Origin of the sequence: Streptomyces sp. NPDC015242 (genome assembly GCF_043079125.1) — a bacterium.
Classification (GTDB): Bacteria; Actinomycetota; Actinomycetes; order Streptomycetales; family Streptomycetaceae; genus Streptomyces.
Map to the genome: position 1 here is coordinate 1,065,103 of NZ_JBIBUF010000001.1, position 57,671 is coordinate 1,122,773.

Below are 57,671 nucleotides of genomic sequence, written 5' to 3' on the forward strand. Positions count from 1 at the left end.
GGGGGGGGGGGGGGGGGGGGCCGGGCCCCCCGGCCCCGGGTGGGGGCCGGCCCGGGGCCGGCCCCAAACCCGGGGGGGGGGCGGCCCCAATGCCCCCGCCCCCACCCCGGCGGCCCATGCAGGGTCAGTCAGTCGCTGGAGATGACTTCCAGCAGGTCGCCGACGGCTCGGTCGGGCAGGGCACGGGCGACGTCCGCCACGGCGACGATGCCGACCAGGCGGTGGCCGTCGATGACGGGCAGGCGACGCACCTTGTGGGAGGCCATGGTGCGCAGGAGCTCCTCGACGTCGTCGTCCGCGCCGATCGTGACGGCCTCTCCCTGGGCGAGGTCCGCGGCCTTGACCTGCGCCGGGTCCTTGCCGGCGCCGAGGACCTTGACGACGATGTCCCGGTCGGTGAGCACGCCCTTGAGGCGGTCGTCGGTGCCGCAGATGGGCAGCGCGCCGACGCCGAGTTCGCTCATCTTGCGGGCGGCGTCCAGGACGGTGTCCTCGGCGCCCACGCACTCCGCGCCCTCGGTCATGATCTCCCGGGCTGTGGTCATGGGTCCTCCTCGAAAGTCGCGATCATCGTTGAGGCTGCTGGTTAACCGTCAGCGAGACGGTGAAACCTGTCGCGTCTCCGACACGCGGCCATTCGTGGGACAACTCGCCAGAGGGGGGAAGAGCATATTCGCGAATGCCGACCGGTCGTCCAAACCGCTCGTATTATCGTCGACGACCCCTTCGAATTCGCGCCGGCTCGGGTGGGCCGCACCGTGCGTGGGCCGACGACGAGCGCGGTGAACAGTTCCACGGCAGGGCCTACGCTGTGACCCGCGGCTGGGCCGCGTTCCTTCCGCGTGACCCGCCCGGGGCACGCGGCGTTCGCCCGCCGTCTCGTGCCAGGAGGACAGATGCGACGCGGTGAAGTCTGGTGGGTCGACTTCGATGAGCGCCGCCCGGTCGTGCTGCTCTCGGACGAGGAGCCATCCGGGTTCCAGGCGATGCAGGTCGTTGCGCCGGCGGGCGTCGACATGAGCGGCCTGGGCGTCGAAGTGGTTGTAGGAGCCCCGGAGGGACTGCCCTTCGACGGCGTGCTGCGGTTCGCGTTCCCGCGTCCGGGCTTCACTCCGTGCACCTGGCTGACCACCGTGGCCCGGGACGACCTGATCGAGCGAGCGGGTGTGCTGTCCTCCGCGAAGCTCAGCGAGGTCGGAGAAGCCGTCCGTGCCGCTGGACAGAGGAGGGAGTGGACTCCGATGACAGCTGCCAGGATCAGCGAGATCAAGGGAGCCCGCCGTCTCGAAGGGCTTGAGTAGCGGACGCCCGCGCTGCCCGACTGGCTCTCGCTGGTTTCCGAGCACGCGGGATCTCAGTGCGGTGCGTCATTCCCTGCGTCACGGGTACTCCGGATGCGAATCCAACAGGTCGAGCCACATTCGGGATGTCATGACGCAGACGACTGAGAACGAGATGGGTAACCGGTTCTGCAAGGCCTGCGGTGTACCGGCCGAAGACGGGAAGCTGTGCGACCACTGCGGCACGGTCCTCGAATTCCCTGACGAGGGTGGGCTGATCGAGGACCCGGGTGCCGCAGTGCGGCGGGACTTCGAAGGGCGTGGCCCTCGCACCGATCTCTGAGGAGTTCGCGCGCCGGCCACGACGGCTTGATGCTCGCGGTCCGAACCGCCCGGCAGGATGCCACCCGCCACCGCCGGGGCGGTACCGGCGGTGACATCCGCGACGGTGGTCAGGGTAATGAGAGCCGGATATGCCATGCGCTTCACGGACCGACTCCTGTCCGAGTCGAGGGCGGGCAGAGTCCTGCCATCTGCTGCCGGCTCATGGGCCGAATCGGGGGTGCAGGGGCGACGGTGCCGGGCAGAATGGGCGCCATGAGGTACGAAGGCTCCTCCATCGACCCGACCAGGCCCAGCATCGCCCGCGTCTACGACTACCTGCTCGGCGGCAAGGACAACTACGCCGTGGACCGTGAGATCGGTGACGTGTTCAAGCGGGACCTGCCCGGTTCGGTGGCCATCGCCTTCGCCAACCGCGCCGCCCTGACCCGGGCGGTCAGGGAGATCGCGAAGACCACCGGCATCCGGCAGTTCATCGACTTGGGCAGTGGCCTGCCGACCGCGGACAACGTCCACCAGGTCGCTCAACGGCACGCCCCCGAGTCCCGGGTCGTCTACGTCGACATCGATGTCCAAGTGCTGGTCCACGGGCGCGCGTTGCTGGAGGACAACGACCGGACCCGGGTCGTCGCGGTCGACGTGCGCGACCCGGAGGGCATCCGCTCCCACCCCGTCACACTCGAACTCATCGACTTCTCGCGCCCCGTCGCGGTCATCTTCAGCGCGATCCTGCACCACGTCAACGACGACGAGGACCCGGCCGGCATCGTCCGCTACTGGCGCGACCAGGTGCCGTCGGGAAGCCACTTCTTCCTCAGCCATTTCCGCTCGGGCGACAACCCGGAGACCAGGGAGGCCGAGAAGGTCCTCCAGCAGACGTTCGGCCGCGGCCGGTGGCGCACGGACGAGGAGATCGCCTCCCTGCTGGACGGCCTGGAGATCCTCGACCCCGGCATCGTCCCGGCGCCGTTGTGGCGTCCCGACGAGTCCGGCCATCCGTGGAACAGCGGTGGCGCGGGACGAGAGCTCACGGTCTGGGAACACCTCATCGTCGCCGCCATGGCCCGCAAGCCCGACTCGCCCTGACCGGCATCGCCCAAGCGCGGCACGGGACCGCGGGCTGCCTGCCACGCCGCGGAGCGAACCGCGTGAACCCCTTCGCCGGACTCGGCAGTACGGGTGTGAGCACCCACCACCACCCCATGGGGATGACTCGTTCGCGGTCATTCTTAGACCGGGCGATCACCAGAAGGGCGATGATCTCGCTGCTGGGCCGCTCATATTGCGAACAAGGCCTGCACCGGACTGAACCTCTTTCATCCTGTGCTGGAGGATGAAATGAGCTGGTCAGCAGCTGTGGTGACGAGGCAGGGCCCCTCGTCGTTGGCTTGGTGATTCCACTCATCACACCAGCGATCGAAGGGGGTCATGTTGGTTCCGTACCCTGCCACGCTCGACGTCCCGCATGAGCTCGTTGAATATGTTTCCGGACTGCTGTGTACGAGCATCGTTTGGCCCGCAACACCCGCTGGTGCAAGCTCGATTGCTTCCAGCAGGCGTTGCTCACCCTCGTCCACCTGCGCAAGAACGAGACGTTCTCCCAGCTCGGAGCGTGTTTCTGGATATCCCAGGCCACTGCCTGGCGGTACGTGGACGAGACCCTGGACGTCCTGGCCTCCTGGGTGCCTGGCCTCCACGAAGCCCTCACCGGCCTCGGTGAGGGCGACCACGTCATCGTTGACGGCACCGGCATGAACGCGCAGGTCGTCGCCCATCTCGATGGCACACCGCTGTGGTTCTCCCGCGCGACACCCGGTCGCACCCACGACCTGACCGCGGCCCGCGCCCATGGCATCGTCCAAGCCTGCCTGACCCGGCAGATCCTCGTCCTCGCGGACCGCGCCTACCAGGGTGCTGGCGCCGCCTTCCGCACCCCGTACTACCGCCATCGCGAACAGCTTTCAATTGCCAGCAGTTCAACCGCGACGACGCCCGGCAAGAGGCAGAAGGAATCAGGCCGACCCCCTCACCTATGCCTTCACATCGAGACGCACGAGCGCGCCGATCTCCACGAGTTGGTCCGGCAGCGCCAAGTCGGAAACGCCCATGACCGTGCTGGCGGGCCGGTGCTTCCCGAAGTACTCGGAGTGGAGGCGTGCTGTCGTGTCGAAGTTCTCCCGCAGGTTCCTCACCAGAACCGTGGTCTCCACTATCTGGCTACGCTCGGCCCCGAACTGGCTCAGCACCGCATCCAGATTCTCCAGCGTGGTACGGACCTGCAGTTCGAAGTCGTCGGTACCCACGAAGTTGCCGTGACGGTCATGAGACAGCTGCCCCGACACATAGACCGTGTCACCGACCTGAGCAGCCTGACTGTACCCGTACAACGACTCCCACGGCATGCCGAACCCGAATACCTTCACCTGAGAATTCATGACCACTCCCTTGATACACAGCGCGGGACCGTCGGTTGCAGGCAGGTCCCTTGCGAGTAGAAGTTAGGGGTCCGTACAAACAATGCTTGTCTGGTAGCGCCGTCCAAGTATTCTCTGCGCGCACAAAACCGGCTGCAGTGGGCTCCTCAGGGCGCCGGTGTGCGAGTGGATCACTACGCCGTCTCGATTGGGTGTGGGAGTTGTTCCAGCGGGTGGTGCCGGAGGCGCCTTCTCTGCCTCAGGGCGGTGGTTGCCGCCGGCATGGAGACCGGGAGGTGCTGGCCGCGATCGTGTTCGTGGCCACCTCGCCGTTCTGCCGAGTGGACGAGGGCCAGGGTGTGGGCCAAGCTCCACCGCCTGGTCCTCGACGAACTCGGCTCCCGCGGCGAGTTGGACCCGTCCCGCTGTGCGATCGATTCGGTCAACATGCGGGCCTTGAAGGGGGACCTGACAGGCTCGAATCCCGTCGACCGGGGCTCGTACGGATCGTAGATCCATTTGACCACTGTGGGGACGGGTCTGCCCCTATTGGTTGGCATCTCGGGTGCGAACCTGCACGACAGTCAGGCACTGATCCCGTTGGTGAAGGGCATACCTCCGGTCCGTTCCCGCCGCGGGTGGTGCGACGCAAGCCGGACAAGCTCCTGGCTCACCGGCTGCCGCCGCCTACACCGCCGCTATGAGCGCAAGGCCGAGCACTTCCTCGCCTTCACGAGCATCGCCTTTACCCTCATCTGGTTATCGGCGGCTCGTCTGCTGATGTGGGCCTGCAGGAGCTTCACGGCCAGGTCGTGGTCGTAGTGGTTGGCCATGTCCAAGGGGGTGCGGCCGTCTGGGTCTGCGAGCTCCGGATCAGCCCCGAAGGCCAGCAACACGGCCGTGGTGTGCACAGTCAACGGCTGACCGCTCTGCAGGGAGCCATCACCCTCGGCATCGATTGCGTGCGTCAGCAGCGTCATGTTGCTGAAGACCTCATCAGGATCGGAACCAGCGGCCAGCAACCGGGCCAGAGCCTCAGCATCCTCCTGCTCGACCGCTTGATGCGCGGGTGTCCAGTAGTCGCTCACTCCGACATTCAACCGTCCCCACAGCACGCCTGCCAGCGACTGTCTACGCCCTCAGCCACCAATTGAGATGACGTCTTAGCCACCGAGATCGTCAACGGCGGACTGCCCATGCCAGCACGAACACGCTTGCATCCGTTGTCCGGTCCTCCAGGTCGACCCCAAGACGTTGTCCCGGATCGAAGAGCTGGAGAAGGCCTTGATCCTGCGGCGCAAGCGGTCGAACTCGAAGGATAGTTGGGAATGGTCGACAGCATCGAGGACATAACCTTCCTCCGGGCCAAGCGCATCGAGGCCGAAAGGACCAAGCAACGAACCGCCGTCCACCTCGGGCTGCCCCACGTCCGTAGCCCTCAGGACCAGACGGTCACCGAAGGATGACGCTCACGCCCTGTTCTTCGAAGATCTCCAGGAGCAGGTCGAACAGCGCGACTTCGCGTTCTCCTATGGGCACACGCTCTTGGAGTCGTGCCTCGACCTGGGCTGAGGAATCCCAGTGCATGATGAACGGCGTGGTGGCACCCCAGCCCCCTCTGAGGCAGTCGTTCAGAGCATCGAGGTTCCAGCCGAAGTATCCGCCGGGTCCGTTGATGGCTTCACCGATCGCGCAGTAGAAGCTGTCTCGGTCAACGATGTGCCGACCGTCCAAGGTGAACACCTGGCCTGCAGGAGTGTCGGCCTTCCCCTGGCGTTGGTACTCATGGGACCACAGAGTCACCGACAGCCATGCTCGTCTGTCCTCGGGGGCGAGCTCGTGCCACATGCCGGTGCGGTCCAGTTGACCCGTGCGGATCAGGTCCCATACTCGTTCCGCTCCGGCCTCGGCGTTCATGCACCACAGCGTCATCGTGAGGTCGACGAGGCCGGCCCCGCACACGGAGGGCTTGACGTCGATGACGGTGACCTCATTGACGAAGTAGGACCCCATGGCGGCACCGTCACCGTCGAGCAGCTCGAACCAGGCATTCCCCGCCAAGGCGCGACGACTGCCGACGTGGCTAACGCTCTCCAGTAGGCCCCCCTGCGGGAGGCAGCCCGTGAGGTGCACTCGGCGTGTTCCCTCTTCGTTCGGCAGCGGCGTGAACAACCCCTCGGCCTCGTGAGCAAACCCCCAGAAGTCAGCGTCGTCCTCATCCGAGGTCAGGGCGTACTTCTGTCCCACACCGCCCCGCTCTGATGCTCTCATTGCACCCCCCATGAGAGCGCTGATCCTACCGGCGCCCCGCGCGGTCGCCAGCTGGTCCGTCCCCCGATACTTCGGAAGTTCCTTGACGCGTCACAGATCCCTGTCAACCCGTGAGGGTGAAGGGCAGAGAAGGATGATCCAGTGCAAGCACCGCAGGAAGGGCGGCCAGGGCGCGGCCGTCGGCACCCCCGACCTTCAGGTCCTCAACGGGACGGGCCGCCCGGTCCACCAGGCGGACGTCGTCGTCCTGGTCACCAACGGGCGTATCACCCAACCCGGCCGCACCTTCGCCCGGCAGCAGCGCCTGCACCTCGTCGACCGGCAGGTGCTGGCGCAATGGGCGGCCGGTTCACGCCCCTTGTGGGACCTGCTGGGCGCGCTGCCTCCGCCGCGACGGCAGACACCGCTGTCCTGAATGAGCGCTTCGCGCTCCGGGCCGCAAGCCCACTGCGAGCCGCAGACAGGCTCGGATCACCCGGACTCCTCCGGTGGTACGGCGCCGCTGTTGATCGCGTCGGTGATGGCGTAGGCGGTGCGGACGAAGGACTTCGCCTGCTGCGCCGACAGGTTCCGTGCCGAGGTCTCCTCCAGGGCCCGCCACATCGCCGCGATGGGCTCGCGCAGGGCCCGGCCCTTGTCGGTGAGGTGGACGACCATGACGCGCCGGTCGTGCTCGGCCGGCTCGCGGACGAGCAGACCGGCGTCCTGCATGCGGCGCAGGGACTTGGAGACCGTGGAGTGGTCCAGGCCGACGCTTTCCAGCAGTTCGGACTGGGTCTGGCCGTCCTTGTCCAGCAGTTGCATCAGCAGTAGTTCCTGTCCGGGGTGCAGGTCCATCTCACGGAGCATGGCGGCGGCGCGGGCGCGGTGCGCGCGGGCGAGCTGGAAGATCGCGTAACTCATCGGCCCCTCGCCGGCCGTGCTGGGGATGCGGGGTGTGGAGACGGACATGCGGTTCCTCAGACGGTGTAGGTGGGATAGTCGGTGTAGCCGGCCGCTCCGCCGCCGTAGAAGGTCGCCGGGTCGGGAGTGTTCAGCGGCGCGTCCGAGCGTAGCCGTTCGACGAGGTCGGGGTTGGCGAGCGCGAGGGCGCCGACGGAGACGAGGTCGGCCGTGCCGTCGGCGATGTCCCGGGCGCGGGTGGGCAGGTCGGTGCCGGCCCGGTTGAGGATCAGCGTGGCGGGCCAGAGCCCGCGCAGGGTGCCCAGGAGTTCCTCGTCGCCCGTGTGGAGGATGTGGAGGTACGCGAGGCCCAGCGGGCTGAGGGCCCGTACGAGCGCCGGGTACAGCTCGGCGGTGTCCGACTCGGCGATGTCGTTGTAGGGGTTGCCGGGAGAGATGCGCAGGCCGGTGCGTTCGGCGCCGATCTCGCCGGCCACGGCGGCGGCGACCTCGACGGCGAAGCGGATGCGGCCTTCGAGGGAACCGCCGTAGCGGTCGGTGCGCCGGTTGGTGTTGCCGGACAGGAACTGGTGCACGAGGTAGCCGTTGGCACCGTGGATCTCCACGCCGTCGGCGCCCGCCGCGACGGCGGCCGCGGCGGCCCGGCGGAAGTCGTCCACGGTCGCCGCGACCTCCCGCGTCGACAGTGCGCGGGGTGTCGGCATGTCCTGGGGACCGGACGCGGTGAACATCGTCCCCTGGGGTTGGATCGCGGAGGGGGCGACCGGCCGGCGCCCGTGCGGGGTGTTGTCGGGGTGGGCGATGCGCCCGGTGTGCATCAGCTGGATGACGATCCGGCCGTCGGCCGCGTGCACGGCGTCGGTGACCTTGCGCCATCCGGCGATCTGCTCGTCGTTGTGGATGCCGGGGGTGAGGAGGTAGCCCTGGCCGTCGGCGGAGGGCTGGGTTCCTTCGGTGATGACCAGGGCGTGCGAGGCCCGCTGGGCGTAGTACTCGGCGTTCAGCTCGGTCGGTACCCCCTCGGGGGTCGAGCGGTCGCGGGTCATGGGGGCCATCACCAGACGGTGCGGGAGGGACAGGGCACCGACGGTGGTCGGTGTCCACAGCGGATTCAGCGGATTCGGCATGGCGGGTCCTTCGGTCGCGTGATCAATGGGTGGCGTCGGAAAGGGGGGGGCTGAGGCATGGCGGCTCCTCTCGCGCAGCCCCATTATGTGGCTGGACACATAACAACGTAGCAGAGGTAATGTGGCTAGCCAAGTATTGGCTTCGTTGTGGCACGGCAGGGTCTGCCGGCGGAGCCCGGTGGCCCGCGGCTGACGGATGTCGGGTGCGCCGGCCCGGTCGCGGTGCTATTGGCCGGAACCGCACGGAGCATGCGGAGGCGTCGGCTCGTCGCCCGGCTCTCGCGCCGCGGGCGATGGGCGGGGGAGTGGGTGCGGTGCGCCGGGGGTCCGTGCCCCCGGGTCGCGGGTGGCCGGGGCGTGGACCGGCCGACTGTCGGCCGTCGGCCTTCCGGCCGGGCGGTGTGAGGGCGGCGCTGCCGTCGAGGGGTGCCGGGTGGAATCGCGGCAGTCATGCACTCGCCTGCTCCTGTGGTGGAGAACAAGGACTACCAAGGAATGGCTGAAATGGGGAGGGTGGGGTCGGAGCCGTGTGGTGACGCGGTTCATCGTTCATCCGGGGCGACTTGCTGTGCTTCTCGGGGGCGTCGCGGCGCCGTCGTCATTCCCCCGGTCCGAACGAATGGGCAGGCGGTCGGGTGTGCGGCCGGGAGGGAGGAGCCGGCGGTGCCCCGGGCGTCGGGAGGCGGCTCGAATTTTGTTCTCAGGTCGCGGGTTTGAGTGTGAAACGGCGGGATACACGGCCTCTTTGGCGGGCTGCCGAATGGCCATCTCTCCTCCAAACTCGGGGGGTTGCCATCCTGTGACCCAACGTGAAAACTGTGAGCGCACTCGGCCGGGATGCGTCGCGTCGAAGCGCGTTCTTGGCACGTGAATGACAGGGGAGTAGCGCGCAGGGCTGCTGCGCGGAGAAGTCACTGGGGGGACGTGGTGGTGTCTGCTAGGTGCCCTGGGCGCGTACCGCCAGGCGGCGCAGGTGCGGGCGCGACCGCTGCTCGGTGGGCTTCCGGACCGTTCGGAACCGCCGCCCCGCCGTTCCTGTTCCGCCCCCGGTTCCGCTGACGCCGGTCCGGCACGTCGCGAGCGGTGGAGGAACCCGTCGCTTCCGGTGCCGCCCCCGGCTGAGCCACGCGACGGCCGCCGGCGCGAACGACCGCCCCGCGGTGCCGCACCCCGATCGCCGGACCCGTGGCGGCCACCGCTGCCCGCGGTCGGCCACCGCGCGCCACTGTCGGTGGTCCGCCGCCGTGCCCGCGCGTCCTCACCCAAGGAGAAACGGTGACAAGCACACAACTGACCGGGGCCGAATCGCCCCTTGACGCGTTACCCGAGCGCTGGCGGTCCTTACGCGACGCGGGCCCCGTGACGTACGACGAAGAGCGGCGGCAGTGGCACGTCGTCGACCATCGCGGTGTATCGGCGATCCTGTCCGACCCGGCGACGTACTCCTCCGACATGACGCCGATCGCCCCCACCCAGGAGGACTTCGAGGCCTTCCGGCAGGGCAACTTCGTGGGCATGGACCCGCCGGAGCACCGCAAACTCCGCACCCTGGTGAGTCAGGCCTTCACCCCGCGTGTCGTCCACGGGCTGGCACCGCGCATCGAGGCCGTGTGCGCGCGGCTGTTCGACGGTGTCGCCGACCGCGACCGGTTCGACCTGGTCGACACCCTCGCGTACCCCCTGCCGATCATCGTGATCGCCGAGCTCCTCGGTATCCCCGCCGAGGACCACAGGCTGTTCCAGGAGTGGGCCGCCACCCTCTTCGGCGGCGACCAGCTCGGGGACAGCCTCGACATGGCCGACCTGGAACGGGCGCTGGAGGCCATCGCCCCGACCGTGCGTGAGATGAACGGCTACGTCCTGGACCACATCCGGCACCGCCGCGCCCACCCCGGCGACGACCTGACCAGCAGCCTCCTCGCCGCCGAAGTCGACGGAACCCGGCTGGAGGACCAGGAGATCGTCGGGTTCGTCGCCCTGCTGCTGGTCGCCGGGCACATCACCACCACCGCGCTGCTCGGCAACGCCGTGGTCACCTTCGATCGCCGGCCCGGCACGCTCACCGCACTGCGCGAGGATCCGGACCGGGTGCCGTCCGCCGTCGAGGAAGTCCTGCGCTGGCTGCCGCCCTTCCCCGAACTCGGCCGGCGCACCACCCGGCCGGTGGTGCTCGGCGGCCACGAGATCCCGGCCGACACCCTGCTGATGGTGCACCTCGGGGCCGCCAACCGCGACCCCTCCCGCTTCACCGCGCCGGACGTCTTCGACGCGGCCCGCGACCCCAATCCCCATCTGACCTTCGGGCACGGCATCCACTTCTGTTTCGGCGCCCCCCTGGCCCGGCTGGAAGCCCGTATCGCCCTGCAGATGATGATGGAACGTTTCTCCTCGCTCGCGGTGCCCTCGTACGAGGACGTCACGTACCAGAACCCGGCCGTCATCGTCGGCGTACGCCACCTGCCGGTCGCCGTGACCAGGCCGTAGCGCACGTTGACGCGCACGCCCGCACCGCTCACCCGCGGGCCGGCCGCGTCCCCTCTCCCCGCACCCGCTCTCACCAGGAGTCACCTCCCCATGCCGTACCCGACCGCCGCTCCGGCCGCGCACCGGCCGTCGACCTCCTTGCAGCAGGAGTTAGGCAACCGCCTGGACTCCCTCGCCCGCGTCCACCGCGTGCCCGGCGCTCAACTGTCCGTCGACACCGGAACCCACGTCGTCAGCGTGCGGACCGGCACGGCCGACGCCCTGGCGAACACCCCGTTCACCGCCGAGACGGCCGTCCCCCTGGGGTCCGTCACCAAGACCGCCACGGCCGCCGCCGTCCTGCTCCTGGTCGACGACGGAGACCTGGACCTGGACGAACCCGTCAGCGACTTGCTCCCCGACTTGCCGCGGGACATATCCGAGGTGACGGTCCGTCACCTGCTGAGTCACACCGCCGGTCTCCCCACCGGACCCGACTCCGACAGCGCCGTCGGCACCACCGCCTCCCGTTACCTCTCCGCGGTCTGCACCCCCCGGAACATCCTGTTCTCGCCGGGCACCGGCTTCTCGTACTCCAACGCCGGCTACGTCGCCGCCGGCCGCATCCTGTCCGAAGTGACGGGCATGACCTGGCAGGAAGCGGTGACAGCGCTGGTCCTCGAGCCCCTGGGCATCGTCCCGGCCTTCCTCGGCGACACCGCCCCCGCCCGGCCGGTAGCCGGCGGCCACGCCCTCAACACGGCCACGGGCCTGGTACGACCGGCCCGCCAGAACCTCGCCCCGGTGGAGGCCCCGGCCGGAGCGCTGCTGGCGAGCGCCGACGACCTGGCCGCCCTGGGCCGTGCCGTGATCGGCAGGTCCGCCGGGCTGCCGGCCGCCGTCGCCGACCTGATGCGGCGCCCCGAACCGTCCGCCGACGCCGGTACCCTCGCCGACTCCTGGGGTCTGGGCCTCGCCCTCTTCCGGCAGGACGGCCGGACGTGGTGCGGCCACGACGGGAACGCCCAGGGCACCTCCTGCCACCTGCGGGCGGACCCGGACAGCGGCGTCGTCGTCGCCTTCACCGGCAACGCGGGCGCGGCCACCGGCCTGTGGCGTGACATGGCCGCGGAGCTCGCCCGGCTCACCGGCATCCGCGTGCCCACCGGTCCGGCCGCCGGCACGCACCACGGACCCGCCGTGGCGCTCCCGGAGTGCGCCGGGACCTACCGCAACGGGGGCACCGAGTACGTCGTCAAGCTCGACGGGGAGGGCACGCCGACCCTGTCCGTCGACGGCGACTGCCCCATCCCCCTGGTGTGCTACCCGGACCTGTCCTGCGACCTGGTGGATCCGGCCACCGGCCGAGTCGAACCGGGTGGGCGGTTCCACCGCGATCCCGTCACCGGGGCCATCGACCGCCTCCAGGTCTCCGGACGCACCGCGCGCCGCACCGGCACCGACTGACCGCGCGCCGTCCGACACCGTGACACGGCGTACCGGTCCGGCCCGGTCCGATGCGCGCCCGTCCGGGCTCGTCCGGCCCGGTCCGAGCACGTGCCGAGCCGGCCGCGCTGACGGCGTACCGGTCCGGCCGCGGCCCGGGTCGCCCGACGGCGCTCCGGTCCGGCCGCGGCCCGAGTCGCCTGCCGGCGTGCCGGATCGGCACCGTCCGGACGTCGGAAAGGCCCGCCCACGGCGCGCCGGACCGGCACCGTCCGACTGCACGCCGGACAGGCAGCCGCCCTACGGCGCGCCGGACCGGAACCGGTCCCACCGCGCACCGGACGGAGGCCGCTCCGGCACTGCGCCGGATGGACGTCGTTCCGGCCGCACGCCGGACGGTCGTCGTTCCGGCCGCGCGCCGGACGGTCGTCGTTCCGGCCGCGCGCCGGATGGAGGCCGTTCCGGTACCGGCGTGGCACCGGCTCGGTCCGATCGCGCCCCGCACCCGCCCCGTACGCAAGGACCCCGCACCGCTCGGTGTGCCCACGGGCAGCCCGAGCACGGTGCGCCGGGTCCGTGCGCCGCCCCCGCCCGAAGGACTGCACCCCGATGACGGACCCGCACGCCCAGCGCCCCGCCCCGCCCGTCCCCCCGGCGCCCGGCACCGTACCGCCGGACCCCGTCCGCGACGCCACCCGTCACGTCCCGCTCGGCGAGCTGTTCACCCGCTGGGTGACGCACGACCCGGACGCCCCCGCGGTGACCGACGGCCGGAGCACCTGGTCGTACGGGGAACTCGCCCGGCGGGCCGGCCGGCTCGCCGCGCACCTCGTCGCGAGCGGCGCCGGACCGGAGCGGACGGTGGCCCTGGTCCTGCCGCGCTCGATGGAGCTGATCGCCGCCGAGCTGGCCGTGGCCCTCAGCGGGGCGGCCTTCCTCCCCGTGGACCCCGACTACCCGGCCGAACGACGGGCGTTGATGCTCGCCGACGCCGCGCCGGCCGTCGTGCTGGACGACCCGGACCGGGTCCGCGCGCTGATGGAGGGCGAGGAGCGGGAGACGGACCCGGTCCCGAGCCGGACCCTGCCCGATCACGCGGCGTACGTCATCTTCACCTCCGGCTCCACCGGCACTCCCAAGGGCGTCACCGTCACCCACCGCGGCATCGCCGGTTTCGCCGCGGCGGCCGCCGAACGCTACGCCGTCGGTCCGGGCGACCGGGTGCTGCAGTTCTCCTCGCCCAGCTTCGACGCCTCCGTGCTGGAGCTGTGCGTCTCCGTGCTGTCCGGCGCCCTGCTGGTGATCCCGCCGCACGGACCCTGGCTGGGCGACGAACTCGCCACCGTCCTGGACGCACACCGCATCAGCCACGCCCTCATACCGCCGGCCGCGCTCGCCACGCTGCCCAACCCGGCGGACCTCGGAGGCCTGCCGTCGCTGCGCACCCTGATCGTCGGGGCCGAGGCGTGCCCGGCCGCACTCGTCGACCGGTGGGCACCCGGCCGTCGCATGATCAACTCCTACGGGCCGACCGAGGCCACCATCGTCACCACCTGGACCGGACCGCTGAGCGCCGGCACCGGGACACCCCCGATCGGCGGCCCGCTGCCCGGCACCGAGGCGCACGTCCTGGACGCGGCGCTGCGCCCGGTGCCGCCCGGCAGCGAGGGCGAGCTGTACGTGGGCGGCGACGGACTGGCCCGCGGCTACCTCGGCCGCCCCGGTCTGACCGCGACCCGGTTCGTCGCCCACCCCTCCGGGCCGCCCGGCGCCCGGCTCTACCGCACCGGCGACCGGGTGCGCCGACGCCCCGACGGCGAGCTGGAGTTCCTCGGCCGGGCCGACCGCCAGATCAAGGTACGCGGCTTCCGCATCGAGCCCGGCGAGATCGAAGCCGCCCTCATCCGCGACCCGGAGGTCCGCGAGGCCGTCGTCGTGGTCCGCGACGAGGAACCCGCCCGCGGCCGGCTCGTCGGCTACGTCACCCCCGCCGACCCCGCGCGCAGACCCGAACCGGCCCGGCTGCGCGCCGCCCTCACCGCAGCCCTGCCGGCCCACATGGTGCCCTCCGCCGTGGTCGTGCTGGACGCGCTGCCCCTCACCCCACAGCACAAGATCGACCTGCGGGCGCTGCCCGCCCCCGGCGGCGCGCAGGCCGGGCGGCACGTCGCACCGCGCACCGACGACGAACGCACCCTGGCCGCCATCTGGGCCGACGTCCTCGGCGTCGGCACCGTCGGCGTCACCGACGACTTCTTCGACCTGGGCGGCGACTCGATCCTCGCCGCCCGCACCCTGACCCGCATCCGGGAGGCGTTCGGCGCCCGGCTCACCCTGCGCGACGTGTTCACCGCGCGGACCGTCGCCGCGCTCGCCCCGCTCACCGCCGATCCGTCCGCCGCCGCACCGCCCGAGCCGATCCCGACCGCCCCGCGCACGCAGCCCGTCCCGCTGTCCAGCGCCCAGCGGCGCCTGTGGTTCCTCGACGACCTCGCCGACGGCGGCACCGAGTACAACACCGGTGTGGCGCTGCGGCTGCGCGGCCCCCTCGACACGCCGGCGCTCGAACGCGCTTTGCACCGGCTCGCGGCCCGCCACGACTCCCTGCGCACCACCTTCGCCACCGTCGACGGACAGGGCGTCCAGCTCGTCGCCGCGGAGGCGGACCTGCCGCTGCGCACCACCGACGTCGGGCACGTGCCCGACGACCGGCGGGACCGGGCCGTCGAGCGGCTGCTGACCGAGGAACTGCGCCGGCCCCACGACCTGACGACCGGACCCCTGACCCGGGCGCTGCTCATCCGCCGGGCACCCGAGGACCACGTGCTGCTGCTGGCCCAGCACCACATCGTCACCGACGGCTGGTCCGTCGGCGTCCTCACCCGGGACCTGGCCGCGCTCTACCGCGCGGAGGCCACCGGCGAACCCGACGGCCTGCCCCGGCCGGACGTGCAGTACCCCGACTTCGCGCTGTGGGAGCGCCGGCGGCACACCTCCGGCGCCCACGCCGACGACCTCGCCTACTGGAAGCGCCACCTCGCCGGCCTCCAGCAGCTCGACCTGCCCACCGACCGGCCGCGCCCCGCGGTGCGCACCACCGCGGGCGCGGCGCACCGCCAGGACATCCCGCGCCACCTGGTGGACCGGCTGCGGCAGCTCGCCGCGGGCCGCGACACCACCGTCTTCACCGTGTTCGCCGCGGCGGCGGCCGTGCTGTTCGCCCGCTACTCAGGGCAGCGGGACGTGGCGTTCGGCACCGTCACCAACGGGCGGGACCGCCGCGAACTGGAGGACGTGACGGGCTTCTTCGCCAACACCGTCGTGCTGCGCGGCGAGGTCGACGACACCGTCACGGTGGACCGGTTCGTGCAGACCGTGCGCGCGACCGTGCTGGACGCGTTCGCCCACGACGGCGTGCCCTTCGACCGGGTGGTCGAGGAACTCGCCCCGCCGAGAGACCCCAGCCGCACCCCGCTGGTGCAGGCGCTCGTGGTCCAGCAGGCGGCGCCCGCCCGGCCTCCGGCCGCCGCCGGGCTGCGCATCGACGACCATCCGTTGCCCCGCCCGGCCGCCCGCTTCGACCTCGTGCTGGAGTTCGCGCCGCGAGCCGACGGCGGCCACGAGCTGACGGTCGAGTACAACACCGACCTGTTCGAGGCGACGACCGTGGCCCGGATGGCCCGGCAACTGCGCCACCTGCTCGAAGGCATGGCGGACGGCCCGCAGCGGACGCTGGCCGACCTGCCGCTGCTCTCCGGCGACGAGCGGCGTCTGCTCCTCGACTCCTGGAACCCGCCCGCAGTGGCCGGGCACGAAACCGGCGACCCCACGCTCCCCGCGCTCTTCGAGGAGCAGGTGGCCCGCACCCCCGACCGGACCGCCGTGACCTGCGGCGGGACCCGGCTGGACTACGCCGGGCTGAACCGGCGCACCAACCGTCTCGCCCGGCTGCTCGCGGCACGCGGCGCCGGCCCGGAGTCCCTGGTGGCGCTGTGCCTGCCGCGCACCGCCGGCCTGCTGCCGGTGCTGTGGGGCGTCCTGAAGTCGGGCGCCGGATACCTGCCCGTCGACCCCGGCTACCCGGCCGAACGCATCCGCTTCATGCTCGCCGACGCGGCCCCCGCCCTCGTCCTCGCCACCCGGGAGACGGCGCACGCGCTCCCCGTGGACTGCGAGCCGCTGCTGCTGGAGGACGTGGCGCCCTTCCTGGCCGACGACACGGACCCGGCCCGAGCCGACACCGACGACACGGGCCCGGCAGCAGCCGACACCGACGGCCCGGACCTGATCGACGCCGGCGCGGTCGACGATGACGCCGACGCCGCCGATCTCACCGACGCCGACCGGACGGCGCCCCTCCAGCCGTCTCACCCCGCCTACGTGATCTACACGTCCGGTTCCACCGGCCGCCCCAAGGGCGTGGTCGTCACCCACGGCAGCGTGGCCGCGCTGGCCGCCTGGGCGGGGGAGACGTTCGGTGCGCGCGGGTTCTCCCACGTCGTCGCCTCCACCTCCCTCAACTTCGACGTGTCCGTCTTCGAGCTGCTGTGCCCCCTGCTGGCCGGCGGCAGCGTCGAGGTCGTCGCCGACCTCACCGCCCTCGCCGACCCCACCGTCCCGGACGGCGGCTCCCGGCCGCGCCGGGCCGGACTGGTCAGCGGCGTGCCCTCCGCGCTGTCCCGGCTGCTGGGCGACGGCGCCGTCACGGCGGACACCGTCGTCCTGGCCGGCGAGGCCCTGCCCGCCCGGACCGTCCGCGCCATCAAGGACGTCATGCCCGCGGCCGAGGTGGCGAACATCTACGGCCCCACCGAGGCCACCGTCTACGCCACCGCCTGGTTCTCCGGCGGTACCGTCCCCGAGCAGGCCCCGCCCATCGGCCGGCCCGTCGCCCGCACCCGCGCCTACGTCCTGGACCGGCTGTTGCGCCCTCAGCCGCCGGGCGTCACCGGCGAGTTGTACCTGGGCGGCGGCGGACTCGCGCGGGGCTACCTGCACCGCCCCGGCCTGACCGCGGCCCGCTTCGTCGCCGACCCGTTCGGCGCCCCCGGGGACCGCATGTACCGCACGGGCGACCTGGTCCGCTGGAGCGCCGACGGCCGGCTCGAGTACCTCGGCCGCGTCGACCAGCAGGTCAAGGTGCGCGGCTTCCGCATCGAACTCGGCGAGGTCGAGGAGGCCCTGCGCGGGTGCGCGGGTGTCGCCGAGGCCGCCGCCACCGTCCGCGACGCCGACGGCCACCGCCGCCTCGCCGGGTACGTCGTCCCCGCTGCGGGGGCCCGGGTGGAGTCCGAGGCCGTACGCCGCGAACTCGGGCGCACCCTGCCCGACTACATGGTCCCCTCGGCCGTCGTGGTGCTGCCCGCCCTGCCGCTCAACCCCAACGGCAAGCTGGACCGCGGCCGGCTTCCCGACCCGGCGCCGGCCGAACCCGCCGCACGCCACGTCGCGCCCCGCACCCCCACCGAACGGACGCTCGCCGCCATCTGGGCCTCGGTCCTGCACGTGGAGCGGGTCGGCGCGGACGACAACTTCTTCGCGCTCGGCGGCGACTCCATCCTCGGCATCCAGGTCGTGGCACAGGCCCGTCAGGCGGGCCTGACGATCAGCTCCCGGGACCTCTACCGGCACCAGACGCTCGCCGCCCTGGCCCGCCGCGCCGACGAGACGGGCAGCCACGGGAGCGCCGCCCCGGCCGCCCCCGTCGAGGCCACCGGCACCGCGCCGCTGACCCCCATCCAGCACTGGCTCCTCGGCAGCGCGGCCGAGCGGGCCGGGCACTTCGCCCAGACGCTCTCGGTGGAACTGCCCGCCGACGTCGACGCGAGCGCGCTCCAGGCCGCCCTCGACGACGTGGTCGCCCACCACGACGCGCTGCGCTCCCGCTTCCTCGCCGACGGCACGGGCGCACGGTGGCTGATCGACGGCCCGGCCGTGCGCTGCCGCCTGGTCCGCCACACCGGCCCGGACACCGACACCCCGCACCTCGGCCCGTACGACCTGGGCCGCGGGCCGCTGCTGCGCGCCGTCCTGCACGAGCGGGGCGACGCGAAGCCGCCCGTCCTGCACCTGTCCGTCCACCACCTCGTCGTGGACGGAGTGTCCTGGCGCCTGCTCCTCGAAGACCTCGAACGCGCCTATCGCGCCCGGTGCGAGGGCCGGGACGGCGCGGCCGCGCTGCCCGCCAAGTCCTCCCCGCTGCGGCAGTGGGCCGAGCGTCTGGCCGCGCACACCGCCGACGGCGGCTTCGACGACGAGAAGGCGTACTGGAGCGGGCAGGTCGAAGGCGCCCGGGCCGCTCTGCCGGCGGACCTGGAGGGCACCGACACCTACGCCTCACAGCGCTCGGTCACGGTGCGGATCGGCCCCGAGGACACGCGGCTGCTGCTGCGGACCCTGCCCGAGACGTACCGCACCCGGGCCAACGACGTCCTGCTCGCCGCCCTCGGCCGGGTGCTGTGCGGCTGGAGCGGACACGACCGGGTGCTGGTGGACGTCGAAGGGCACGGCCGGGAGGACCTCTTCACCGACGTCGACACCAGCCGGACCGTCGGCTGGTTCACCACCCGCCACCCCGTGGCCCTGGCCGTCCCGCCCGAGGCGGACTGGGACAGCGTGCTCAAACAGGTCAAGGAACACCTGCGCGCCGTGCCCCGGCACGGCATCGGCCACGGCGCCCTGACCCTGCCGGGCCGCGACGGGGCGCCCCTCCCGGCGACCAGTGCGCAGATCAGCTTCAACTACCTCGGCCGGTTCGGCCTGTCCGGGACCCCCGAGGGCCTCTACCGCGGGCTGGTCCGCCCCTTGGAGCTGGACGCCGACCCCGCTTCGAGGCGTCCGCACCACCTGGAGGTCGTGGGGCGGCTGGACGGCGACAGCCTGGAGTTCACCTGGTTCTACTCGGACCAGGTGCACCGGCCCGAGACCGTCGCCGGACTCGCGGAACGCCACGCCGACGCGCTGTCCGGTCTCGCCCGGCACGCCGCCCGGCCCGGCGCCGCCGGACGCACCCCCTCCGACTTCCCCCTGGCCCGGCTCGACCAGACCCACGTCGACCGCATCACGGGAGACCACCCCGCCGATGTGGAGGACGTCCACCCCCTCACGCCCACCCAGGCCGGCATGCTCTTCCACCGGCTCTCCCAGGACGACCGCGGCGTGTACTTCCAGCAGCTGACGTTCGTCCTGGACGGCGTACCCGACCCGGCGGTGCTCGCGGACGCCTGGCAGCGGGTCACCGACCGCACGCCCGTGCTGCGCTCGCGGGTGGTGTGGCAGGACGTGCCCGAGCCGCTGCTCGTGGTGCAGCACCGGGCGGCCGTGCCCGTGGAACGGCCCGACTGGCGCGGCCTGACCGCCGACGACCAGGAGCAGCGGCTGCGCGACCTGCTCGACCGCGACCGCGCCCGGGGCGTCGACCTGACCCGCGCACCGCTCCAGCGCCTGGTACTGGCCCGGGTCTCCGACCGCGCGGTCCGCGTCGTGTGGTCCTTCGACCACCTGATCCTGGACGGCTGGAGCCTGTTCCAGGTCCTCTCCGACGTCTTCGCCTGCCACGCGGGCCTGACCGGCGGCGCGCAGGCGCCCCTGCCCGAGCGCCGTCCCTTCCGTGACTTCGTCGCCTGGCTGCGTGAACGCGCCGACGGGACCGAGGGCGAACGGCACTGGAGGACCCGCCTGAACGGCCTGGCCGAGACCACCGCGCTGCCCTTCGACCGCGAGCCCCGCGAGAACCACCGCGCGGAGTCCACGGCGGCGGTCCGCGTCACCCTGCCCACGGCCGTCACGGAAGCGCTGCGGGACGTGGCCAGGACGGCGGGCCTCACGATGAGCACCCTCGTCCAGGGCGCCTGGGCGGTGCTGATGAGCCGTCAGGCGGGCCGCGACGAAGTGGTCTTCGGCACCACCGTCTCCGGACGGCCGCCCGAGCTGCCCGGAGCCGACGCCATCACGGGCCTGTTCATCACCACCCTGCCCACCCGTGTGAGAGTGCCGCGCGACCAGCCGCTGCTCACCTGGCTGGCCCGCTTCCAGCAGGAGCAGAGCGAGGACCGGCGCCACGACCACGTGCCGCTGCACCGGATGACCGCGTACACCGACCTGCCCGAACGGGCCGCGCTCTTCGACAGCATCGTCGTGTTCGAGAACTACCCGGTCGACGACGACCTGGCCGCAGCGCACGGCCTGCGGCTGACCGGCCTGGACGGGATCGAGACCACCAACTACCCGCTCAGCCTGGTCGCCTACCCCGGCACCGAACTCGCCCTGCGCCTCGGCTACGACCCGGATCTCTTCGACGCCGCGACCGTCGAGCGGCTGGCCGAGTACCTCACCGTCGTGCTGGAGGGCTTCGCCGCCACCCCGGGCACCACCCCGGCCCGCCTGTCCCTGCTGACGGCCGACCGCCGCGAACAGGTGCTGCGCACATGGAACGACACCGCCACCGGCGTCCCGGCCGCGACCACCGCGGACCTCTTCGCCGCGCAGGTGCACCGCACGCCCGACGCGGTGGCGCTGCTGGCCGGCGCGGAGCGGCTGACCTACCGCGACCTCGACGCCCGGGCGGCGGCCCTGGCCGGCCGGCTGGCCGCACACGGGGTGCGCCCCGAGACCGCCGTCGGCGTGCTGATGGACCGCTCCGCCGCCCTCGTCGTCGCCCAGCTCGCCCTCGCCCGCCTCGGCGGCGTGTACGTCCCGCTCGACGGCCGCGCGCCCCGGGAACGGCTGCGCACCATGCTCAGCGAGGCCGGCGCCGCACTGCTGCTCACGGACGCCGAGTGGCACGACACGGCCGCCGGCCTCCTCCCCGAAGGACACGTCCTGCGCCCGGACCCGGACACCGACGGCCCGGCCGCCGGCCCCGACGCCGTGCCGCGCGTGCACCCGGACAACGTCCAGTACCTCATGTTCACCTCCGGCTCCACCGGCGCCCCCAAGGGCGTGGCCGTACGGCAGCGGGACGTCGCCGCGCTCGCCCTCGACCGTGCCTTCGCGGGCCACGACCGGGTCCTCGTGCACTCGCCGCACGCCTTCGACGCCTCCACCTACGAGCTGTGGGTGCCGTTGCTGCGCGGCGGCACGGCCGTCCTCGCCCCGCCGGGCGACCTGGACGCCGTCGCCGTCCGCCGCGCGATCACCGAACAGGGCGTCAGCTGCCTGTTCCTGACGATCGGCCTGTTCCGGCTGTTCGCCCAGGAGGACCCCGCCTGCCTGCGGGGCGCCCGCGAGGTGTGGACGGGCGGCGAGGCCGTGCCGGGCGCCGCCGTGCGGCGTGTGCTGGACGCCTGCCCCGGGCTCACCGTCGTCGACGTGTACGGCCCGACCGAGACCACCACCTTCGCCACCCGCCACGCCTTCCACGCCGGTGACCCGCTGCCCGCGACCCTCCCCATCGGCCGCCCCCTCGACGACACCCGCGTCTACGTCCTGGACGGCGCGCTCCAGCCGCAACCGCCCGGCGTGCCGGGAGAGCTGTACCTGGCCGGCGCCGGACTGGCCCGCGGCTACGCCGGGCGCCCCGGCGCCACCGCGGCCCGCTACCTGGCCGACCCCTACGGACCGCCCGGCGGGCGGATGTACCGCACCGGCGACATCGTGCGCTGGAGCGCCGACGGCGCGCTGCACTTCGTGGGACGCGCCGACGACCAGATCAAGATCCGCGGCTTCCGCGTCGAGCCCGCCGAGATCGAGGCCCGGCTCACCGCGCACCCGGCGATCGCCGAGGCGGTGGTCTCGGTGTCGCGGCACGAAGGACGCAAACGCCTGGTAGCGCACCTGGTGCCGGCCCCCGGCGCGGCCGTGCCCGAGGCGGCCGGGCTGCGCGACCACGTCGCCGCGGAACTGCCCGACTACATGGTCCCTGCCGCCTTCGTCACCCTGCCCGAACTGCCCCTGACCACCAACGGCAAGGTCGACCGGCGCCGGCTGCCCGACCCCGAGTGGTCGGCCGCGGCCGACACCGCCTACCGCGCGCCGCGCACCGAGGCCGAACGGCTGCTCGCCGGCATCTGGGCCGAGCTGCTGGGCGTGGAACGGGTCGGCCTCGACGACCACTTCTTCATGCTGGGCGGCGACTCGATCGTCAGCATCCAGGTCGTCTCCCGCGCCCGTACCGCCGGGCTCGCGCTGACCCCCAGGGACCTGTTCCGCCACCCCGTGCTCGCCGACCTGGCCGCCGCCTCGGCCGGCGCCGCCGTGACCGTCGCGGGCACCGGGCCGGTGTCCGGGGAGGTCCCGCTCACCCCGATCCAGCACTGGTTCCTCGACGCCGAGCCGCCGCGCCCGGCGTACTTCAACCAGTCGGTGGTCGTCGAGACGCCCCACGACGTCGACCCCGCCGCGCTGCACGCCGCCCTGGCCGCGCTGTGGTCCCACCACGACGCCCTGCGCGCCCGCTTCACCCGCGCGACGGACGGCACCTGGCGCCAGGAGTACGCCGCCGCCGACGACGGCGTGCCGGAGCTGCTGCGGGTGTACGACCTGAGCGGCCAGGACGCGCACGCCGCCGCACAGGCCGAGGCCCGCCTCTCCCACGAGGCGCACACCGGCTTCCGCCTGGACACCGGGCCGCTGCTCGCCGCGCGCCTGTTCACCGGCGACGGCCGGGACCCGCGCCTGCTGCTGACGGCCCACCACCTGATCGTCGACGGCGTCTCCTGGCGCGTCCTGCTGGAGGACCTGGAGACCGCCTACCGGCAGGCCCGGGCCGGCGAGCCGGTCCGGCTGCCGCAGCGCACCACGTCCGTGCGGGAGTGGGTGCGGCGGCTCACCGCGCGCACCGGCGAGGCGGACCTCGCCGCGCAGCGCGCCCACTGGGCCGGCGTGTCACGGCACTGCGCCGAACCGCTGCCGGTGGACCTCGACGGCGGCAACACCGCCGGCGACCTGCGCGCCGTGACCGTACGCCTCGACCGGCGGCGCACCGAGGACCTGCTGCGCAAGGTGCCCGGCGTGTACCGCACCCGGATCGACGACGTCCTGCTGACCGCGCTCGGCCGCGTCCTGGCCGACTGGACCGGCCGCCGCACCGTCGCCGTGGGCCTCGAAGGGCACGGCCGCGAGGACCGGCACTTCGGCGACCTCGACCTGTCCCGCACGGTCGGCTGGTTCACCAGCCTCTTCCCGGTCGCCCTCGACCTGCCCGAAGGGGACTGGGGCGCCGCCCTGAAGGCCGTGAAGGAACAGCTGCGGGCCGTGCCCGAGCGGGGCGTCGGCTACGGCGCCCTGCGCCACCTCGCCGGTGACGAACAGCTCGCCGCCGCGCCGCTGCCCGGCATCAGCTTCAACTACCTGGGCCGGTTCGACTGGTCCGCCGCCGGCGCCGAACTGGTGCGGTCCGTTCCCGGCGGCCTGGACGGCGCGGAGGACCCCGGGGCGCCGCGTCCGCACCTGCTGGACGTGGTGGCCCGCGTGGAGGACGACGAGCTGGAGATCGCCTGGCACTACAGCGCCGGCCGTCACCGCGAGGAGACCGTCGCCTCCCTCGCCGAGGGCATGCTGCGCTGCCTGGAGGAGATCGTCGCGCACTGCGCCGCCCCGCTCGCCGGCGGCCGCACCCCCTCGGACTTCCCGCTGGCCCGGCTCGACCAGGCCGCCGTGGACCGGGTCGTGGGCGACGGCCGCGGCGTGGAGGACGTGTACCCGCTGACGCCGATGCAGGCGGGCATGCTGTTCCACAGCCTCATGGACCCGCAGGGCCGCACCTACGTGAACCAGGTGCAGGTCGTCCTGCACGGCGTCACCGACCCGCACGCCCTCGCCGGGGCGTGGCAGGACACGGCGGACGCCAACGCGATCCTGCGCACCCGCCTGGTGTGGCAGGAGACGGCCGAACCCCTCCAGGTGGTGGAGCGGCGGGCCGCCGTGCCCGTCACCCACCACGACTGGACCGGCTGGAGCGCCGAGCAGTGCGCGCGCGAGACGGAGGCGCTGCTCGACGCGGACCGCGAGGCCGGCATCGACCTCGGCGCGGCCCCGCTGATGCGGCTCGCGCTGATCCGGCTGGCACCGGACCGGGTGCGCATGGTGTGGACGTTCCACCACGTGCTGCTCGACGGCTGGAGCGCGGCCCAGGTCTTCGACGAGGTGTGCGAGAGGTACGCGGCCCGGACCGCCGGCCGCCCCCCGCGGGTGCCCGGCCGTGCCCCCTTCGCCCGCTACCTGGAATGGCTGGCCGCCCAGGACACCGCCCGGGCGGAACGCCACTGGCGCGACACCCTCGCCGGATTCGCCGTGCCCACCGAACTGCCCCGCGACCGGCGCCCGGCCGACGCCCACCGCGCGTCCTCCTCGGGCACGGTGCGGGTGGCCCTCGGGGAGGAGGTGTCGGCCCGGCTGAGGGACACCGCCCAGCGGGCCGGACTGACCGTCAACACGGTGCTCCAGGGCGCGTGGGGCCTGCTGCTGCACCACTACGGCGGCGGCGACGACGTCGTTTTCGGCACGACCGTCTCGGGCCGCCCGGCCGAACTGCCCGGCGTGACCTCCATGGTGGGCCTGTTCATCAACACCCTGCCCACCCGGCTGCGCGTCGACCGGCGGCGCCCCCTGCTGGAGTGGCTGCGCGAGCTGCAGGCCGCCCAGTCGGAAGCGCGGCGCCACGACTTCGTCTCCCTCGCCCAGTTGCAGACGTGGAGCGACGTACCGGGCGGCACCGGCCTGTTCGACAGCATCGTCGTCTTCGAGAACTACCCGTTCGACGCGGGCGCCCTGGCCCGGCACGGACTCGCCGTCGAGCAGGAACGCGACGTCGAGCCGACCAGCTACCCGCTCAGCGTGGTCGTCGCCCCCGGCGACGACGTCACCGTGAGCCTGGACTACGACCCGGCCGTCTTCGACGCGGCCACCGTCGAGGGGATCGGCGCGAGCCTGCGCACGCTCCTGGCGCAATTCGCCGCCGACGCCGACCGCGGCCTGGCCGACTTGGCCCCGCTCGAACCGGCCGACGGGCGCCGCCTGCTGGACCGCCTCGCCGGACCGGGAGCGCACCTGCCGCGCCGCACCCTCCCGGACGCCTTCGCGGACCGGGCCGCCCGCACCCCGGACGCGCCCGCCGTCAGCGCCGGCGACGACCACCTCACGTACCGGCAGCTCGACGAGCGCGCCAACCGGCTCGCCCGCCTGCTGATCGAGGCCGGGGCCGGACCCGAGCGCTTCGTCGCCCTGGCCCTGCCCCGCACCGCCGACCTGATCGTGGCGCTCCTCGCGGTCCTCAAGAGCGGCGCCGGCTACCTGCCCGTCGACCCCGGACACCCGGCGGAGCGCATCGCGTTCCTCTTCGAGGACGTGCGCCCCGACGCGGTGATCACCTGCGCGGAGACCTCCGCACGGCTGCCGGACGGCCCGTACACGCGGATCGCCCTGGACGACCCGTCCTGCGCCGCCCGGCTGGCCGCCGCGTCCGCCGCGCCCGTCGGCGACGGCGAGCGCCGCGCCCGGCTGCTGCCGGACCACCCGGCCTACGTCATCCACACCTCCGGCTCCACCGGCCGGCCCAAGGGCGTCGTCGTCGCGCACGCCTCGGTGGTGGCGCTGACCGACTGGGCCGCCGCCGAGTTCACCGGCCGCGGACTCGCCCACGTGGTGGCGTCCACCTCGCTCAACTTCGACGTGTCGGTGTTCGAGATCTTCTCGCCGCTGCTGGCGGGCGGCCGGGTGGAACTCGTCCGCGACCTGCTGGCCCTCGCCGAGCGGCCCGAACGGTGGCGGGCGGGCCTGCTCAGCGCCGTGCCCTCCGCCCTCGGCCGGCTGCTGGCCGAGGACGCCGTGCACGTCGGCGCCGACACCGTCGTCCTGGCCGGCGAGGCCCTGCCCGCCCGCTCCGTCCAGCAGGTGCGCGCGGCCATCCCCGGTTGCCGCGTGATGAACATCTACGGCCCGACCGAGGCCACCGTCTACGCCACGGCCTTCACCTGCGACCCGGCCGACCCCGACCGGGTCCCGCCCATCGGCCGGCCCGTCGGCGGCGCCCGCGCCTACGTCCTCGACGCCCGTATGCGGCCCGTGCCCGTCGGGGCGCCCGGTGAGCTGTACCTCGCCGGGACCGGTGTGGCCCGCGGCTACCTGAACCGGCCCGGCCTGACCGCCGGGCGCTTCCTCGCCGACCCGTTCGGCCCGCCCGGCAGCCGCATGTACCGCACCGGCGACCTGGTCCGCTGGACCGCCGACGGCGACCTGCTGTACCTGGGCCGCACCGACGACCAGGTCAAGGTGCGCGGCTTCCGTATCGAACTCGGTGAGGTGGAGGCCGCGCTGGCCCGGCACCCGCAGGTCGCCGGGGCCGCGGCGCGCGTCGTGGAACACGACGGCCACAAGCGCCTCGTCGGCTACGCCGTGCCGCGCCCCGGCGGCACCCCGGCACCGGCCGAGCTGCGGGCGTTCCTCGCCCGGACCCTGCCCGACCACCTGGTCCCGGCGGCCGTCGTGCCCCTGGAGCGGCTGCCGCTGGGCGCCACCGGCAAGCTGGACCGGCGGGCGCTGCCGGAACCGGTGTGGTCCGCGGCCGTCACCGCCCAGGACACCCGGCCGCCGCGCACCGCCACCGAACGGGCCCTCGCCGAGATCTGGGCGCAGGTGCTGGGCGTGCCCGAAGTGGGCGCGGCGGACAACTACTTCGCGCTCGGCGGCGACTCCATCCTCGGCATCCAGATCGTCTCCGCTGCCCGCCGGGCCGGACTGACCCTGACGCCCCGGCACCTGTTCCGGTACCAGACGATCGCCGAACTCGCCGCGGCGGTCGACGAGTCCCCGGCCGCCCCGGCGCCCGCCGCGGCCGACCAGGGGCCGGTCGTCGGAGACGTCCCCCTCACGCCCGTTCAGCACTGGCTGTTCGACACCCTCACCGGCGATCCGGCCCGCTTCACCCAGGCGGTCTCCTTCGAGGTGGCACCCGGCACCGACGAGACACTGCTGCGCGGCGCCCTCGCGGCGGTGCTGGAGCAGCACGACGCGCTGCGCATGCGGTACGAGCCCGCCGGTGACGGCCGGTGGCGCCAGCTGGGCACCCCACCCGGCACGGCACCGCACCTGGAGGTGCACCGCGCCCCGCAGGAACCCGCCGCAGTGGCCGCCGCCCTGTGCTCCGGGTTCGACCTGACGGGCGGGCCGTTGCTGAAGGCCGCCCTGTGCCACCGGGACGGCGACCTGCCGCCCGTCCTGCTGCTGGCCGCCCACCACCTCGTCGTCGACGCGGTGTCCTGGCGGGTGCTCCTCGAGGACCTCGACACCGCACACCAGGCGCTGCGCGCCGGCGAGGCCCCCGGCCTGGGCGCGAAGACGACGTCCTTCCGCGACTGGGCCCGGCGCCTGGCCGCGTTCACCGCCGGCGGCGGCTTCGACGACGAGGTCGCCCACTGGAGCGCCCTGCACCCGACCGCCCTGCCCGCCGACCTCCCCGGCGGCAACACCGCCGCAGACGAGGAGACCGTGACGGTGAGCCTCGGCGCCGAGGAGACCGAGCGCCTGCTGAAGGAGGTGCCCGACGCCTACCGCACCCGCGTCAACGACGTCCTGCTGTGCGCGCTCGGCCGGGTCCTCGCCCGCTGGACGGGCCGGGACCGGGTGGTCGTCGCGCTGGAGGGCCACGGCCGCGAGGACCTCTTCGACGGCGTCGACCTGTCCCGCACGGTCGGCTGGTTCACCACCCTCTTCCCCGTCGGCCTCGACGTGCCCCGCGACGCCGGCCTCGGCACCGCGCTGAAGACCGTCAAGGAGAACCTGCGGGCCGTACCGCGCGGGGGAGTGGGCTACGGCGCGCTGCGGCACCTGCACCCGGCGGGACCGGACCTGCCCGACCTGCCGCAGGTGGGCTTCAACTATCTCGGGCAGCAGGACTGGAGCGCCACCGGGGACGGTCTGCTGCGGGCCCCCCACGAGGGCCTGACCGGCGGCATGGACCGCTCGGCGGACCGGCCCCACCTGATCGACGTGCTCGGCCGGGTCACCGACAAGCGGCTCGAGTTCACCTGGTCGTACTCCCGCCAGGTGCACCGGCACGACACCGTCGCCCGCCTCGCCGAGGAGACGGCCGAGGAGCTGCGCCGGATCGTGCGGCACTGCGCCGAGCCCGGCGCGGGCGGCCGCACCCCGTCCGACTTCCCGCTGGCCGCCCTGGACCAGGCCACCGTCGACCGGCTGGCCGGCGACGGGCAGGACGTGACGGACGTCTACCCGCTCACCCCCACCCAGACCGGCATGGTCGTCCACGGCATGGACGAGCCCGGCGAGGGCCTGTACGTCGAGCAGATCACCTTCGTCGCCGACGGGGTCCACGACCCCGCGCTGCTGGCGGACGCCTGGCAGCACGTCGTGGACGCCACGCCCGTGCTGCGCACCGCCGTCGCGCTGACGGGGGTCCCGGCGCCGCTGCAGACCGTGCACCGCCGCGTCCACCTGCCCGTCACCCGGCTGGACTGGAGCGGTCTCGACCCGGCGCGGCGGGAGAGCGCGCTGAAGCGGCTCCTCGACGAGGACCGCGCCCGTGGCATCGACCTGGACCGGCCCCCGCTGCTGCGGGTCACCCTGATCCGGCTCGGCCCCGACGAGGTGCGCGTGGTGTGGACCTTCCACCACGTCCTGCTGGACGGCTGGAGCGTCTTCCACGTCCTGTCGGACGTGCTGCAGGCGCACGCCGCGCTCGCCGCCGGGACCGAGCCGCGGCTGCCGCGGCGGCGGCCCTTCGCGGACTACGCCGCCTGGCTGGCCGGCCGGGACACCGCCGCCGCCGAGGGGCACTGGAAGGCCGCCCTCGCCGGGTACGCCGCACCGACCCCGCTGCCGTACGACCGCAGGCCCGCCCCGGGCGCGCCCGCCCGGTCGGGCACCTGGCTGTCGCAGCGGCTCGACGCGGCCGGCACCGCCCGGCTGACCGACTTCGCGCGCCGCCACCGGCTCACCCTCAACACCCTGGTCCAAGGTGCCTGGGCGCTGATGCTGGCGCGCTCCGGCGGCGAGCGGGACGTGTGCTTCGGCACCACCGTCTCCGGCCGGCCCGCCGACCTGCCGGGCGCGGACACCATCACCGGCCTGTTCATCACCACCCTGCCCGCGCGGGTCACCGTGGACGAGGCCACGCCGTGCAGCGACTGGCTGCGGCAGGTGCAGGCCGCCCGCGCCGAGGACCGGCGCTACGACCACGTGCCGCTGACCGACCTGCACCAGTGGAGCGAACTGCCGCCTGGCACACCCCTGTTCGACAGCCTGCTGGTGTTCGAGAACTACCCGGTGGGCGACGCCACCGCGGGCGCGCACGGCGTACGCGTGCACGGGCTCGACGCCCGGGAGGCCACCAACTACCCGCTCACCGTGGTGATCTCGCCCGGCGACGAGCTGACCGTGGAACTCGGCTACGACCCGCGGTACTTCGAGGAGGCCACGGCCGCGGCCCTGGCCGGCCGGCTGGTGCACGCCCTGACCGCCCTGGCCGCCTCCGACGACGGGACGCCGCTGCACGCGGTGGACGTGCTGCCGCCCACCGAGCGTCACCGGCTGCTGCACGGCCCCGCCCGCCCGCACCTGACGCCCCCGCCCCCGGCGACGCTGCCCACGCTGATCGAGGCCGCCGCCGACCGGTGGCCCGGGCAACTCGCGCTGGAATCAGGGGAGTCGACGCTCACCTTCGCCGAGGCGGAGGTCCGGGCGAACCGGCTGGCACACCGGCTCATCGCGCGCGGGGCGGGGCCCGGCGACCTCGTCGCGCTGGTCCTGCCGCGCTCGGCGGACATGGTCCTCGCCCAGCTCGCCGTGGCCAAGGCGGGCGCCGCGTTCCTCCCGGTGGACCCCGGCTACCCGGCCGAGCGGGTCGCGCTGATGCTGCGCGACGCGAACCCCGCCGTCACCCTGACCGCCGAGGACGTCGCCGGCCTGCTCGCCGCGCCGCCCGACGGCACGCCCGGCCACCGGCCCGCCGACACCGACCGCGTCCGCCCGCTGCACCTCGACGACCCGGCGTACGTCATCTACACCTCCGGCTCCACCGGCACCCCCAAGGGAGTCGTCGTCACCCACCGGGGACTGGCCGCGTTCGCCGCCGCCGAGGCCGCGCACTACCGGGTGAGCGCCGGGGACCGCGTACTGGCCTTCGCCACGCCCAGCTTCGACGCCTCGGTGCTGGAGCTGTGCACGTCCCTGCCGCACGGCGCGGCACTCGTCGTACCGCCGCAGGGTCCGCTGCTCGGCGCCGAACTCGCCCAAGTCCTGCGCGGCGCGCGCATCACCCACACCCTGCTGCCGCCCGCCGCGCTCGCCACCCTCCCGCCGGACACCCCCGGCACCCTGCCCGACCTGCGCACCCTGATCGTCGGCGCGGACGCCTGCCGGGCCGAACTGGTCGCACGGTGGGCACCGCACCACCGCATGGTCAACTCCTACGGGCCCACCGAGGCCACCGTCGTCGCCACCTGGTCCGAACCGCTGGCACCGGACGGCGAGGCACCGCCCATCGGCCGCGCCCTGCCCGCCACCGCCGCCTACGTCCTCGACGCACGCCTGCGGCCCGTCCCCGACGGCGTGCCCGGCGAACTGTGGCTCGCCGGACCGGCCCTGGCCCGCGGTTACCTCGGCCGCCCCGGTCTGACGGCGAGCCGTTTCACCGCCGACCCGTTCGGGCCGCCCGGGTCGCGCATGTACCGCACCGGCGACCTGGTCCGCCGCGACGCCCGCGGCGAACTGCGCTACCTCGGCCGCACCGACCACCAGCTGAAGCTGCGCGGCCACCGCATCGAGGCCGGCGAGGTGGAAGCCACCCTGGTGCGCCACCCGGCGGTACTGGACGCCGTGGTGAGCGTGCGGGAGGACGAACCCGGGCTGCCGCGCCTGGTGGCCCACGTGCTCGTCGCCCCCGGCGCCGAACCGCCCGCCGGCGCGGACCTGCGGGCCTTCGCCGCCCGCACCCTGCCCGGCCCCATGGTGCCCTCGGCGTACGTGGTCATGGACCGCTTCCCGCTGACGGAGAACGGCAAGACCGACCGGGCCGCCCTGCCCGCCCCCGTCCCCGACACGGGGGAGCGGAGCGCCGGGCACATACCGCCCCGCACCCCCACCGAGGAGGCCGTCGCCACCCTGTGGGAGGAGGCCCTGGAGACCACCGTGGGCGCCGAGGACGACTTCTTCGCCCTCGGCGGCGACTCCCTGCGCGCCCTGCTCATCGCCTCCCGCGCCAACGACACCTTCGGCGTGAGCCTCACGCCCCGCGACGTCCTGGTGGGCCGCACCGTCGCCGCCCTGGCGGACCTGGTGGAGGAACAGGTGCTGAGCGAACTCGAAGACGCCGCACGCGGCGACAGCGACCACGAAGAACGGTGAGGACCGGACGACCATGACGTCTTCGAAGCGAAACCGTGCCGAGGCCCTTCCGCAGGACCTCCAGGAAGCACTCCGCCGCCGCCTGGCCGGACGGGCCGCCGCGGGCACCCCGGGCGCCACCGCCCGGCAGGGCATCCCGCGCGCCGACCGCACCCGGCCGCTGCCGCTGTCCTTCGCCCAGCAGCGCCTGTGGTTCCTGGACCGGCTGCGCCCCGGCGACCCGCGCTACAACAGCGCCGTGGCGCTGCGCCTGACCGGCGCCCTCGACCGCACCGCCCTGGCCGCCGCACTGGAGCACGTGGTCGCGCGGCACGAGGCGCTGCGCACCACGTTCGAGGAACACGACGGCACCCCCGCGCAGACCGTGCACCCCGCCGGGCCGCTGTCGCTGCCCGTGCGCGACCTCACGGGCGAGGCCGGAGCCGACACGGAGGCAGCCCTGCTGGCCGAGTACGAGCGGCCCTTCGACCTGCACGCCGGGCCGCCGCTGCGCGCCCTGCTGCTCCGGGAAGCGCCCGACCGGCACGTCCTGCTGCTGACGGCCCATCACATCGTGACCGACGGCTGGTCCATGGGCGTCGTCCTGGACGAGCTGTGCACCGCCTACGACGCCCTCGCCCGCGGCGCGCGGCCCGACCTCCCGGCGGTGGCCACGCAGTACCCGGACTTCGCCGTGTGGCAGCGCGAGCAGCTGTCCGGTACCCGGCTGGAGCGTCATCTGGCGTACTGGAGGGAGAAGCTGTCCGGCGCGGTCGCACCGGAGCTGCCGCTGGACCGGCCGCGCCGCGGTGAGGAGTCGGGCCCGGGCGCGGTGCACACCTTCGCCGTCGACGCGGCCACCACGGCCCGGCTGAAGCAGCTCGCGGCCGAGCAGCACACCACCCTGTTCACCGCCCTGGTCGCCACCTGCCAGTCCCTGCTGGCCCGCTGGTCCGGGCAGGACGACATCACCGTCGGCTCGCTCACCCCCGGGCGCGGCCGCACCGACCTGGAACGGACCGTCGGGTTCTTCGTCAACACCGTCGCCCTGCGCACCCGCGTCGCGACCAGCGGCACTTTCCGGGAGCTGCTCACGGCCGCGGCAGACACCGTCAACGACGCCTTCGCGCACGGCGACACGCCGTTCGAGCGGCTGGTCGAGGCGGTCGGAGCTCCCCGCGAGGCGGGCCGCAACCCCCTGTTCGACGTGATGGTCCTGCTGCACCCGGCGCCGCCCGCCGCACCCGACCCGCACGGCCTGACCGCCTCCCCGGTCGCCGTGCCCCGGCGGGCCGCCACGTTCGACCTGAGCGTCGAGTTCGTGCCCGACGGGGACGGGCTGACCGGTCTGCTGGAGTACCGCACCGACCTGTTCGACGCGGCCACCGCCGAGCGCATGGCGGACCAGCTGCTGCGCGCGCTGGAGGGCGCCGCCACCGACCCCGGCCGGCCGCTCGGCGCCCTGTCCCTGCTCTCGCCCGGGCAGGAGCGGCAGGTGACGCGGGACTGGAACGCCACCGCGCGCCCGGTCCCCGAGGAGACCCTGCCCGAGCTGTTCGCCCGGCAGGCGGCCCGGACCCCGCGGGCCACCGCCCTGGTCGCCGGCGACGTCCGCCTCGACTACGCGACGCTCGACGCGCGCGCCGAACGCCTGGCCCACCACCTGGTGGCGCGGGGAGCCGGACCCGAGCGCCTGGTCGCCCTCAGACTGCCGCGCACCGCCGACATGATCGTGGCGATCCTCGCCGTCTGGAAGGCCGGCGCCGGCTACCTGCCCCTGGACCCGGCGCTGCCCGGGGACCGCGTCCGCTTCCTGCTGGACGACGCGCGTCCCGCGCTCGTCCTGGACGAGGCGGCCCTCCGGGAGGCGGCCGACGTCCCGGGCGGCGACACCACGGGCGGGGGCACCACCGGCGGCAGGACCTCCGGCGGGCGCACCACCGGCGAGGGCACCACCGACGGCGGGACCTCCGGCAGGGGCACATCCGGTGGTCGATCCACCGGTGGCGCAATCTCCGGTGGCGACACGACCGGGGGCGGGACCGCCGGTGGCGACACGACCGGGGGCTGGACCTCCGATGGCGACACGACCGGCCTCGGGAGCTCCGATGGCGACACGACCGGCGTCGGGACCTCCGGTGGCGACACGACCGGGGGCGGCACCCCCGGTGGCCCCTGGGCGCCACCGCACCCCGACACCACCGCCTACGTCATCTACACCTCCGGCTCCACCGGCCGCCCCAAGGGCGTCGCCGTGACGCACCGGTCCGCGGCGAACCTCCTGGCGGGCCACCGCGAGGGATTCGTCGCCGAGGCCGGCGGCGGGCCGCTGCGCGTGGCGCTCACCGCGTCGTTCTCCTTCGACACCTCGCTGGAGGGCGTGCTGCTGATGGCCGACGGCCACCCGCTGCACCTGGTCGACGAGACGACCCGGCTGGACGTCGCCGCTCTGGTCGAGTACGTCGTCGAACACCGCATCGACTTCCTCGACCTCACCCCCACCTACCTGCGCCAGCTGCTGCCCGCCGGGCTCCTCACCGACCCGCGCCACACCCCGCGCGTCCTCATGCTGGGCGGCGAGGCCGTCGGACCTGCCCTGTGGCGGGAGCTGGCGGCCCGGCGGGACGTGGCCGCGTACAACTTCTACGGGCCCACCGAGTGCACGGTCGACGCGCTGGCCTGCCGTATCGAGGGCGACGGCCGGCCGACCGTGGGCCGCCCGCTGCCCAACGTGCGCGCCTACGTCCTCGACGACCGGCTCCGCCCCGTGCCGCCCGGTGTCGGCGGCGAGTTGTACCTGGCCGGTATCCAACTGGCGCGCGGCTACCGGGGGCGGCCGGGACTGACGGCCGCGCGGTTCCTGCCCGACCCCTTCGGCCCGCCCGGCACCCGCATGTACCGCACCGGCGACCTGGCCCGCTGGACCGCCGACGGACGCCTGGACTACCTGGGCCGCGCCGACGACCAGGTCAAGGTGCGCGGCCACCGCATCGAGCCCGGCGAGGTCGAGGCGGCCCTGACCGACCTGCCCGAGGTGGCCGCCGCGGCGGTCGTCGCCGTCACCGACCCGCACGGCCACGTCCGGCTCGCCGCCCACCTCGTCCCCGCCGATCCCGCCGCACCCCCCGCCGCGGGCGACGTACGGTCCGCCGTGCGGCGGGTGCTGCCCGACCACATGGTGCCGTCCTCCTTCACGGTGCTCGACGCCCTGCCGATGACCGTCAGCGGCAAGGTCGACCGGCGGGCCCTGCCCGCCCCCGACTTCCAGGGTGCCGGGCAGGAGCGGGAGTTCGTCGCGCCGCGCACCCCCGAGGAGGAGACCCTCGCCCGCATCTGGGCCGAGGTGCTGGGCACGCGCCGGGTCGGCGTCACGGACAACTTCTTCGAACTGGGCGGCGACTCCATCCTCAGCATCCAGGCCGTCTCCCGCGCCCGCGCGGCCGGACTGCACCTGACCTCACGCGACGTCTTCCGCCACCAGACCGTCGCCGACCTCGCCGCCGCCGCGTCCGCGCGCACCGCGCGGGTGCCCGCACCCCGGCACCCGGCCGAGCAGGGCCCGGCGCCGCTGACGCCCGTACAGGAGTGGTTCCTCGCCACGCACGGCCCGCTGCGCCACTTCACCATGTCGATGCTGCTGGACCTGCCGTACGACGTGGAGGAGCCGGCCCTGGAGCGGGCCCTGGAGGCGCTGGCCGCCCACCACCCGGCGCTGCGCACCCGCTTCGCCCGCTCGGGGGACACCTGGCGCCAGCACCCCGGCGAGGGCCCGGCCACCGGGCTGCTCACCCGCCACGACCTCTCCGGCGCCACCGACCCGGCGGCCGAGCGCGAACGGGCCGCCGGGGCCGCCCGCGCCGCACTCGATCCGGAAACCGGCGCCCTGCTCCGCGCCGCCCTGTTCACCCGCACCGGCGAGCGGCCCCAACTGTTCCTCACCGCGCACCACTTGGCGGTGGACAGCGTCTCCTGGCGCATCCTGCTCCCGGACCTCGCCGAGGCCTACCGGCAGGCGGCCGGGGGAGAGGAGGTCCGGCTGGAGCCCGTCGCCACGCCGTTCACCGATTGGGCCGCGCACCTCGCGCGCCGGGTGCGCGACGGCGAGCTCGACGCCGACCTGCCCCACTGGACGGCCGAGGCCGCCGAGCCCCGCACCCCGCTGCCCGTGGACCGCCCCGGCACCCCGCTCGCCGGCTCGGTCCGCACCCTCGCCACCCGCGTGGACCGCGCCACCACCGAGGCGCTGCTGCGCCGGGTGCCCGCCGTCTACCGCACCCAGGTCAACGACGTGCTGCTGGGCGCACTGAGCCGGGTCCTCGCCGACTGGACGGGCACCGAGCGGGTGACCGTCCTGCTGGAGGGGCACGGCCGCGAGGACGACACGCTGGACCTGTCCCGGACGGTGGGCTGGTTCACGGCCCAGTACCCCGTGACCCTCGCGCCCGCCGGACCGTCCGGGGAACCCGACTGGGGCGCCACTCTGAAGGCCGTCAAGGAGCGGCTGCGGTCCGTGCCCCGGCACGGCCTGAGCCACGAGGCGCTGGCCCGCCTCGGCTCGCCCGACCCGGCCGCCCGCGCCCTGCGGGACGTGCCGCTGCCGCAGATCAGCTTCAACTACCACGGCCAGTGGGAGGCACCCGACGGCGGGGACTTCGCCCCGGCGGGCGAGGCACCCGGCCGCGACATCGCCCCCGACGCGCGCCTCGACCATCTGCTGGACGTCTCGGCCCTGGTCACCGACGGCGAGTTGCACCTCACCTGGCACTACAGCGACCAGGTGCACGACGAGGCCACCGTCCGCGCCCTCGCCGACGGCATGACCGGCGCGCTCGCCGCGATCACCGAGCACTGCGCCCGCCCCGGGGCGGGCGGCCGCACCCCGTCCGACTTCCCGCTGGCCCGCCTCGACCAGGAGCGCCTGGACCGCCTCGTCGGCGACGGCCGGGACGTGGAGGACGTCCTGCCGCTCACCCCCCTCCAGGAGGGCATGCTCTTCCACCGGCTGGTCGGCGGCCCCGACGACGTCTACGTCGACCAGGCGGGCCTGCTGCTGGAGGGCGTGACGGACCCGCACGCCCTCGCCGTCGCCTGGCAGCGCGTCACCGACCGCACGCCCGCCCTGCGCACCTGCGTGGTCTGGGAGGACGTCCCCGTGCCCCTCCAGGTCGTGCGCCGCGCCGCACGGGTGCCGGTCACCCACCTCGACTGGCGTGACCTGGACGAGGCGGAACGCGCCGAGCGCCTGGCCCGGCTGCGCGCCGACGACCTCGCGCGGGGCATCGACCTGGCCGCCGCGCCGCTGATGCGGCTGACCCTGGTCCGGCTGCCCGACGCCCGGCTGCACCTGCTGTGGACGTCCCACCACCTGATCCTGGACGGCTGGAGCCTCGCCCAGGTGCTGACCGACGTGTGCGAGGAGTACGCGGCGCTCACCGCGGGCACCGAGCCCCGTCCGCCGGTGCGGCGGCCCTTCGGCGACTACGTGCGCTGGCTCGCCGGCCAGGACCGCGACGCCGCACGCGCCCACTGGCAGGGCGTCCTGGCCGGCTTCGCGGAACCCACCCCGCTGCCCACCGACCGCCCCCTGCGCGAGGCCCACCGGGCCCGCTCCGCCGAGGTGCACACGGCAGGCCTGGACACGGAGGCGTCGGCCCGCCTCGCACGCACCGCCCGCACGGCCGGGCTCACCCTCAACACGGTCGTCCAGGGCGCCTGGGCGCTGCTGCTCGCCCGCTACGCCGCCCAGGACGACGTGGTGTTCGGCACGACCGTCTCCGGGCGGCCCGACGACCTGCCCGGCGTCGAGTCGATGGTCGGCATGTTCATCAACACCGTGCCCACCCGTGTCCGCGTCGACCCCGCCCGCGCCGCCGGGGACTGGCTGCGCGCACTGCAGGACGCCCAGGCCGAGTCGAGACGGTTCGCGGCCGCCTCGCTCGCCGAGCTGACCCAGCTGAGCGACGTGCCGTCCGGCAGCCCGCTCTTCCACAGCATGGTCGCCTTCGAGAACTACCCCTTCGACGAGGCCCGCACGGCCGGATCCGGGATCCGCCTGGCCGGGGTGACCTCCCGCGACGCCACCAACTACCCGCTCGTCCTGCGCGCCTACCACGGTGAACGCCTCGGCTTCGACCTCGCCTACGACCCGGCCCTGTTCGACGCGGAGACCGTCCGCGCGCTCGCCGGCCGGCTGTGCCTGCTCCTGACCGCCCTGGCCGACGGCACCGGCCGGCCGCTGCGCGCCCTGCCCTGGACGACGGCCGAGGAACGCGACCGCATCCTCACCGACTGGAACGGCACTGAGAGCGGCCGTCCCGACGGGACGCTGGTCGACCTGTTCGAGGCGCAGGCCGCCCGCACCCCCGGCAACACCGCCGTCACCTGCGGAGGCGAGCACCTGGACTACGCGACCCTCGACGCCCGCGCCGGGCGCCTCGCCCACCGCCTCGCCGAACTCGGCGCCGGGCCCGAGCGGTTCGTAGCCCTCGCCCTGCCCCGCTCCACCGACCAGGTCGTCGCGATCCTGGCCGTGCTGAAGACCGGCGCGGCCTATCTGCCGATCGACCCGAACTCACCCGCCGAACGCATCGCGCACCTTCTCACCGACGCCACCCCGGTCACCCTGGTGACCACCCGCGACACCGCCACCCGCGTGGACGGCACCGGTGTGCCCGTCGTCCTGCTCGACGCCCCGCACGAGGAGGCCGACCTCGCCCGCCGCCCGGCCACGGGACCCGGGACGGCCCGCCGCCCCCTCCCGGAGAACCCGGCCTACGCCATCTACACCTCCGGCTCCACCGGCCGCCCCAAGGGCGTGGTGATCCCGCACGCCAACGTGGTGCGGCTGTTCACCCGCACCCGCCCGTGGTTCGCGTTCGGCCCGGACGACGTGTGGACGCTGTTCCACTCCTACGCGTTCGACTTCTCCGTGTGGGAGCTGTGGGGCCCGCTGCTGCACGGCGGCCGGCTCGTCGTCGTGCCCGACGAGACCGCGCGCTCCCCGGAGGACTTCCTGCGGCTGCTGGCCGACGAAGGGGTCACCGTCCTCAACCAGACGCCGTCCGCGTTCTACCCGCTCGCCCGCGCCGACGCCGAACACCCCGAAACCGGTGCCCGCCTCGCCCTGCGCACCGTGATCTTCGGCGGTGAGGCCCTGGACGTCGGCCGGCTCGCCGACTGGTGGGCCCGGCACCCCGCCGACGCGCCGTGCCTGGTGAACATGTACGGCATCACCGAGACCACCGTGCACGTCACCCACGCCCCGCTCGACCCCGCCACCGCGGCGAACGGCCCGGCCGGCCCGATCGGCGTCGCGATACCCGACCTCAGGGTGTACGTGCTCGACGCGGACCTGGCACCCCTGCCGCCGGGCGCGACCGGTGAGCTGTACGTGGCGGGGGAGGGCCTGGCCCGCGGCTACCTGGGCCGGCCCGGCCTGACCGCGACCCGGTTCCTCGCCGACCCGTTCGGCCCGGCCGGGAGCCGCATGTACCGCACCGGCGACCGGGCCAGGTGGCGGCCCGACGGCACCCTGGAGTACCTGGGCCGCGCGGACGCCCAGGTGAAGATCCGCGGCTACCGCATCGAGCCCGGCGAGATCGAGGCCGCCCTGCACACCCACCCCGGGGTCGCCGACGCCGCCGTCGGGGTGTTCGAGGACGCCTCCGGCACCCGCCGGCTGGTGGCGCACGTCGTCGGATCCGGCGGCACCGCACCCGCGGCGGCCGAGCTGCGCGCCCACCTGGAGCGGCTGCTGCCCGCCCACATGGTGCCCGCCGCCTACGTCCCGATGGACGCCCTCCCGCTCACCGTCAACGGCAAGCTCGACCGGCGCGCCCTGCCCGCCCCGACCGCGGACGGCTACGCCGCCGGCACCGACCGGACCGCACCGCGCACCCCCGCCGAACGGGCCGTCGCCGCCGCCTGGTCGGACGTCCTCGGGGTCGAGGAGGTGCACGCCGGGGACGACTTCTTCGCGCTCGGCGGCGACTCCATCCTCGCCGTCCGCGTCACCGCCCGGCTGCGCGCCGCGTTCGGCCCCGACGTGTCCCCGCGCGTGCTGTTCACCCACAGCACCGTGTCCGCACTCGCCGCCGAACTCGGCGATCCCGTGGGAGACACCTCCGCCGCGCCCGCCGACGCGATCCCCGCGACCGCCCCCGAGACCCCGGCGCCGCTGTCCTACGCCCAGCAACGCCTGTGGTTCCTCGACCGGTTCGAGCCCGGCAGCACCGAGTACACGACCCTGTCCGTACTGCGCCTGCGCGGCCCGCTCGACGAACAGGCCCTGCGCACCGCCCTGGACGGCCTCGTCGCCCGCCACGAGGCCCTGCGCACCACCTTCACCGAACAGGACGGACAGCCCCGGCAGGTGGTGCGCCCACCGCACCCGGCCGCCCTCACCGTGGACGACCTCACGGCCGCGCCCGACCCGCGCGCGGCGCTGGAGGAGCTGCTGGAGCACGAGGCCGCCACGCCCTTCGACCTGGCGGCCGGGCCGCTGCTGCGCGCCCGCCTGGCCCGCACGGCGGACGACGAGCACGTGCTGGCCCTCGCCGTCCACCACATCGTCACCGACGGCTGGTCGCTCGGCGTCCTCGGCCGCGACCTCGGCGAGCTGTACGCCGCCGCCCGCGCAGGCCGCCGCCCCGAACTCCCCGAACTGCCCGTCCGGTACGCCGACCACGCCGCCTGGCAACGCGCCCGCACCGAACAGGCCGAGCGTCAACTCGCCCACTGGCGCGAGAAGCTGGCCGGCGTGCCGCCGCTGGAGCTGCCCACCGACCGGCCGCGCCCCGCCGTACGCGCCCGCGACGGCGCGCTCGTCACCTTCACCCTGCCCGCCGAGCTGACCGACCGGCTGCGCGAGCGGGGCCGGGAGGCCGACGCCACCCTCTACATGACCCTGCTCACCGCGTGCACGGTCCTGCTGTCCCGCTGGGCCGACCAGGAGGACTTCGCCGTCGGCACCGTCACCGCGGGCCGGGAACGTCCAGAACTGCACGACGTCGTCGGCATGTTCGTGAACACGCTGGTGCTGCGCAACGAGGTCCGGCCCGGCACGTCGTTCCGCGCGCTGCTCCAGCAGGTGCGCGGCACCGTCCTGGACGCGTTCGCCCACCAGGACGTGCCCTTCGAACGGCTGGTGGACGCCCTCCAGCCCGAACGGGACACCAGCCGCACCCCCCTGTTCCAGGTCATGGTCGCTCTGCACAACCTGGGCGCCGAAGCCCCCGCCCTGCCGGGCCTGGACGCCGAACCGGTGCTGCCGCCGGTCCGGCACGCCACCTTCGACCTGGCCTTCGACTTCGTCGAGAGCGACGGCGGCGTCACCGGGCACCTGGAGTACGACACCGGCCTGTTCGACGAAAACACCGTCCACCATCTCGCCGCCCGCTTGCGGCTGCTGCTGGAGGCGGCGGCGCAGGACCCGGACCGCGACGTACGGGCGCTGGAGCTGATGACCGCCGACGAACGGCGGCGGGTGCTGCACGACGGCCAGGGTGCGCACCTGAGCGTCCCGGACACCACCTTCCCCGCCCTGTTCGAGGCCCAGGCCGCGCGCACCCCGCACGCCACCGCGCTGGTGGCCCGGGACGCCACCCTCGGCTTCGCCGCCCTGAACGAGCGCGCGAACCGGCTCGCCCACCACCTGCTGGCCCAGGGCGCCGGCCCCGAACGGGTGGTCGCGGTCCGGCTGCCGCGCACCTCCGACCTGATGGCCGCGGTCCTCGCCGTCGCCAAGGCCGGCGCCACCCTCCTCCACCTCGACCCCGACCTGCCCGCCGAACGCGCCGCCGGACTCCTGGCGGACGCCGCCCCGCACACCCTGGTCACCACCGACACGCTGCGCGACACACCGTGGGACCGGCTGCCCGCCCACAACCCCACCGACCACGACCGCCCGGCCCCGCTGCGCCCGGACCACGCGGCCTACATCGTCTACACCTCCGGCTCCACCGGCCGCCCCAAGGGCGTCGTCGTCGAACACCGCCACCTGGTCAACCTCTGCCACGACCACCGCGCCGGGCTCGTCGCCCCGCACACCGCGGACGGGCAGCGGCTGCGCGCCGCGCTCAGCGCCTCGTTCTCCTTCGACACCTCCTGGGAGGGGCCGCTGCTGCTCGCCCTCGGCCAGGAGGTCCACCTCGTCGACGAGGACGTCCGCCTGGACCCCGAGGCGTTCTGCGCGCAGATCAGCGCACGACACCTCGACCTGGTCAACGTCACCCCGTCCTTCCTGCGCGAACTCCTCGCCGCGGGACTCCTCGCACCCGGCCGCCACCACCCCCGCGTGCTGCTCGTCGGCGGCGAGGCGACCGGCCCCGACACCTGGCGCGAACTGTGCGCCGCCGCCGAGCTCGGCGTCACCGTCTACAACATGTACGGCCCCACCGAGTGCACCGTCGACGCCACCTACGGGCGCGTCACCGAGCACCCCGACGGGCCGGTCATCGGACGCCCCGGCGCCAACCTCCGCGCCTATGTCCTCGACGGTGCCCTGCGCCCGGTGCCGCCCGGCACACCCGGCGAGCTGTACCTCGCCGGCGCGCAGATAGCCCGCGGTTACCTGAACCGGCCCGGGCTGACCGCGACACGGTTCCTCGCCGATCCGTTCGGCGCGCCGGGGGAGCGGATGTACCGCACCGGCGACCGCGCCCGCCGCGACGAACAGGGAGTGCTGGAGTTCCTCGGCCGCGCCGACGAGCAGATCAAGATCCGCGGGTTCCGCGTCGAGCCCGGCGAGGTCGAGGCCGCGCTGCTCGCCCACCCCGGCGTCACCGACGCCGTCGTCACCGCACGCGACCACGCGGGCCGGCTGATGCTCGTGGCGTATCTGGTGCCCACCGGGGACACCGCCCCGAGCGCCGACGAACTGCGGCTCGCGCTGCGCCGCACCCTGCCGGACCACATGGTGCCGGCGGCGTTCGTGCCGCTGACCCGCATTCCGCGCACCACCAGCGGCAAGACCGACCGGCGTGCCCTGCCCGCCCCGCCCGCGCAGCCCGGCACCACCGCCACGTACGTCGCCCCCCGCCCCGGCATCGAAGAGACACTGGCCGGAATCTGGGCGGACGTCCTGCGCGTCGAACGGGTCGGCGCGCGCGACAACTTCTTCGCGCTCGGCGGCGACTCGATCCTCAGCATCCAGATCGTCTCCCGGGCCCGCCAGGCCGGACTCGCACTCACCACCAAGGACGTCTTCCGCCACCAGACCGTCGCCGAACTCGCCTTGCGGGTCACCGAGTCGGCGCCGGTCGCCGCCGACACGACCGCCCCCGCCGAGGCGCCGCTCACCCCCATCCAGCGCTGGTACCTCGACGGCCGCGCCCCCGGCGACCCGCTGCGTTTCACCATGTCGCAGCGCCTCGAACTCGCCCCCGGGACCGACCTGCCGGCTCTGCGCGCCGCCGTGGACGCTCTCGTACGCCATCACCCGGCCCTGCGGACCCGCTTCGGCCGCACCGGCGACGGCTGGCGTCAGGTGGTCCTGCCCGCCGCCCCGGACGGCATCGTCACCCACCACGACGTGACGGGTCTCGACGGTCCCGTCCTGGAGGCCGAGACGGCCCGCCTCGCGGACGAGGCCCGCGCCGCCCTCGACCCCGTCGAGGGCCGCCTGGCGCGCGTCCTGCTCCTCGACCGCGGTCCGCGCGAGCCCGCCCATCTCCTCTTCACCGTCCACCACCTGGCCGTCGACGGCGTCTCCTGGCGGATCCTGCTGGCCGACCTGGAGACCGCCCACCGGCAGGCCGCCGCCGGACACCCCGTCGAGCTGCCCCCGGCCACCACCGCGTACGGCCTCTGGGCGGCCCGCCTGGAGGCCCACACCCGCTCCGGTGCCCTGGACGGCGACCTGGAGCACTGGCGGCGCACCGTGGAGGCCCCCGCCGACCTGCCCGAGGGCCGGCCCGGCCCCAACACCCACGGCACCGCCGCCACGGTCACCGTGGAACTGGAGCCGGAGACCACCGAGGCCCTGCTGCGGCAGGTCCCTGAGGTCTACCGCACCCAGGTCAACGACGTTCTGCTCAGCGCCCTCGGCCGCACCCTGGCCCGCTGGTGCGGACGCGAGAGCGTGCTGGTCGGCGTCGAGGGCCACGGCCGCGAGGACCTCTTCGACGACCTGGACCTGTCCCGGACGGTCGGCTGGTTCACCGCCGAGTTCCCCCTCGCGCTGACCGTCGACCCCGACGCCGGCTGGCACGACACCCTGCGCTCGGTCAAGGAGCAGCTGCGCGCGGTGCCCCTGCACGGACTGAGCCACGGCGCGCTGCGCCACCTGCTGCCCGGCAGCCCTCTGAGCGGGACCCCGGCACCCCGGATCGGCTTCAACTACCACGGCCGGTGGGACGCCGACGGCGGTGGCAGCGGCCTGTACGGAGCGGCCCTGCCCCCGGCCGGCTCGGACACCGACCCCGACGCCCCCCGGCCGTACCTGCTGGACATCACCGGCGTGGTCCAGGACGGCCGGCTCGAACTCGGCTGGACCTATCCGCCGGCCGTCTACGACGAGTCCACCGTCCGCGGGCTCGCCGAGGAGATGTGCGCGGCGCTGCGCGAGATCGCCGCCCACTGCGCCCGCCCGGACGCGGGCGGCCGCACCCCGTCGGACTTCCCGCTGGCCGGCCTCGGGCAGAGCGACCTGGACCGCCTGGTGGGCGACGGCCGGGACGTGGCCGACGTCCTGCCGCTGACACCCCTGCAAGCCGGCATGCTCTTCCACGGCCTGGTCGACACGGAGGGCGCCTACTCGGACCGGGTGGCCGTCCGCCTGTCCGGGGTGGGCGACCCGCAGGGCTTCGCCACCGCCTGGCAGCAGGTCGCCGACCGCACCGAGGCCCTGCGCACCAGCGTCCACTGGCAGGGACTGCCGCACCCCGTGCAGGTCGTGCACCGGCGCGTGGAGCTGCCCGTCACCCACCTGGACTGGCGAGGCCTCACACCCGAGGAGCGCTCGGCGGCCACCGAAGAGCTCCTGGCCGCCGACCGCGCGGCGGGCATGGACCTGAACACCGCACCGCTCACCCGCGTCACCCTGGCCGCGCTCCCCGGCGACGAGATCCTGCTGCTGTGGTCCTCCCACCACCTGGCCCTGGACGGCTGGAGCACCGGACAGCTCCTCACCGAGGTGTGCGAACGCTACGCCGCCCTCACCGGCGGACGGGCGGCCCCCGCACCGGTCAGGCGCCCGTTCGCCGACTTCCTGCGCTGGCTGCGCGACCAGGACGAGACCGCCGCCGAGGCCCACTGGTCCCGGGCCCTCGCCGGATTCTCCGCCCGCACCCCACTGCCCTACGACCGCACACCGGCCGAAGAGCACCGCGCCCGCGCCGCCGCCGTCACGAGCCGACGGCTGGACGAGGACCTGTCGGCGCGGCTGCGGCACAGCACCGCCCGGGCCGGGCTCACGGTGAACACCGTGATCGAGGGCGCCTGGGCGCTGCTCCTGGCCCGCCACAGCGGCCGCGACGACGTCGTGTTCGGCACCACCGTCTCCGGACGCCCGGCCGAACTGCCCGGCGTGGAGTCGATGATCGGCATGTTCATCAACACCGTGCCCAACCGCATCCGCGTGGCGGGCGGGGGAGCGGTCTCCTGGCTGCGCGAGGTGCAGGAGCGGCAGAGCGACGCCCGGCGCTTCGACTTCCTCGCCCTGCCCCGCATCCAGGCGCTGAGCGAGACCCCGGCCGGTGAGCCGCTGTTCGACAGCATGGTGGTGTTCGAGAACTACCCCGTCGACGAGTCCGCCACGGCCCGCACGGGCGTGCGGGTCGAGGAGGTGCGCGCCGAGGACGCGCCCACCTTCCCGCTGTGCCTGCGCGCCCACCTCGGCGACCGCCTCGGCGTCGACCTCGCCTACGACGACGGCCTGTTCGACGCGGACACCGCCGAACGCCTCGCTGACCGCCTCACGGTCGTCCTGCGCGCCCTCGCCGACGCTCTGGAGACGGACGCGGACGTCACCGGCCTGGAGGCGCTGACCGAGGACGACCACGCCCTGCTGCAGCGGTGGAACACCACCGTCCGCCGGACCGGGCCGCGCAGCCCCGTCGACCTGTTCGCCGAGCGGGCCCGCCGCACCCCCGAAGCGCCCGCCCTGCGCGACGGCGACTTCCAGCTGACCTACCGTCAACTGCACGACTGGTCCGACGCGGTGGCCTCCCGGCTCCTCGCCGGCGGACTGCGGCCCGAGGACCGGGTGGCCCTGCTGATGGACCGCGGCGCCGCACTCGTCGTCGCCCAGCTCGCCGTCCTCAAGGCGGGCGGCGCCTACGTGCCCGTCGACGCCCGCGCCCCCGAGGACCGGCGCCGCACCCTGATCGAACGCGCCGGCGCGACGGCCCGGCTGACCGCCGAGGACGTCACCGCCGCGCGCACCCCCGTGCCGGACGCGCCCCTCGCCGCACCGGCGGACCCCGACCGGCTCGCGTACGTGATGTTCACCTCCGGCTCGACCGGCGAACCGAAGGCGGTCGCCGTACGCCACCGTGACGTGGCCGCCCTCGCCACCGACAGCCGCTTCACCGGCGGCGTGTGCGAACGGGTGCTGCTGCACTCCCCGGTGGCCTTCGACGCCGCCACCTTCGAGGTGTGGGCGCCGCTGCTCACCGGCGGCTGTGTCGTCGTGGCACCCTCACGGCCGCTGGACGCCGCGCTGCTGCGGCACCTGGTCCACGGCACCGGTCTGAGCGCCCTGTGGCTGACCGCCGGGCTCTTCCGGCTCCTCGCCCAGGACGCGCCGGACTGCTTCACCGGTCTGCGCCAGGTGTGGACCGGCGGCGACGTCGTGCCCGCCGCGGCCGTACACCGCGTCCTGAACGCCTGCCCCGGCCTGACCGTCGTGGACGGCTACGGCCCGACCGAGACCACGACGTTCGCGACGTCCTTCGCGCTCACCGACGCGACGGACGTCCCCGGCACCGTGCCCATCGGCCACCCGCTCGACGACATGCGCGTCCACGTTCTCGACGGGCGGCTGCGGCCCGTGCCGCCGGGCTGCCCCGGTGAGCTGTACCTCGCCGGCGAGGGCGTGGCCCGCGGCTACCTGGGCCGCCCCGGCGACACCGCGGCCCGCTTCCTCGCCGACCCGGCCGGCCCGCCCGGCAGCCGCATGTACCGCACCGGCGACCTGGCCCGCCGCCGCCCCGACGGCACCGTCGAGTTCCTCGGCCGCGCCGACGACCAGGTGAAGATCCGCGGCTTCCGTGTCGAACCCGGCGAGGTCGAGGCGGTTCTCGCGGCGCACCCCGCCGTCACCGACGTGACGGTGCTGGCCCGCGAGGACCGGCCCGGCAGCCGCCGCCTAGTGGCCTACGTGGTGGGCACCGAAGACGTCACGGCCCTCACGGAGTCCGCCCGGCGCTCCCTGCCGGACTACCTCGTGCCGTCGGCCTTCGTGGTCCTGCCCGCGCTGCCGCTCAGCCGCAACGGCAAGGTCGACCGCGCGGCGCTCCCCGCCCCGGAACCCGCGAGCGGCGCGTCCGAGGGCGCACCGGCCGAGCCGCGCACCGACGCCGAGCGCCGCACGGTGGAGGTCTTCGCCGACGTCCTGTCCGTGCCGCGCCCCGGCGTGCGGGACGACTTCTTCCAGCTGGGCGGCGACTCCATCCTCAGCATCCGGCTGGCCGTGCGCCTGTCAGAGGCGTTCGGCACCGACCTGTCCCCGCGCGCGGTGTTCACCCATCCGACCCCCGAGGCCCTCGCCGCCCTGCTCACCGAGGAACGCCCCGGCGACCCCGGCCCCGCCCCGATCGTCCCCGTCACCCGGGACACGCCCGCCCCGATGTCGTACGCCCAGCAACGCCTGTGGTTCCTGGAGGAGTTCGCGCCGGGCAGCGGCGAGTACGTCACCGCGCTGGCCCTGCGGCTGCGCGGCCGGCTCGACGTGCCCGCCCTCACCGGGGCCCTGCGCGCCCTGGTCCAGCGGCACGAGGCGCTGCGCACCACCTTCGACGCGGTCGACGGCCACGGCGTGCAGACCGTCCACCCGGCCGGAGACGTACCGCTGACCCTGCACGACCTGTCCGCACTGCCGGGCAGCGCACGCGACGCCCGGCTCGCGGACCTCCTGGACGCCGAACGCGCCCGCACCTTCGACCTGCGGCGCGGCCCGCTCCTGCACACGGGACTGATCAGGCTCGCCGACGACGAGCACGTCCTGACGCTGACCCTGCACCACATCGTCACCGACGGCTGGTCCACGGGCGTCCTCACCGGCGACCTCGCCCACTTCTACCGCACCGAACTCGGCGCGGAATCGGGCGCCTTGCCGCCGCTGCCGGTGCAGTACGCCGACTACGCGCACTGGCAGCGCGGGCGCGGCACCGACGGCCACCTCGCCTACTGGAAGGAGCACCTGGCCGGACTGGAGACACTGGACCTGCCCACCGACCGGCCCCGCCCGGCGGTCCGCACCCACCGGGGCGCCTCCGTACGGCTCGCCCTGCCCCGCGACACCACCCGCCGCCTCACCCGGGTGGGCCGGGACCGGCAGGCCACCCTGTTCACCACGCTGGTCGCCGCCGCCCAGGCCTACCTGGCCCGGCTGACCGGCGGCGAGGACATCACCGTCGGCACGGTCACCTCGGGCCGTGACCGCGCCGAGGTCCAGCACCTCGTCGGGTTCTTCGTCAACACCCTCGTGCTGCGCTCCCGCGTCCGGCCCGACCGGCCCTTCCCCGAGTTCCTCGACGCGGTCCGCGACACCGTCCTCGACGCGTTCGCCCACCAGGAGGCGCCGTTCGAGCAGGTGGTGGACGAGGTGCAGCCGGTCCGCGACACCAGCCGCACCCCGCTGTTCCAGGTCATGGTGGTCCTCCAGAACGCCCCGGCCGCCGCCCTGGACCTGCCCGGCCTCCAGGTCACCGACGTCGACAGCGAGCTGCGGCACGCCGCGTTCGACCTCACCCTGGAGTTCGCCGAGACCGGCACCGGTGAACTGCACGGCGTGCTCACCTACAACACCGACCTGTTCGAGGCGGCCACCGCCGAACGCATGGCCGACCAGCTCGCCACCCTCCTGACCGCCGTCGCCGACGACCCCGACCGGCCCCTGGGCTCCCTGCCCCTGGCCACCGACGAGACCCTCAAGACCGTCCTCGACCACGGCCGCGGCACCGCCCGGCCGGTCCCGGCGGCGACCCTGCCCGAGCTGTTCGAACGGCAGGCCGCCCGCACGCCCGACGCCGTGGCCCTGGCCGACGCCGACGGCCGGGAGCTGACGTACGCACAGGTCGAACGCGCCGCCAACCGGCTGGCGCACCGCCTCATCGCCCAGGGCGTGGGCCCCGAGCGGACCGTGGCGCTGGCCCTGCCCCGCAGCGCCGAGACGATCGTCGCGCAGCTCGCCGTCACCAAGGCCGGCGGCGCCTTCCTGCCCGTCGACCCGGACTACCCGCGGCAGCGCCGGGAGTTCATGCTGCGCGACGCGGAAGCCCGGCTCGTGCTGGACGACCCCGCCGCCGTATGGGACGCGGCCGGACCGGACACCGCACCCACCGACGCCGACCGCACGGCCCCGCTGACCGTCGACCACCCGGCGTACGTCATCTACACCTCCGGCTCCACCGGCACGCCGAAGGGCGTCACGGTGACACACCGCGGCCTCGCCGCCTTCGCCGCGGCGGCCGCCGACCGCTACGACGCGGGCCCCGGCGACCGGGTCCTGCACTTCGCCTCACCCAGCTTCGACGCCTCGGTCCTGGAGCTGTGCGTGTCGCTGCTCAGCGGAGCCACCCTGCTCACCGGGGAGGAGGGCCCCCTCGTCGGCGAGCGCCTCGCCCAGGCCCTCGCCGAACGGGAGGTCACCCACACGCTGATCCCGCCCGCCGCCCTCGCCACGGTCGATCCCGCGACCGCCGGCGCCCTGCCGCACCTGCGCACCCTCATCGTCGGCGCCGAGGCCTGCCCCGCCCACCTCGTCGAACGGTGGGCCCCCGGCCGGCGGATGATCAACTCGTACGGCCCCACCGAGGCCACCGTCGTCGCCACCTGGACCGGCCCGCTCACCCCGGGCACGGGCGCCCCACCCATCGGACGCCCCGCCGGCGCCACCCGCGTCCACGTCCTGGACGCCGCCCTTCGCCCCGTCCCGCCCGGCATCACCGGCGAGCTCTACGTGTCCGGCCCCGGCCTGGCCCGCGGCTACCTCGGCCGGCCCGGCCTGACCGCGTCCCGTTTCGTCGCCGACCCGTTCGGCGCCCCCGGCGCACGCATGTACCGCACCGGCGACCTGGCCCGCTGGGACACCGACGGCGAACTGCGCTTCGCCGGACGCGCCGACGACCAGGTCAAACTGCGCGGCTTCCGCATCGAGCCCGCGGAGATCGAGAGCGCGCTGCGCGCCGGCCCGCTGGTGCGCGACGCGGTGGTCACCGTACGCGGTGCCGGCGGCGACCCGGACGGCCGCTCCGGGGGACGGCTGGTCGCCTACGTCGTGCCCGCCGAGGGCCCCCTGGAGGACCTGCCGGTGCCCCGGCTGCGCGACCACCTCGCCGGGCTGCTGCCACCCCACATGATCCCCTCGGCGTTCGTGCCGCTGGCCCACCTGCCGCTCACCCCGAACGGCAAGATCGACCGCGGCGCGCTGCCCGAACCCGGCCCCACCCACACCGCCACCGGGCCGCACACGCCCCCGCGCACCGACACCGAACGCCGCATCGCCCGCATCTGGTCCGACGTCCTCGGCGTGGCCCGGGTCGGAGCCCACGACAACTTCTTCCACCTCGGCGGCGACTCCATCCTCAGCATGCAGGTCGTCTCCCGCCTGCGGCGCGACGGACTGCACCTGACCACCCGCGACCTGTTCACCCACCAGACCCTCGCCGAGCTGGCCGGCGTCGTCACCGCCGCGCCCCGGCACTCCGGCGACGAGACGGTGAGCGGGGACGTGCCGCTCACCCCCATCCAGGACTGGTTCCTGACCGGCCCGCGCGCCAGCCACGCCCACTTCAACCAGTCCCTGCTGGTGGAACTCACCGCCGACGTGGACGCCGCCGCCCTGGAGACGGCCCTCAACGCCCTGCTCGACCATCACGACGCCCTGCGCATGCGCTTCACGGTGGAGCAGGACGGCTGGCGCCAGTTCAACCCGCCGGTCACCGACACCGACCGCGACCGGCTCCTGACCCGCCACGACCTCACCGGACTGACCCCCACCGACGCCGACGCGGCGATGGAGAAGGCCGCCGACGACCTGCACACCGGCTTCGACCTGGCACGTGGACCGCTGCTGCGGGCGGCCCTGTTCACCGGCGCCGCCGACCGCCCCGCCTTCCTCCTCCTGGTCGCCCATCACCTCGTCGTGGACGCCGTCTCCTGGCGCATCCTGCGCGACGACCTCGAAGCCGCCTACCGCCAGGCCGCCCAGGGCGAACCCGTGTCGCTGGGCGCACGCACCACGTCCTTCCGCGACTGGGCCCGGGGCCTCGCCGCGCATGTCGCGGCCGGCGCCCTCGACCACGAACTGCCCTACTGGGAACACGCGGTGGACACCGCCGAGCCCCTCCCCGCGGGAACACCGGAGGGGCCCGGCACGGGCGCCGTGGACACCCTCACCGTCGAACTGGACGAGGCCGACACCGAAGCGCTGCTGCGGGCCGCCCCGACCGCCTACCGCACCCGCGTCAACGACGTGCTGCTCGCCGCCCTCGCGCTCGCCCTGGCCCGCTGGACCGGCCGCGAGGAGGTCCGCCTCGACCTGGAGGGACACGGCCGCGAGGACGTCCTCGACGACGTCGACCTCACCCGCACCGTCGGCTGGTTCACCGCCGTCCACCCCGTCGCCCTCCGCATCCCCGAACCCGCGGAGCTCGGCCCCGGCCGCGACTGGCGGACCCTGGTGAAGTCGGTACGCCGCCAGCTGCGCGCCGTACCCGGCAACGGCCTCGGCTTCGGCGCGCTGCGCACCTTCGGCCCGCCCGAGGTGCGCGAACGCCTCGGCCGCGGCGCACACGGACAGGTCGTCTTCAACTACCTCGGTCAGTGGGACGCCCGCCCCGACAGCCCGGGCGACGGCCTCGTGCGCACCGAGCACGGCTCCTTCGGCCGCCACCACGACCCGCGCGACAGCGGCTCCCACCCCCTGGAGATCGTCGGCGCGGTCCAGCGCGGCCGGCTGTCCTTCACCTGGCACCACCGGCCCGCCCTGCACGCCACCGACACCGTCCGCCGGGTCGCCGAGGACTTCGCCCACGCCCTGCGCCACATCGCCCACCACGCTCGCGACCGCCGGTGACGCCCCTCCCCGTGGGCCGCGCCCCACCGCCACCACCGGACGACCGGCCGTCCCGCACCACCCACCCGTCACGAACCGTCACAATCAAAGAGAGCGAGACCGACAGACATGGACGAGAACACCCGCTACCAGGTGCTGCGCAACGACGAGGAGCAGTACTCGCTGTGGCCCGCCGACCTGGAGGTCCCCGCCGGCTGGCAGCCCGTCGGCAAGGAGGGCACGGAGGCCGAGTGCTCCGCCTACGTCGACGAGGTCTGGACCGACATGCGCCCGCGCAGCCTGCGTGAGCGCATGGAGAACGCCCGGGCCTGACGCGCCCGCGCACTCTCCCACGGGCCGGGCCGGGGCGCCCGACAGCGCGCCCCGGCCCGGCCCTCGCCCGCCTGCCCTTCCCCGGGAGCCCTCATGACACCGGTCCTGCACACCGAACGCCTCACCTTCCGCCCCTACCGCCCCGAGGACGAGGACGCCTTCGTGGCCCTGCTGCGCGACGAGGAGGTGTGCCGCTGGATGGGCCAGGAACGCGTGCCCGAAGCGGACATCCGCACGCTGTTCCGCGCCATCCTCGACGACGTCTACCCCCAGCGCCGGTTCGACGTGTGGGGGCTGTGGCAGCAGGACGTCTTCGTCGGGCACGCCGAGGTGAAGAAGACGGGCAACGTCGACGGACACGAACTGATAGCCGCCCTGGCGCCCGCCCATTGGGGCCGCGGCCTCGGCACGGAAGTGGTCCGCGGCCTGCTGCGCCACGCCGCCGCCAACCTCGGGCTGAAGGAGGCCTACGGCATGGTCGGAGCCGGCAACACCGCCAGCCTGGCCCTCTGCCGCCGCCTGGGCTTCCGCCACGTCCGGGACGTGACGGGCGACGACGGGGAGGTGACCAAGGTGATGGTGATCGCGACAACGGAGGCGGGATGATGCGGGCCGGACGCCGGTGAGGGCGGCGTGGTGCGTCACGGGGGCCAAGGGCGCCGAGGCGTCTCCTGGGCGACAAGCCACCGAGAAGGGCGACCTCGCCGACGGTCGGGACACGCCCGCCGGGGCAGACGCCTCCCAGAGGACGTTCCGGCCCGCCGGGACGCGGACATGAGACACGTGTGAAGCCGGCGAGAGGACGACCGAGCATGACGAGCACGCAACAGGCCGCAGCCCCCGCCGTCGAGCAGCCGGTGCTCGACGACCTCCGCCGCCGCCTGCGCGGCTACCGCCCGGTCGACGTCCCCACCGGTTTCGGATGGGCGCGCGGTGTCGACGGCGACTACCTCGCGGACCTCATCTCCTACTGGGCCGGCTCCTACGACTGGCGCGAGCACGAAGCCCGGCTCCGCGCCCTGCCGTGGACCCTCACCGGTCTCCCCGACGCGCCGGTGCGGGCGATCCATCGGCGAGCAGCACGCAGCGACGCGGTGGCGGTGGTGCTGCTGCACGGGTGGCCCGACTCCGTTCTGCGCTTCGAGAAGGTCTGGCCGTTGCTGTCCGACCTCCACGTGATCGTCCCGGCCCTGCCCGGCTTCCCGTTCGCCGCACCTGTCGCCCGCCGCGGCATGTCGTCCCGGGACATGGCCGAAGCGATCGCGAACGCGGTGGCCGGGCTCGGCTACGAGCGCTATGTCGTGTCCGCCGGCGACGTGGGCTGCGACGTCGCCGAGGCACTGGCCGCCGCCCACCCCGACCGGGTCGCCGCCCTGCACCTGACGGACGTGTCGCAGTACCGCTTCCTGGTGGACCCGCCGCAGGACCTGTCCGACGCGGAGCGGGCGTACGTCCGGCACGGTCACCACTGGCAGGCCACGGAGGGCGGCTACATGCACGAGCAGGCCACCAAACCGCACACGCTGGCGGTGGCCCTGGGTGACTCGCCCGCGGGCCTGGCCGCCTGGATCGTGGAGAAACTGCGGGCGTGGACCGACTGCGGCGGCGATGTGGAGACGGTGTTCACCCGGGACGAGTTGCTCACGTGGATCACCGCGTACTGGGTCAGTGGCGCCATCGGCACCTCCTTCACCCCTTACGCCGAGAACGCGGCGAAGCCGGCCGGACGCATCGATGTCCCCACGGCCTTCACGGTCTTCCCGAAGGACCTCGTCAACGCGCCGCGCGAGTTCGCCGCACGCTTCTTCGACGTCCGTTCCTGGACCGAGGAAAGCGCCGGTGGCCACTTCGCGGCCTGGGAGTGCCCTTCGGCGTACGCTGCCGGTGTCCGCACGGCGGTGGACCTGGCGAGGCAGAGGTATGCGTGATGCCTGAAGGGGGCGGCCTCGCCGCGCACCCACAGAACCGGCGGTGGCCGGAGCCGGCGGAGGCGAGTACGGTCACCTATGACGCGGTGCCGGCCAGGCCTGGATGAGGTACCACTCGGTGACCTCGTCGGGAGCCAGGTCGAAGGCGGTGTCGCGGCCACGGGCGTGGATGCGCAGCATGTAGTCGCCGGGTCCGCGGAACGACAGAACGGGAAGTTCCTCGTCCAGGTCGTCCATGAGGCCGCGGATCATGAGATCGCCGGATGCGGAGTGTGCCGAGACCTCGACGATCTCCTGCCAGTCACCGCTGTCGGGTCGCGGTCGCGATGCGTGGAGGGCGACGGTGACGTCGACGTCGCCGGTGTGGATGCCGGTCAGCACGGTGACTGCACCGTGCGTGACGTGCACCAGACCGTCGTGGCCGCGCTCCCGTCGGGCGCCGCCCAGGTGCTCCTCCTCGTCGCGGATCTCGAACTGGTGGTACTGGACGGGCACGAGTCCGTTGGCCCGCTCGACCTCGTCGCTCATATCTGCTGTCCTCCGGGGACCAAGTGGTGCGGTAGCCCGCCACCATGTCATCAGGCCGACGTCCGCGGCGCACCCGACTGCCCCTTCCAGCCAGCGGACCGCGCACGGGAGACGGCTTGTGAGCGGCGAATTTGAGACGCGGCTATGAGGGAACCGGTCAGGACGGCCCGGACCGTGAGGCCGGCTGCATGGCTCATGCATCACCATGGCACCGTGCGCATCGCCGAACTCGTCCTCAAGTACGTGCAGGCGCTGGCCTGGCCCGCCGTCACGCTCACCGTGCTCTGGTTTCTCCGGGCCCATCTGCGCGACACCATCCAGCGGTTGTCCCGGGTGGAAACACCGGTCGGAGCCATCGAGTTCGCTGCCGCAGCGCGGGACGTACTGCGGCAGTCGGAGACCGGGACGGACAGCAGCGCCGTGTCCGCTCCACCGCCCCCTCCTCCCGTGCGGCAGCGCTCCATCCCGTCGCCTCCGGCGTTCGGCGCCGGTGCGCAGGCGCCTGGTTCCGCGACCGGAGGGAGCGCCCGCGAACCCGGCGATCACGCCGATCACGCCCCGTCAGGAGGAACGGAGTTCGAGCCCCGGCCGGTGCCGCCGGGCGCCGGATACGGCTATCCCGGGCCGGTACCCGCTTCCCCTCCGGCGCAGTACGGCCCCGTGCGGAACGGATACCTCTCACCCACCCGAGGCACTCAACTGCGCGAGGCACGGCACGCGGTGGACGCAGCGCCCGCGGGTGCGGTGGCCACGGCCTGGAACGCGCTGCACGCCCTGTGCACGGACGTCGTCACGGCCGTCGGTTTCCCCGCGCCGTCCCGTCCTTCGGAGTTCGGCGCCCGGCTCACTTCCCTCGGGGCATCCCCGTACACGGTGATGGTCATCGAGCGTCTGCACCGGCTGAGCGAGGACGCCCTGCGCGAGCCGGCCGCCGTGACCGCCAGCGCTGCGCGGGACTACGTCGACGCCTGCCTTTCCGCTGCCCGGGAGGTCGAACGGCTCCGGCAGCAACGGCAGTGGTGACGCGCTGCGCGTGATCGTGATCGCGAGCGCGCGGGCGAAGCGCCGGCCGCACGGCGGCCCGCACTTGACCTCAAGTGAAGTCGAGATACGACACTCGGCGTATGAAGGACACGAACAGCAACGTCATCCTGTTCCACAACACCATGCGCATCACCGAGGGTCACCTGGACGACTTCCGGCGTGCCATAGCGCGGGCGGTGACCTTCGTCGAGGCGCACGGGCCCCAACTCATGGTGGAGGTGTACATCGACGAGGAACGGATGCTGGCGCACAGCTTCCAGCTCTACCGGGACTCCGACGCCATCCGCACCCACTGGCGGTTGTCGGACCCGTACATCCGCGAGGTGATGGAGCACTGCACCGTCCAGCGCTTCGAAGTGTTCGGCGAACCGGACGACGACATCGTGGCGGCCCTGCAGACACCCGACGGCGCCCCGTTCCCCTTCACCATCACACCACGCCTGGCCGGCTTCACCCGCCTCGACGAGAGCAGCCCGGCCGGGCTCAGCCGGTCGTCTTGATCACCCGGGCGGGCACTCCCGCGACGACGGTGTCCGCAGGGACATCTCGTGTGACCACCGCGCCGGCGGCGACCACCGCGCCGGCACCGATGGTCACCCCCTGCGTGATCACCGCAGCCGTCCCGATCCAGACGTCGTCCTCGATGACAATCGGGGCGAAGGAGAGGTACGTGCGGCGCTCGGCCCGGGGCAGGGGATGACCTCCGGTGATGAGGCTGACCTTCGGGGCGATCATGACGCCGTTGCCGATGCTGATGCCCCCTCTGTCCATGAAGGTGCATCCCTGGTTGACGAAGACGTTCTCCCCGAAGGTCGTGTTCAGCCCGTACTCGGTGAAGAACGGTGGATAGATCGTCACCGATTCCGGCAGTGGGCCACCGAACACCAGAGAAAGAAGCTCCTTGCGGCCTTCGATGTCGCTGAACGGGAGCACGTTCAGTCGAGACGTCACATCGGTCACCTCCGCGACGCGCGCCGTGTAGCGTGCGGAATCGGGCGTCCGGACGAACATGACCTGCTCTGTGCGGGTAGACATGCGCTGATTCCACCACCGCGCGGAACAGCGGATCAAACAACCCTGCCCCGCATCGGACACAACTCATGGTTGTGCCCGATGCGGGGCAGAATCGTTCGAGTGGAAGCACACCAGTCACCGGACAGAACCCCGGACGGGCACTTCGTCGTCATCAAGGGACGGAAATGGCGGGCCACCGATCCCGCCGTTCCGGAGGACGTCGCCGCTCGTCTTCGGCGTCACCTCATGTCCGCCCGGCGCGCCGTCCGCTCCGCGACCACTGCGGGCGACGCACAGGCCGAACGGGCAGCGCGCGCACGCGTGAACCGGGCGAAGATCGCGCTGGGCGAACGGGGCACCGCGTGGTGGGAGCAGTCCGAGGCCGAGCGCCGACGACGCTGGGAACGAGGGCTTGAGTCCCTCGACACGGAGGCACAGGGCTGACGCCGCGGGGCGACGACGAGCGACAAGGTGATACCGGGTATCAGGCCGCGAGGAGCTCCTGCTCGCGGTCCGGGACCGTGACCTGGGGCTTCCTGTTCGGCAGGGAGAGCCGGAAGACCTTGCGCCACGCGGAGAACACCTGCTTGGGCAGCGGCCCGGTGACGTACTCCAGCTCGTACTTCTCGAACAGCGCGCGCACCTTCACCGCGACCTCGGCGTACCGGTTGCTCGGCAGGTCCGGGAACAGGTGGTGCTCGATCTGGTGCGAGAGGTTGCCCGTCATGAAGTGCATGGCCTTGCTGCCGCTGATGTTCGCCGAGCCCATCATCTGGCGCAGGTACCACTGGCCGCGCGTCTCGCCCTTGATCGACCGGCGCTCGAAGACCTGCACGCCCTCGGGGAAGTGCCCGCACATGATCACCGAGTGCGACCAGAGGTTGCGGACCAGGTTCGCGGTGAACGTCGCGGCCAGCGTGGGCAGGAACGACGGGCCCGACAGCAGCGGGTGGATCACGTAGTCCTTGAGCACCTGCTTGCGGATCTTGCGGCCCACGGCCCTGGCCCGCGCGCGGAACTCCGGGTTCTTCCGGCGGCGCTTGCTCAGGTTCTTGCCGAGCTCCAGGTCGTAGGCGGCGATG

General features: G+C 74.0%; 23 protein-coding genes and 3 pseudogenes (1 of these 26 running past the window's edge). 17 read left to right on the top strand and 9 right to left on the bottom strand.

What is annotated here, in order from left to right; all coding sequences use genetic code 11:
- Positions 1-128: 128 nt before the first annotated feature.
- A complete protein-coding gene (locus tag ACF07N_RS04770; RefSeq protein WP_383336244.1) occupies positions 129-545 on the bottom strand; it encodes a CBS domain-containing protein in 417 nt (138 codons plus the stop codon).
- A 351-nt stretch (positions 546-896) separates the two neighbouring features.
- Between ACF07N_RS04770 and ACF07N_RS04775 the strand changes: the two genes are divergently transcribed.
- From ACF07N_RS04775 to ACF07N_RS04790, 4 genes and pseudogenes are all read left to right on the top strand, one after another.
- Positions 897-1,301 (top strand): type II toxin-antitoxin system PemK/MazF family toxin, encoded by a 405-nt coding sequence (locus ACF07N_RS04775; RefSeq protein WP_392108360.1) that lies wholly within the window; start codon positions 897-899, stop codon positions 1,299-1,301.
- 130 nt (positions 1,302-1,431) lie between these two features.
- Positions 1,432-1,623 carry a hypothetical protein gene (locus ACF07N_RS04780; RefSeq protein ID WP_392108363.1) on the top strand — a complete coding sequence of 64 codons (192 nt, stop codon included), beginning with the start codon at positions 1,432-1,434 and terminating at the stop codon, positions 1,621-1,623.
- Positions 1,624-1,868: 245 nt separating this feature from the next.
- Positions 1,869-2,708 carry an SAM-dependent methyltransferase gene (locus ACF07N_RS04785; RefSeq protein WP_392108366.1) on the top strand — a complete coding sequence of 280 codons (840 nt, stop codon included), beginning with the start codon at positions 1,869-1,871 and terminating at the stop codon, positions 2,706-2,708.
- Between the two features lie 302 nt (positions 2,709-3,010).
- Positions 3,011-3,627, top strand: a pseudogene (locus ACF07N_RS04790) (transposase family protein); the annotation flags it as partial.
- 25 nt (positions 3,628-3,652) lie between these two features.
- Here the strand turns inward: ACF07N_RS04790 and ACF07N_RS04795 are convergent.
- Positions 3,653-4,057 carry a RidA family protein gene (locus ACF07N_RS04795; RefSeq protein WP_392108369.1) on the bottom strand — a complete coding sequence of 135 codons (405 nt, stop codon included), beginning with the start codon at positions 4,055-4,057 and terminating at the stop codon, positions 3,653-3,655.
- Between the two features lie 191 nt (positions 4,058-4,248).
- On the opposite strand from ACF07N_RS04795, the pseudogene ACF07N_RS04800 reads away from it, so the two are divergent.
- Positions 4,249-4,792 (top strand): annotated as a pseudogene (locus ACF07N_RS04800) (IS5/IS1182 family transposase); the annotation flags it as partial.
- Here the strand turns inward: ACF07N_RS04800 and ACF07N_RS04805 are convergent.
- Positions 4,735-5,124 (bottom strand): ankyrin repeat domain-containing protein, encoded by a 390-nt coding sequence (locus ACF07N_RS04805; protein WP_392108371.1) that lies wholly within the window; start codon positions 5,122-5,124, stop codon positions 4,735-4,737. The pseudogene ACF07N_RS04800 and the gene ACF07N_RS04805 sit on opposite strands and share 58 nt — an antisense overlap.
- A 240-nt stretch (positions 5,125-5,364) precedes the next feature.
- Between ACF07N_RS04805 and ACF07N_RS04810 the strand changes: the two genes are divergently transcribed.
- Complete coding sequence (locus ACF07N_RS04810; protein ID WP_392108374.1) at positions 5,365-5,502, top strand: hypothetical protein; 138 nt, start codon at positions 5,365-5,367, stop codon at positions 5,500-5,502.
- Here the strand turns inward: ACF07N_RS04810 and ACF07N_RS04815 are convergent.
- Positions 5,489-6,283, bottom strand: coding sequence for a barstar family protein (locus ACF07N_RS04815; protein WP_392108377.1), 795 nt, complete (start codon positions 6,281-6,283; stop codon positions 5,489-5,491). The genes ACF07N_RS04810 and ACF07N_RS04815 overlap by 14 nt on opposite strands.
- A 145-nt stretch (positions 6,284-6,428) precedes the next feature.
- Between ACF07N_RS04815 and ACF07N_RS04820 the strand changes: the two are divergent.
- A pseudogene (locus ACF07N_RS04820) lies at positions 6,429-6,722 on the top strand (restriction endonuclease); the annotation flags it as partial.
- A 56-nt stretch (positions 6,723-6,778) separates the two neighbouring features.
- Here ACF07N_RS04820 and ACF07N_RS04825 read toward each other — a convergent pair.
- Positions 6,779-7,258, bottom strand: coding sequence for a MarR family winged helix-turn-helix transcriptional regulator (locus ACF07N_RS04825; RefSeq protein ID WP_392108380.1), 480 nt, complete (start codon positions 7,256-7,258; stop codon positions 6,779-6,781).
- A gap of 8 nt (positions 7,259-7,266) precedes the next feature.
- Complete coding sequence (locus tag ACF07N_RS04830; RefSeq protein WP_392108383.1) at positions 7,267-8,337, bottom strand: alkene reductase; 1,071 nt, start codon at positions 8,335-8,337, stop codon at positions 7,267-7,269.
- A 1,359-nt stretch (positions 8,338-9,696) separates the two neighbouring features.
- Between ACF07N_RS04830 and ACF07N_RS04835 the strand changes: the two genes are divergently transcribed.
- From ACF07N_RS04835 to ACF07N_RS04865, 7 genes are all read left to right on the top strand, one after another.
- Positions 9,697-10,821: a cytochrome P450 gene (locus tag ACF07N_RS04835; RefSeq protein ID WP_392108385.1), complete on the top strand. Its 1,125-nt coding sequence runs from the start codon at positions 9,697-9,699 to the stop codon at positions 10,819-10,821.
- 90 nt (positions 10,822-10,911) lie between these two features.
- The gene (locus ACF07N_RS04840) at positions 10,912-12,267 is read left to right on the top strand and encodes a serine hydrolase domain-containing protein (protein WP_392108388.1); all 1,356 of its coding nucleotides are present in this window, start codon (positions 10,912-10,914) and stop codon (positions 12,265-12,267) included.
- Between the two features lie 588 nt (positions 12,268-12,855).
- Complete coding sequence (locus ACF07N_RS04845) at positions 12,856-31,545, top strand: non-ribosomal peptide synthase/polyketide synthase (protein ID WP_392108390.1); 18,690 nt, start codon at positions 12,856-12,858, stop codon at positions 31,543-31,545.
- A 13-nt stretch (positions 31,546-31,558) separates the two neighbouring features.
- The gene (locus ACF07N_RS04850; protein WP_392108393.1) at positions 31,559-51,763 is read left to right on the top strand and encodes a non-ribosomal peptide synthase/polyketide synthase; all 20,205 of its coding nucleotides are present in this window, start codon (positions 31,559-31,561) and stop codon (positions 51,761-51,763) included.
- Between the two features lie 108 nt (positions 51,764-51,871).
- Positions 51,872-52,075, top strand: a complete 204-nt coding sequence (locus tag ACF07N_RS04855) for an MbtH family protein (RefSeq protein ID WP_383336232.1) — start codon at positions 51,872-51,874, stop codon at positions 52,073-52,075.
- Between the two features lie 93 nt (positions 52,076-52,168).
- Complete coding sequence (locus tag ACF07N_RS04860; protein ID WP_383588143.1) at positions 52,169-52,681, top strand: GNAT family N-acetyltransferase; 513 nt, start codon at positions 52,169-52,171, stop codon at positions 52,679-52,681.
- Between the two features lie 206 nt (positions 52,682-52,887).
- A complete protein-coding gene (locus ACF07N_RS04865; RefSeq protein WP_392108398.1) occupies positions 52,888-54,003 on the top strand; it encodes an epoxide hydrolase family protein in 1,116 nt (371 codons plus the stop codon).
- A gap of 72 nt (positions 54,004-54,075) precedes the next feature.
- Here ACF07N_RS04865 and ACF07N_RS04870 read toward each other — a convergent pair whose 3' ends face one another.
- Entirely contained in the window at positions 54,076-54,531 is a 456-nt protein-coding gene (locus ACF07N_RS04870; protein ID WP_392108401.1) for a hypothetical protein, read from the bottom strand.
- A gap of 213 nt (positions 54,532-54,744) precedes the next feature.
- Between ACF07N_RS04870 and ACF07N_RS04875 the strand changes: the two genes are divergently transcribed.
- Positions 54,745-55,554 (top strand): hypothetical protein, encoded by an 810-nt coding sequence (locus ACF07N_RS04875; RefSeq protein WP_392108404.1) that lies wholly within the window; start codon positions 54,745-54,747, stop codon positions 55,552-55,554.
- A gap of 101 nt (positions 55,555-55,655) precedes the next feature.
- Entirely contained in the window at positions 55,656-56,075 is a 420-nt protein-coding gene (locus tag ACF07N_RS04880; protein WP_392108407.1) for a hypothetical protein, read from the top strand.
- Here the strand turns inward: ACF07N_RS04880 and ACF07N_RS04885 are convergent.
- Positions 56,059-56,586, bottom strand: coding sequence for a DapH/DapD/GlmU-related protein (locus ACF07N_RS04885; protein ID WP_383336299.1), 528 nt, complete (start codon positions 56,584-56,586; stop codon positions 56,059-56,061). The two genes, ACF07N_RS04880 and ACF07N_RS04885, sit on opposite strands and share 17 nt — an antisense overlap.
- Before the next feature lie 123 nt (positions 56,587-56,709).
- On the opposite strand from ACF07N_RS04885, the gene ACF07N_RS04890 reads away from it, so the two are divergent.
- Positions 56,710-57,033: a hypothetical protein gene (locus tag ACF07N_RS04890; RefSeq protein WP_392108410.1), complete on the top strand. Its 324-nt coding sequence runs from the start codon at positions 56,710-56,712 to the stop codon at positions 57,031-57,033.
- A gap of 40 nt (positions 57,034-57,073) precedes the next feature.
- On the opposite strand, the gene ACF07N_RS04895 is transcribed toward ACF07N_RS04890, so the two are convergent.
- Positions 57,074-57,671, bottom strand: the 3' portion of a protein-coding gene (locus tag ACF07N_RS04895) for a fatty acid desaturase family protein (RefSeq protein WP_383336297.1). The gene runs 521 nt beyond the window's last position; the window shows 598 of its 1,119 coding nt (coding positions 522-1,119); the start codon falls outside the window, past its right edge — the gene reads right to left on this strand; it ends in the stop codon at positions 57,074-57,076.

Coding starts and splice junctions, on each gene's coding strand:
- ACF07N_RS04770 (WP_383336244.1), bottom strand. CDS start 545: ATGACCACAGCCCGGGAGATCATGACCGAGGGCGCGGAGTGCGTGGGC.
- ACF07N_RS04775 (WP_392108360.1), top strand. CDS start 897: ATGCGACGCGGTGAAGTCTGGTGGGTCGACTTCGATGAGCGCCGCCCG.
- ACF07N_RS04780 (WP_392108363.1), top strand. CDS start 1,432: ATGACGCAGACGACTGAGAACGAGATGGGTAACCGGTTCTGCAAGGCC.
- ACF07N_RS04785 (WP_392108366.1), top strand. CDS start 1,869: ATGGGCGCCATGAGGTACGAAGGCTCCTCCATCGACCCGACCAGGCCC.
- ACF07N_RS04795 (WP_392108369.1), bottom strand. CDS start 4,057: ATGAATTCTCAGGTGAAGGTATTCGGGTTCGGCATGCCGTGGGAGTCG.
- ACF07N_RS04810 (WP_392108374.1), top strand. CDS start 5,365: ATGGTCGACAGCATCGAGGACATAACCTTCCTCCGGGCCAAGCGCATC.
- ACF07N_RS04825 (WP_392108380.1), bottom strand. CDS start 7,258: ATGTCCGTCTCCACACCCCGCATCCCCAGCACGGCCGGCGAGGGGCCG.
- ACF07N_RS04830 (WP_392108383.1), bottom strand. CDS start 8,337: ATGCCGAATCCGCTGAATCCGCTGTGGACACCGACCACCGTCGGTGCC.
- ACF07N_RS04840 (WP_392108388.1), top strand. CDS start 10,912: ATGCCGTACCCGACCGCCGCTCCGGCCGCGCACCGGCCGTCGACCTCC.
- ACF07N_RS04845 (WP_392108390.1), top strand. CDS start 12,856: ATGACGGACCCGCACGCCCAGCGCCCCGCCCCGCCCGTCCCCCCGGCG.
- ACF07N_RS04850 (WP_392108393.1), top strand. CDS start 31,559: ATGACGTCTTCGAAGCGAAACCGTGCCGAGGCCCTTCCGCAGGACCTC.
- ACF07N_RS04855 (WP_383336232.1), top strand. CDS start 51,872: ATGGACGAGAACACCCGCTACCAGGTGCTGCGCAACGACGAGGAGCAG.
- ACF07N_RS04860 (WP_383588143.1), top strand. CDS start 52,169: ATGACACCGGTCCTGCACACCGAACGCCTCACCTTCCGCCCCTACCGC.
- ACF07N_RS04865 (WP_392108398.1), top strand. CDS start 52,888: ATGACGAGCACGCAACAGGCCGCAGCCCCCGCCGTCGAGCAGCCGGTG.
- ACF07N_RS04870 (WP_392108401.1), bottom strand. CDS start 54,531: ATGAGCGACGAGGTCGAGCGGGCCAACGGACTCGTGCCCGTCCAGTAC.
- ACF07N_RS04880 (WP_392108407.1), top strand. CDS start 55,656: ATGAAGGACACGAACAGCAACGTCATCCTGTTCCACAACACCATGCGC.
- ACF07N_RS04885 (WP_383336299.1), bottom strand. CDS start 56,586: ATGTTCGTCCGGACGCCCGATTCCGCACGCTACACGGCGCGCGTCGCG.